At 62.7% G+C, this 57489-nt stretch carries 48 protein-coding genes, 1 tRNA gene, 1 pseudogene and 1 riboswitch (1 of these 51 only partly in view); of the genes and pseudogenes, 25 read left to right on the top strand and 25 right to left on the bottom strand.

All coding sequences use genetic code 11. The annotated features are described in order from the left end of the window. Window positions 1-193 carry the 5' portion of a 4Fe-4S dicluster domain-containing protein gene (locus tag A3A9_RS0123600; RefSeq protein ID WP_027060989.1) on the bottom strand. 542 nt of this gene lie to the left of the window's left edge, so the window shows 193 of its 735 coding nt (coding positions 1-193); it begins with the start codon at window positions 191-193; its stop codon lies off the left edge, out of view. Next, a complete protein-coding gene (locus A3A9_RS0123595) occupies window positions 190-3120 on the bottom strand; it encodes a molybdopterin oxidoreductase family protein (RefSeq protein WP_027060988.1) in 2931 nt (976 codons plus the stop codon). Before A3A9_RS0123595 ends, A3A9_RS0123600 begins: the two co-directional genes overlap by 4 nt. Window positions 3121-3392: 272 nt before the next feature. Here A3A9_RS0123595 and A3A9_RS0123585 point away from each other — a divergent pair, with 272 nt between their 5' ends. Next, a complete protein-coding gene (locus tag A3A9_RS0123585) occupies window positions 3393-4286 on the top strand; it encodes a LysR family transcriptional regulator (protein WP_027060987.1) in 894 nt (297 codons plus the stop codon). Between the two features lie 8 nt (window positions 4287-4294). Here A3A9_RS0123585 and A3A9_RS0123580 read toward each other — a convergent pair whose 3' ends face one another. From A3A9_RS0123580 to A3A9_RS0123565, 4 genes are all read right to left on the bottom strand, one after another. Next, complete coding sequence (locus tag A3A9_RS0123580) at window positions 4295-5551, bottom strand: Hsp70 family protein (protein WP_027060986.1); 1257 nt, start codon at window positions 5549-5551, stop codon at window positions 4295-4297. Window positions 5552-5743: 192 nt separating this feature from the next. Continuing rightward, complete coding sequence (locus tag A3A9_RS0123575; protein ID WP_027060985.1) at window positions 5744-6535, bottom strand: TIGR02186 family protein; 792 nt, start codon at window positions 6533-6535, stop codon at window positions 5744-5746. Next, window positions 6535-7458 carry a sulfite exporter TauE/SafE family protein gene (locus A3A9_RS0123570; protein ID WP_027060984.1) on the bottom strand — a complete coding sequence of 308 codons (924 nt, stop codon included), beginning with the start codon at window positions 7456-7458 and terminating at the stop codon, window positions 6535-6537. Before A3A9_RS0123570 ends, A3A9_RS0123575 begins: the two co-directional genes overlap by 1 nt. A 192-nt stretch (window positions 7459-7650) precedes the next feature. Continuing rightward, window positions 7651-11820, bottom strand: coding sequence for a peptidoglycan-binding protein (locus tag A3A9_RS0123565; RefSeq protein ID WP_027060983.1), 4170 nt, complete (start codon window positions 11818-11820; stop codon window positions 7651-7653). Window positions 11821-12279: 459 nt separating this feature from the next. Here A3A9_RS0123565 and A3A9_RS0123560 point away from each other — a divergent pair, with 459 nt between their 5' ends. The 8 genes from A3A9_RS0123560 (at window position 12280) to A3A9_RS0123525 (ending at window position 21666) form a co-directional block, all read left to right on the top strand. Then, window positions 12280-12741: a MerR family transcriptional regulator gene (locus A3A9_RS0123560; protein ID WP_080680924.1), complete on the top strand. Its 462-nt coding sequence runs from the start codon at window positions 12280-12282 to the stop codon at window positions 12739-12741. Window positions 12742-12988: 247 nt separating this feature from the next. Beyond that, window positions 12989-14779, top strand: coding sequence for an acyl-CoA dehydrogenase (locus tag A3A9_RS0123555; protein WP_027060982.1), 1791 nt, complete (start codon window positions 12989-12991; stop codon window positions 14777-14779). Window positions 14780-14829: 50 nt separating this feature from the next. Next, a complete protein-coding gene (locus A3A9_RS0123550) occupies window positions 14830-16002 on the top strand; it encodes an acyl-CoA dehydrogenase family protein (RefSeq protein ID WP_027060981.1) in 1173 nt (390 codons plus the stop codon). A gap of 32 nt (window positions 16003-16034) precedes the next feature. Next, window positions 16035-17243, top strand: coding sequence for an acetyl-CoA C-acetyltransferase (locus A3A9_RS0123545; protein WP_027060980.1), 1209 nt, complete (start codon window positions 16035-16037; stop codon window positions 17241-17243). Window positions 17244-17257: 14 nt separating this feature from the next. Then, window positions 17258-19477: a 3-hydroxyacyl-CoA dehydrogenase NAD-binding domain-containing protein gene (locus A3A9_RS0123540; RefSeq protein WP_027060979.1), complete on the top strand. Its 2220-nt coding sequence runs from the start codon at window positions 17258-17260 to the stop codon at window positions 19475-19477. Between the two features lie 9 nt (window positions 19478-19486). Continuing rightward, window positions 19487-20032 carry a thioesterase family protein gene (locus A3A9_RS0123535; RefSeq protein WP_027060978.1) on the top strand — a complete coding sequence of 182 codons (546 nt, stop codon included), beginning with the start codon at window positions 19487-19489 and terminating at the stop codon, window positions 20030-20032. A 125-nt stretch (window positions 20033-20157) separates the two neighbouring features. After that, a complete protein-coding gene (locus A3A9_RS0123530; protein WP_027060977.1) occupies window positions 20158-20796 on the top strand; it encodes a S24 family peptidase in 639 nt (212 codons plus the stop codon). A 9-nt stretch (window positions 20797-20805) separates the two neighbouring features. After that, window positions 20806-21666 (top strand): hypothetical protein, encoded by an 861-nt coding sequence (locus A3A9_RS0123525; RefSeq protein WP_027060976.1) that lies wholly within the window; start codon window positions 20806-20808, stop codon window positions 21664-21666. Here A3A9_RS0123525 and A3A9_RS0123520 read toward each other — a convergent pair. After that, entirely contained in the window at window positions 21632-23278 is a 1647-nt protein-coding gene (locus A3A9_RS0123520) for a lysine--tRNA ligase (protein WP_027060975.1), read from the bottom strand. The genes A3A9_RS0123525 and A3A9_RS0123520 overlap by 35 nt on opposite strands. Before the next feature lie 174 nt (window positions 23279-23452). On the opposite strand from A3A9_RS0123520, the gene A3A9_RS0123515 reads away from it, so the two are divergent. Continuing rightward, the gene (locus A3A9_RS0123515; protein ID WP_027060974.1) at window positions 23453-23866 is read left to right on the top strand and encodes a tellurite resistance TerB family protein; all 414 of its coding nucleotides are present in this window, start codon (window positions 23453-23455) and stop codon (window positions 23864-23866) included. Between the two features lie 46 nt (window positions 23867-23912). On the opposite strand, the gene A3A9_RS0123510 is transcribed toward A3A9_RS0123515, so the two are convergent. Then, window positions 23913-24752, bottom strand: a complete 840-nt coding sequence (locus A3A9_RS0123510; RefSeq protein ID WP_027060973.1) for a transporter substrate-binding domain-containing protein — start codon at window positions 24750-24752, stop codon at window positions 23913-23915. 271 nt (window positions 24753-25023) lie between these two features. Here A3A9_RS0123510 and A3A9_RS0123505 point away from each other — a divergent pair, with 271 nt between their 5' ends. From A3A9_RS0123505 to A3A9_RS0123495, 3 genes are all read left to right on the top strand, one after another. After that, complete coding sequence (locus A3A9_RS0123505) at window positions 25024-25755, top strand: helix-turn-helix transcriptional regulator (RefSeq protein WP_027060972.1); 732 nt, start codon at window positions 25024-25026, stop codon at window positions 25753-25755. A gap of 98 nt (window positions 25756-25853) precedes the next feature. Continuing rightward, window positions 25854-26492 carry an acyl-homoserine-lactone synthase gene (locus A3A9_RS0123500; protein ID WP_027060971.1) on the top strand — a complete coding sequence of 213 codons (639 nt, stop codon included), beginning with the start codon at window positions 25854-25856 and terminating at the stop codon, window positions 26490-26492. Then, the gene (locus A3A9_RS0123495) at window positions 26489-27250 is read left to right on the top strand and encodes an enoyl-CoA hydratase-related protein (protein WP_027060970.1); all 762 of its coding nucleotides are present in this window, start codon (window positions 26489-26491) and stop codon (window positions 27248-27250) included. Before A3A9_RS0123500 ends, A3A9_RS0123495 begins: the two co-directional genes overlap by 4 nt. A 57-nt stretch (window positions 27251-27307) precedes the next feature. Here A3A9_RS0123495 and ppk2 read toward each other — a convergent pair whose 3' ends face one another. Continuing rightward, window positions 27308-28216 (bottom strand): polyphosphate kinase 2, encoded by a 909-nt coding sequence (ppk2, locus tag A3A9_RS0123490; protein ID WP_027060969.1) that lies wholly within the window; start codon window positions 28214-28216, stop codon window positions 27308-27310. Window positions 28217-28329: 113 nt separating this feature from the next. Here ppk2 and A3A9_RS0123485 point away from each other — a divergent pair, with 113 nt between their 5' ends. The 3 genes from A3A9_RS0123485 (at window position 28330) to A3A9_RS0123475 (ending at window position 31538) form a co-directional block, all read left to right on the top strand. Then, on the top strand, window positions 28330-29595 hold the full coding sequence (locus tag A3A9_RS0123485; protein ID WP_027060968.1) for an ATP-binding protein: 1266 nt from the start codon (window positions 28330-28332) through the stop codon (window positions 29593-29595). Between the two features lie 113 nt (window positions 29596-29708). Further along, window positions 29709-30434 (top strand): phosphate signaling complex protein PhoU, encoded by a 726-nt coding sequence (gene phoU, locus A3A9_RS0123480; protein WP_027033051.1) that lies wholly within the window; start codon window positions 29709-29711, stop codon window positions 30432-30434. A 96-nt stretch (window positions 30435-30530) separates the two neighbouring features. Continuing rightward, window positions 30531-31538, top strand: coding sequence for a magnesium and cobalt transport protein CorA (locus tag A3A9_RS0123475; RefSeq protein ID WP_027060967.1), 1008 nt, complete (start codon window positions 30531-30533; stop codon window positions 31536-31538). A gap of 83 nt (window positions 31539-31621) precedes the next feature. Here the strand turns inward: A3A9_RS0123475 and A3A9_RS0123470 are convergent, their stop codons facing one another. After that, window positions 31622-32143 (bottom strand): GcrA family cell cycle regulator, encoded by a 522-nt coding sequence (locus tag A3A9_RS0123470; RefSeq protein ID WP_027060966.1) that lies wholly within the window; start codon window positions 32141-32143, stop codon window positions 31622-31624. A gap of 357 nt (window positions 32144-32500) precedes the next feature. Here A3A9_RS0123470 and A3A9_RS0123465 point away from each other — a divergent pair, with 357 nt between their 5' ends. The 3 genes from A3A9_RS0123465 to A3A9_RS0123455 all read left to right on the top strand — a co-directional run bounded on the left by A3A9_RS0123465 (window position 32501) and on the right by A3A9_RS0123455 (window position 35755). Continuing rightward, entirely contained in the window at window positions 32501-33700 is a 1200-nt protein-coding gene (locus A3A9_RS0123465) for an aspartate aminotransferase family protein (RefSeq protein ID WP_027060965.1), read from the top strand. A 16-nt stretch (window positions 33701-33716) separates the two neighbouring features. Then, window positions 33717-34628 (top strand): ornithine carbamoyltransferase, encoded by a 912-nt coding sequence (gene argF / locus A3A9_RS0123460; RefSeq protein WP_027060964.1) that lies wholly within the window; start codon window positions 33717-33719, stop codon window positions 34626-34628. 95 nt (window positions 34629-34723) lie between these two features. Then, the gene (locus tag A3A9_RS0123455; RefSeq protein ID WP_027060963.1) at window positions 34724-35755 is read left to right on the top strand and encodes an Hsp33 family molecular chaperone; all 1032 of its coding nucleotides are present in this window, start codon (window positions 34724-34726) and stop codon (window positions 35753-35755) included. A gap of 38 nt (window positions 35756-35793) precedes the next feature. Here A3A9_RS0123455 and apaG read toward each other — a convergent pair whose 3' ends face one another. Next, window positions 35794-36186 carry a Co2+/Mg2+ efflux protein ApaG gene (gene apaG / locus A3A9_RS0123450; protein ID WP_027060962.1) on the bottom strand — a complete coding sequence of 131 codons (393 nt, stop codon included), beginning with the start codon at window positions 36184-36186 and terminating at the stop codon, window positions 35794-35796. Window positions 36187-36406: 220 nt separating this feature from the next. Between apaG and A3A9_RS0123445 the strand changes: the two genes are divergently transcribed. Next, window positions 36407-37558 (top strand): ceramide glucosyltransferase, encoded by a 1152-nt coding sequence (locus A3A9_RS0123445; RefSeq protein WP_027060961.1) that lies wholly within the window; start codon window positions 36407-36409, stop codon window positions 37556-37558. Window positions 37559-37610: 52 nt separating this feature from the next. Continuing rightward, entirely contained in the window at window positions 37611-38243 is a 633-nt protein-coding gene (locus A3A9_RS46515; protein WP_152536159.1) for a BrnA antitoxin family protein, read from the top strand. Between the two features lie 21 nt (window positions 38244-38264). On the opposite strand, the gene A3A9_RS0123435 is transcribed toward A3A9_RS46515, so the two are convergent. Then, window positions 38265-39455, bottom strand: a complete 1191-nt coding sequence (locus A3A9_RS0123435; protein ID WP_027060959.1) for an O-succinylhomoserine sulfhydrylase — start codon at window positions 39453-39455, stop codon at window positions 38265-38267. A 56-nt stretch (window positions 39456-39511) separates the two neighbouring features. Further along, window positions 39512-39589, bottom strand: a riboswitch (SAM riboswitch). Between the two features lie 139 nt (window positions 39590-39728). On the opposite strand from A3A9_RS0123435, the gene A3A9_RS0123430 reads away from it, so the two are divergent. Continuing rightward, a complete protein-coding gene (locus tag A3A9_RS0123430) occupies window positions 39729-40823 on the top strand; it encodes a 2'-deoxycytidine 5'-triphosphate deaminase (RefSeq protein ID WP_027060958.1) in 1095 nt (364 codons plus the stop codon). A gap of 176 nt (window positions 40824-40999) precedes the next feature. On the opposite strand, the gene araD1 is transcribed toward A3A9_RS0123430, so the two are convergent. From araD1 to chvE, 4 genes are all read right to left on the bottom strand, one after another. Then, on the bottom strand, window positions 41000-41992 hold the full coding sequence (gene araD1 / locus A3A9_RS0123425) for an AraD1 family protein (protein WP_027060957.1): 993 nt from the start codon (window positions 41990-41992) through the stop codon (window positions 41000-41002). Between the two features lie 201 nt (window positions 41993-42193). Then, window positions 42194-43480, bottom strand: coding sequence for a multiple monosaccharide ABC transporter permease (gene mmsB / locus A3A9_RS0123420; RefSeq protein WP_027033062.1), 1287 nt, complete (start codon window positions 43478-43480; stop codon window positions 42194-42196). Continuing rightward, on the bottom strand, window positions 43477-45009 hold the full coding sequence (mmsA, locus tag A3A9_RS0123415; protein WP_027060956.1) for a multiple monosaccharide ABC transporter ATP-binding protein: 1533 nt from the start codon (window positions 45007-45009) through the stop codon (window positions 43477-43479). Before mmsA ends, mmsB begins: the two co-directional genes overlap by 4 nt. Before the next feature lie 201 nt (window positions 45010-45210). Continuing rightward, complete coding sequence (chvE, locus tag A3A9_RS0123410) at window positions 45211-46281, bottom strand: multiple monosaccharide ABC transporter substrate-binding protein (protein WP_027060955.1); 1071 nt, start codon at window positions 46279-46281, stop codon at window positions 45211-45213. Between the two features lie 312 nt (window positions 46282-46593). On the opposite strand from chvE, the gene A3A9_RS0123405 reads away from it, so the two are divergent. The 3 genes from A3A9_RS0123405 (at window position 46594) to A3A9_RS0123395 (ending at window position 49084) form a co-directional block, all read left to right on the top strand. After that, complete coding sequence (locus A3A9_RS0123405; protein WP_027060954.1) at window positions 46594-47583, top strand: LysR family transcriptional regulator; 990 nt, start codon at window positions 46594-46596, stop codon at window positions 47581-47583. 106 nt (window positions 47584-47689) lie between these two features. Continuing rightward, window positions 47690-48031, top strand: coding sequence for a hypothetical protein (locus A3A9_RS42840; RefSeq protein WP_080680925.1), 342 nt, complete (start codon window positions 47690-47692; stop codon window positions 48029-48031). Between the two features lie 300 nt (window positions 48032-48331). Continuing rightward, the gene (locus tag A3A9_RS0123395) at window positions 48332-49084 is read left to right on the top strand and encodes a Stf0 family sulfotransferase (RefSeq protein ID WP_245279111.1); all 753 of its coding nucleotides are present in this window, start codon (window positions 48332-48334) and stop codon (window positions 49082-49084) included. A gap of 155 nt (window positions 49085-49239) precedes the next feature. On the opposite strand, the gene A3A9_RS0123390 is transcribed toward A3A9_RS0123395, so the two are convergent. From A3A9_RS0123390 to A3A9_RS0123355, 9 genes and pseudogenes are all read right to left on the bottom strand, one after another. Continuing rightward, window positions 49240-49313 (bottom strand) — tRNA-Gly (locus A3A9_RS0123390). A 96-nt stretch (window positions 49314-49409) separates the two neighbouring features. Then, window positions 49410-51290, bottom strand: coding sequence for an acyltransferase family protein (locus A3A9_RS0123385; protein WP_027060951.1), 1881 nt, complete (start codon window positions 51288-51290; stop codon window positions 49410-49412). Between the two features lie 211 nt (window positions 51291-51501). Next, complete coding sequence (locus A3A9_RS0123380) at window positions 51502-52992, bottom strand: hypothetical protein (protein WP_027060950.1); 1491 nt, start codon at window positions 52990-52992, stop codon at window positions 51502-51504. Continuing rightward, window positions 52989-53444, bottom strand: a complete 456-nt coding sequence (locus A3A9_RS39275) for a GtrA family protein (protein ID WP_245279110.1) — start codon at window positions 53442-53444, stop codon at window positions 52989-52991. The genes A3A9_RS0123380 and A3A9_RS39275 overlap by 4 nt, the downstream gene beginning before the upstream one ends. Before the next feature lie 74 nt (window positions 53445-53518). Then, entirely contained in the window at window positions 53519-54556 is a 1038-nt protein-coding gene (locus A3A9_RS0123370) for a glycosyltransferase family 2 protein (protein WP_027060949.1), read from the bottom strand. 126 nt (window positions 54557-54682) lie between these two features. Then, window positions 54683-56110, bottom strand: a complete 1428-nt coding sequence (locus A3A9_RS0123365) for a sensor histidine kinase (protein ID WP_027060948.1) — start codon at window positions 56108-56110, stop codon at window positions 54683-54685. After that, complete coding sequence (locus tag A3A9_RS0123360) at window positions 56107-56781, bottom strand: response regulator transcription factor (RefSeq protein WP_027060947.1); 675 nt, start codon at window positions 56779-56781, stop codon at window positions 56107-56109. The genes A3A9_RS0123365 and A3A9_RS0123360 overlap by 4 nt, the downstream gene beginning before the upstream one ends. A 49-nt stretch (window positions 56782-56830) precedes the next feature. Then, window positions 56831-57222, bottom strand: a pseudogene (locus A3A9_RS45815) (hypothetical protein). Window positions 57223-57277: 55 nt separating this feature from the next. Then, window positions 57278-57489, bottom strand: a 212-nt coding sequence (locus A3A9_RS0123355; protein ID WP_027056974.1) for a transposase, incomplete at its 5' end; no start/stop codon positions are given.

Genomic DNA, 57489 nt, shown 5'->3' with positions numbered 1-57489 from the left:
CATAGCTGTGCACGCGGTTGAACCAGACGCCGTCGACATGCCCGCCATAGGGGTCGATGTCGGTCAGCGGCGCCATGTGGCCACCGGTGTTCCACTCCTTGCAGGCCGTGACGCAGGCCTGGCAGCCGACGCAGGTGTCGAGATCGATGACGAGGCCAAGTTTCTTGTCGGTCTGAGAAGGAAGGCAGGTCATTCGGCGGCTTCCCTTTTGACGCGAAACTCGGCGCCGTAGCGAAGGATGTCCGGCGAGGACTCGAAATGTGGTGGCTCGTGAAAACGCTCGAATTGCGGTTCGGTGAAGCCGGCTTCGTCGTCAGCGCATTTGACGATGCGCACCCGCAGGTCGAACCACGCCGCCTGGCCGGTCACCGGATCGGAATTCGAATAGCGTCTGGCTTGTGCATCGGCCGAGGTCTGGTCGCCGATGATATGGTTGAGCAGGAAGCCGCGATTGCTCTCGGCGGCATCATCCCTGAGCCCCCAGCTGCCGCGCCTTTTGCCGATGGCGTTCCAGGTCCAGACCGTGCTTTCGTTCACCCCGTCGATCAGCTTGATCTGCCCCTTCACCCGGCCATTGATGCTTTCGATCCAGACCCAGTCGTCGTCAACAAGACCGAGGCCGGCGGCGGTCCGGTGGTGCACGAACAGCCGGTTCTGGCTGGTGATCTGCCGCAGCCATGCATTCTGCGAACCCCAGGAATGATACATGTGCATCGGCCGCTGTGTCAGCGCGTGCAGCGGGTATTTTTCGAGATCGACAACCGCTTCCTCGAACGGCACGTACCAGAACGGCAGCGGGTCCATGTAGGTCTCGATGCGCTGACGTTCGCTCTCGGGTGGCATCACCCGGCCATGACCACGCGCGGCCAGCCGAAAGCGCTGCAACGGTTCAGAATAGAGCTGGAAGACGATCGGCTCGGCCTTCGGGATAAAACCCATCTGCTCGGCGAACTCGAGATAGGAGCGGTTGGCCATCTTGTAGTAGCGCTGGTCCTCCGCGAAATCGTGGTGCCAGAAGCCTCCATTGTCGATGTAGCGCTGTAACTGGTCCGGGTTCACCTCACCCTTGCCGATCAACGTGCCGTCCTTGCCGCGCCACCCGGCCAGCGGTCCGATACCCAGTGTGCGCTCGTGGTTGACGATATAGTCAGCATAGTCGGCATACTTGGCCGATCCATCGTCATTGATGAACCCGGGCAGGCCGAGCCGCGCGCCGAGTTCGATCAGCACCGACTGGAACGGCCGGACGTCGCGGTCCGGCTCGACCACAGGATGGCGGATGGCATCGCCCGGCCCGTCGGCATGGCTGATCGGCCGGTCGAGCAGGCTGATGCAATCGTGACGCTCTAGATAGGTCGTGTCCGGCAGCACGAGATCGGCGAACGGCACCGTCTCGGAATAATAGGCGTCGGAATAGATGATGAAGGGGATCTTGTAGTTGCCGGCCTCGTCATGGTCGGTCAGCATCGTGATGGTCTCGACGGTGTTCATCGAGGAATTCCAGGCCATGTTCGACATGTACATCATCAACGTGTCGATCGGATACGGGTCGCCGGCCCAGGCATTGCGGATGACGGTGTGCATCAGGCCGTGAGCCGCCAGCGGCGCATCCCAGGAATAGGCCTTGTCGATGCGAAGCGGCGTACCGGCGCCATCGACCAGCAGATCGTCCGGCCCACAGACGAAACCGAGCGGCATCCCGTCGAGCGGTGTCATCGGTTTGGCATTCTTGCCGGCCGGCTTCGGGCCTGGCGGCGCCGATCTGGGGTAGGGCGGCTTGAAGCGGAAGCCGCCGGGCACGTCCACCGTGCCCAGCAGCACTTGCAGCAGGTGGATGGCGCGGCAGGTGTGAAAGCCGTTGGAGTGGGCGGAGATGCCGCGCATGGCATGCATCGAAACCGGCCGCCCCTTGATGGTCTCGTGCCGGCGCCCGGCCCAATCAGTCCACGCGATAGGCAGTTCGATCGTCTGTTCGAAGGCGACGTGAGCGAGTTCGGCGGCGATGCGGCGGATCGTGTCGGCGGCAATGCCGCAACGCTCGGCGACCGCGTCGGGCGCGTAGCTGTCATCGAGGTAGCGGTCGGCAATCAACTGGAAAACCGTAACGCAGCGGCGGCCGCCGACTTCGAAGCTGCCGGTCAGCGCCGGCTTCGCCTCCGGGTCGGTTGCCTGAACGGAAGTCTTCGCCACCCTGTCCCAGGCCAGCGGATTGCCGTCGACGTCTCGCACGAACAGCCCGTCGTCGGAGGCATCAGGCTCCTGCACGACAAGGACATGGGCGTTGGTGTAGCGGAGCAAATAATCGAGATCGACGCGGCCGGCTTTCAGCAATTCGTGGATGAGCGCGAAAACGAACAGGCCGTCAGTGCCGGGACGGATGCCGATCCAGTCGTCGGCAATGGCATTGTAGCCGGTGCGGCACGGGTTGATCGACACCACCTTGGCGCCGCGCGCCTTGAGCTTGCCCAAGCCGATCTTGATCGGATTGGAATCATGATCTTCGGCGACACCGAACAGCATGAAGTATTTTGTGTTGTCCCAGTCGGGCTCGCCGAACTCCCAGAACGAGCCGCCGATCGAGTAGAGCCCGCCGGCCGCCATGTTGACCGAACAGAAGCCGCCATGGGCGGCGAAATTCGGCGTCCCGAACTGGCTCGCCCACCAGCCGGTGAGCGACTGCGACTGGTCGCGGCCGGTGAAGAAGGCGAGTTTTTTCGGATCGGTCCGGCGGATGGCAGAGAGCCGCTCAGTTGCAATCGCGAACGCCTCCTCCCACTCGATCTCGCGGAATTCACCCGAGCCGCGCGGGCCGGTGCGCAACAGAGGCTTCTTCAGCCGGGCCGGGCTGTAGTGCTGCATGATGCCGGAACTGCCCTTGCCGCAGATCACGCCGCGATTGACCGGATGGTCCTTGTTGCCGTTGATGTAACGGACCTTGCCATCCTTGATGTGCACGTCGATGCCGCAGCGGCAGGCGCACATGTAGCAGGTCGTCTTGGCAATGCTGTCGGAAATGCTTGGCGAGGTGTCGACGCCGTCACCTTCATCGGGCGCGCGCGTGTCGGCAAGCGCGCGTTGTGATGGTGCCGAATTCGCGCCGCGACGCGGTCCGTGGATCATGGGGTGCCCGCGCGGCCGGCGGACTTGGCTCGCGTCTTCGGCCCGGGGCCGCGCATATAGTGCTCTTCAGGATGATAGCGGTCGCCGGCCAGCCGCCGCTTTATGCCGCGCGTCCAATGGGCTAGCAGGGATCTGAACCGCCCGATCATTTCAGTGCTTGCGATCCGCTGGCGAATTTTTTCTAACTTCGCTCGAAAACGTAGAATAAAGCTATCGATCCGTCTAATCAGTTGTTCTTGTAAATTCGATCGATATTGGTTCTTAATGCGTGCATGACTCTCGATCAGCTGCGCATTTTCGTCGCCGTCGCCGAGCGCGGCCACATGACCAAGGCGGCGGAGCTTTTGGGCATTTCGCAGTCGGCCGCGTCAGCCGCCATCCGCGCGCTCGAAGAGCAGCACGGCGTCCATCTGTTCAACCGCGTCGGCCGCAACATCGAGCTCGCCCAGACCGGGCACCGCTTCCTGCCCGAGGCCAAGGCCGTGCTGGAACGAGCCGCCGCGGCGCGCGACGTTCTGGAGCATGTCGCGCAAACGGTCGCTGGCAGCCTTTCGATTGCCGCCAGCCAGACCATATCAAGCTACTGGCTGCCGCGCCGGTTGGCATCCTTCCACGAAGCCTATCCCGCCGTCAGGCTGAGTGTCAGCATAGGCAACACAAGGCAGGTCGAGGCCAATGTGCTTGATGGCACGGCGGATCTTGGCCTGGTCGAAGGACGCACCGAGTCCGACATCCTGCGCCGCACCAAGGTCGATGTGGACAGGCTGATGCTGGTCGTCGCCAACTCGCATCCCGAGATCGCCGAAACCGCGCCGGGCCGCCCCGACATCAAGGGGCTGCGCTGGATCATCCGCGAGGGCGGTTCCGGCACGCGCGAGGTGCTGGAGGACCTGGCGCGGCGCGAGGGAATTTCGCTTGCCGATCTGCAGATATTCCTGGTGCTGCCCAGCAACGAGGCGATCCGCCAGGCAGTCGAGGCGGGCGCGGGCGCCGCCATCATTTCCGAACTCGTCGTGGCCCGCGCTGTCGCCGAAGGTACTTTGCGGTCCGTGCCGCTCGAACTGCCCAAGCGCGACTTCGCCATGATTACCCATCGCGACCGCCAGGCAAGCCTGGCGCAGATGGCGCTGAAGGCGCATCTGGGTGCGCCGGCAGACCACGGGTAGGGTTCCGGTCAGCCGAACTTCCGCTGGGCATCCAGCGCCAGCCCAAGCCCGACCGAGCCGAACATGTCGCCGTCGATGACGGAAGCCTGCGGCACCAGCGACAGGATTTCCCGTCTCGCCAGCGGGATCGCGGTCGAGCCACCGGTCAGGAACACCGCGGTGATGTCGGACGGCTTGACCTCAGCGTCGCGGATGGTCTCAGCCACGGTTGCGGTGACCCGCTCGATATCCCTGGCGATCGTGGCGTCCAGCCCGCCGCGGGTGATCTCGGCGGCGAACTCCGCGCCCGGCAGCTTCACCGCCACCTCGGCGAACGCCTCATCGGTCAGTTCGATCTTGGCCTTTTCGACCAGTGCGGCCAGCGCGTGGCCATAGCGGTGCTCGACGATGTGGATGAAACGGTCGACCAGGTCGGCCCGCGCGGCCTCATAGCGGATCTGGCGCAGATGCGTCATCGCCTTGACGGTGTAGACCAGGTTGATGCGCTGCCAGGTGGCGAGATCGATGAAGTAGCTGGCCGGCAGGTTACGCTTGCCATCCTTGGTCGGGGTCAAATAGCCGAGTTGCGGCATCACATGAGCGATGCTGAGCAGCCGGTCGAAATCGGTGCCGCCGATGTGGACACCGCGGCTGGCCAGGATATCGTCCTTGCGGTCCGGGGATCGGGCTCGCTCCGGTGAAACGCGCACGACCGAAAAGTCAGACGTGCCGCCGCCCATGTCGATGATCAGCGCCAGCTCCTCGCGCGTCACCCTCTGCTCGTAGTCGAGGGCCGCGGCGATCGGCTCGAACTGGAAGGCGATGTGCTTGAAGCCCTGGGCGTGCGCGGCCTTTTCCAGGTCGCTCTGGGCATTCGCGTCGGCTTGCGCATCGTCATCGACAAACTGCACCGGGCGGCCGAGCACCACGGTTTCGACCAGGTCGCCGCCATCCTCCTCCAGCTTTTTCCTGAGATGCCCGAGGAACAGGCCGATGATCTCCATGAAGCCGATCGAACGCGCCTTGATGCGCGTCTTGTCGTGCGCCAGCGAACTGCCGAGCACGCTCTTCAGCGAGCGCATCAGCCGACCCTCCACACTGTCGGTGTAGTTGGCGATGGCCTGGCGGCCAAAACAGATACGGCCGTCCTCGAAATTGAAGAACACGGCACTGGGCAACGTGACCTGGCCGCCTTCAAGCGCGACGAGGTGGGGCTGCCCGTCGCGGACCACGCCAACGGTGGAGTTCGAAGTGCCGAAGTCGATACCGGCGAATGCTGGTCGCAAGGCAGCCTCCTGTCATTGGCGCCAGGCAGCGGATCGGCGCTCGCAGGAGAAGCGTGCGCTGCGGTTTGGGGAAACCGAACCACTCTGCCGAATTGACCACTCTGGCGAATTTGAATTGTGCGTGTTTGCCCGTCGGGCGGGGAGGTGCGGTCTATAGCATGATGCGAGAAAGGGAAACCCCTTTTGGGCGTCTCAGTCCTTGCGGAAAATCAGCCTGCCGAGCCAGCCCGTCAGCATGGCCAGCGCTATGGCGAAGACGCCATAGAGGAAGGAGTAATTGTGGGCGACGCGGAAGATTGACTGCTCGAAGCCGGATTTGCGGATTTCGAGCTGGGCCGAACTCTCCTTGATGAACAGACCGCTCTTGAACAGGAACGCGCGGGCTTTATGGGTCCCAACTGGCACATTGGGCGCCAGCCTGACGGTGGCGCGGAAAAGGTTCTGCGACAGGAATTGCACGCCGCCGACATTTTCGCTGTAGAGGCCGGTCGCGGCCTTGCGTTCGCGCAAAGCCGTAGTGAACTCTTCGATCGTCGCCGGGCTGTCGCCAGCGTCGGCCGGCTGCATGTAGATGTTTGAGGCGCCGAGTGACAGCTGCTTGTAGCTGTTGGGTTCGGTGATGTCCTGCAGCGGCCGCGTCGTCGCCACCGAATAGGACATCGGCACGTTCTCGAAGGTTTCGGAATCGAGATTGACCCAAACGCCGAGCACCCGGTCCTTGCGCCGCACCACCACCGGTCGCGGCGGGCCTTCGAGCACGACGATGACATCATAGCGGTTCTGGCGTGCGACCAGCGGGTCGGGGTTTTCCAGCGAGCCGAAGATGGTCAGGTCTGCACCGGAAAAACCGGCGGTGATCGAGACGTTGTCGGTGGAAAGCCCGATCTGGATGCCTTCCGGCAGCAGGGACTGTGCCTTGGCGGGTACGACGGCCGCAAGCAGTGACAGGAAAATGGCGGTTGCGAACGCTTTGCGGCCCGTCATCAGTTGAGGCCCAGGGCAGACAGCGAATAGAGATTGGGCGGCGTGACGAAAAGATCGATCGCAAGCCGGATCGCTACCGCCAGCACCAGCAAGGCCAGCAACGCCCGGAGCTGTTCGCCGCGCAGCCTCTGGCCGGCCTTGGCGCCATATTGCGCGCCCGCGACACCACCCGCCATCAAAATGAAGGCCAGCACGACATCGACGGTCTGATTGGTGGTGGCATGGACCAGCGTGGTGTAGGCGGAGGTGAAGATGATCTGGAACAGCGAGGTGCCGATAACGACGTTGGTCGGCACCTTCAGCAGGTAGATCAGCGCCGGCACCATGATGAAGCCGCCACCGACGCCCATGATCGACGACAGGAAGCCGATGCCGGCGCCAAGGCCAAGCACCGGGATGACGCTGACGAAGAGTTTCGAGGCCCTGAACCGCATCTTCAGCGGCAAGCGGTGGATCCAGTTGTGCTGGCCGGATTTCTTCAGCACCGGGGCGGCGCCACTGCGTGTGGCACGCAGCGCATTGATGCTTTCGACCAGCATCAGCCCGCCGACCGTGCCGAGCAGCACGACATAAAGCAGCGAGATGAACAGGTCGAGCTGGCCGAGCCTGCGCAGGAAGGCAAAGACGTAGATGCCGCCGGTCGAGCCGATGATGCCGCCGGCCAGGAGCACGCCGCCGAGCTTGAAGTCGAGCGTGCCGCGCTTCATGTGCGAAAGGACGCCGGAGACGGAAGAGGCGATGACCTGGTTGGCGCCGGTGGCGACCGCGATCGCCGGGGGAATGTTGTAGAAGATCAAGAGCGGCGTGATGAGGAAGCCGCCGCCAACGCCGAACATGCCCGACAGGAAGCCCACCGCCGCACCCATGGCCAGCAGCACGAAGACGTTGACGGAAATTTCCGCAATCGGGAGATAGATGCCCACCCGTCAGTCTCGATCAGTTTGCCTGTCGGCGAATACAGCCGTTGTGGGCAGTCTCGCACCGAAAAGCCAATTTTTTCTTGCGCAGGAGACGCAGCGAAGTCAAACCGCGCCGCGCCGCCGAAACAAAAATATCTCAATCAGTTAACAGGCAAATGTGTGGCAGGAGCGTCGTGGAAACGACGCTTCTTCTTCTTATTTGCGCGCCAGCAGCGCCTTGACCAGTTTTTCATCGACCGCGCCGGTCGCCGGCAGCTTGCTGTCGGTCTGGAAAGCGATGATCGCGTTCTTGGTCTTCTCGCCCATGACGCCATCGGCGCCGCCGGCATCATAGCCGTTCTTGTTGAGGATGAGCTGAATGTTCTTGACCGCCTTCTTCATGTCGATGCCGGCGGTCGTCTGCGGCGTGCCTTCCTGCCAGGATTCGGGAATGTCGGCCGAATTGGCCGCTGGGTTGAGCGGCTTGGCCTTCCACAATTCGGTTGCGGCGCGGGCGCGATCGAGCTGTTCGGGCCGCAGCGCATTGGCGATCTCGTCGCGCTTGGCGGCAGCATCCTTGTCGCCGGTCTTGGCAACGAGCGCGAACCATTTGTAGGATTCTTCGAGGTTCTGCTTCATGCCGACGCCCTTGGCGGCGAGGATGCCGAGATTGAACTGGCTGTCCTTGACGCCGAGGTCGGCCGCTTCCTGGAACCAGTGCGCAGCCGATTCATTGTCGGTCACGCCATCTGCGGCCATGGCGAACAGCACGGCCAGATTGTGCATGGCGCTGGCGTTGCCCTGCTCGGCGGCGAGCTGGTACCAGGTCTTCGACTTCTTGATGTCGCGCGCGACGCCAATGCCCTTCTCGTAGAAATTGCCGATGCGGTATTCAGCCGGCGCGAAGCCGAGTTCCGCCGATTTCTCGTACCATTTGGCGGCTGCCGCCATGTCTTCCTTGACGCCGCGCGACTCGGCGTAGCGCGAACCGATCTCGAACAGCGCCTTGGCGTCGCCACTGGCTGCGGCATCGCGCAGCGCGGCCGGGCCGGCATCGGCCGGAATGTCGAACTTGGCGGTGGTTGCCGCTGTCTGCGCATCCGCCGGTGCCACGGCACCGGTGGTGTCCTTGGCCGTGCTGTCGCTGGCCGCTATTGGCGCGGCTGCAGCCGGCTGCGCGTCGGTATCCGTCGCTTGCGCACCGCTGGTGACGGCGGCCGGCTCAGAAGCCGTCGCGTCCATCGGGGTCGTGGAAATGGGCGCAACTGGCGCCGAAGCGGCTGAAGCCATCGCGTCGGAGGCGGGAGCGCTCGGGCCCGAAGAGGTGGCCGAAGCCGCAGGCGCCGCAGCGGGCTCGGCCGCGGGCACTGTATTCGCCATCGCGTCAGTGTCCGACGGCATGGCCAGGGCGGTCTGGGCCACCATGTTGTCCTTGGCTACTGGCACCGACGGCTCGGCTTGCCTCACGGAGCGGGCCTGCGCGTTGTCCGTCGCCGCCGGCTGCGCTTCCGTCTTCGGCTGGCTCGCTGTGTCGAGGGATGCCGTTTGCACCGGTTGCGAGGCGGCGATCGGCGCCGTGTCGTTGGTTGCGACCTGGGCAGGATCCGAGAGAAACGCTTTGCCGAGCTGCAGGCCGGCAAGCGCCAGCATGATCGCCGCCGCCGCCATCAGGATCGGCTTGCGCCGTGCCTTGAGCAGGTCGCCGATCCTGAGTGCCTTCACAGGTCCTTTCATCGTCGACTGCCGCTTCAAGGCGTCTGCCTCGGCCGCGGCGGCCTGGGCGGCGCGTCGGGCGGCCGCAATGAAATCCGATTTCGCGGCGTCGCCATCGTTGGGCTTGGTCGGTTGCCCGCGCTCGTCGCGCACACGCTTCATGATGGCATTGAGGTCGGGTGCGCCGGAGCCGGGCTCCAGCGGGCGGTTGGCCACTTTCGGGTCGAGCGGCTCGTCGAGATCGACGCTCGGGATGTCGGCGCTCGGCGCCGACCCGGCCAGCGGCGGAATGTCCGCCGCCTTCTTGCCCTTGAAGGCGCGTGCCAGCCCACCAAACATCGATTTGCGGCCAGCCGGCGCATCTTTCGCGGCGACGGTGTCTGACCCGAGCGCCGCAATGGCGGCAGCAGCGGCGGCTTCCGCCGGCGAGCGCGTGCTCAAGTCGCCACGCGGGTCGCTACGCATACCCAGGTCGCTGCGCATACCCAGGTCGCTGCGCGTGCCGAAATCGCCACGCGGGCCCGGGTCGTTGCCCAATATGGCGGCGGCGCGGCCGTCGAGATCGGCCATGTCTCCGGTCAGCGGCATGGGTTCGTCGATATCCATCGACGGTGCCTCGACGGCCATCTTGGGCCGCTTTGCGCCGCGCCAGGCATTCGGCTCCGGCGGTGCTGTGTCCAGGAGTTCGCTTATCGCCTCGGACGGTTCGCTGGTTTCCAGCGAACCCAGCCTGTCGACGATCTTCAGCAGCGTGTCATGGATGGCTTCAAACGTTCTCGAATTGCGCTCGTCGGAGCGCCGCGTCAGTGTTTCCAGCGTCTTCAGGTCCTGGGCGAGGCCGGAAACGGCCGTCGCGTTGGCGTTCGAACCGGCCAGCGAACGCACCGCGCTCTCGGCCGCCTCGCGTGCCGCGCCGAGGATGGAATCGCGGGTCCCGGCCAGCGCCTTTTCGATCTCGTCGAGGCGCGGGCTGATGTCCTCGAATTCCGGCAGCGGCGTGCTGGGCTTGGAAAGATGGGCGGACAGGCCGGCGACCTGCGCCTCCAGGCTGCGGATCAATGCGGGATCGATGCCGGCCACCTGGGCCGCCGATGCGTCAAGCCGGCTGGAAATGTCCTCGAGCCGGCTTTCCAGCCCACGGATCGCCGCTTCGCCGGCGGGATCGGGAGCGCGCGTTTCGATGCGCGTGGCAAGGGCGGTGAAGCGGGCGTCGATAGCATCCATGATGCCGGCGCTGTCGACCTGCGGCATGCGCTGGTCCAGCCGGTCGGCAACTTCGTCCAGCCGGCGCTCGAGATCGCGAAACAGCATATTGCCTTGTTCGATGGCGTCGCCCTGGCGGCGTTCCATCATGCCGGACAGCACGTCGAAGCGCTGTTCGAGGCCCTGGAAGATGTAATCGGCATCGGGCATGGCAGGTGCCTGGTCGATCTTGTCGGCGATGAGCGTGATCTGCTTGGCCAGCCGTTCCATCGCCTGTTCAGGCAGGTTGGCGCGGCCGGCGAGTTCGTCAACCCGGCTCGACAGCGTGCCCAGGCGATCCATGACCGCATTGCCGGGGTGGTCCTGCGCCACTTCCTCGATCTGCCGGGCGAGCGAATCGATCCGCTTCTCGATGCGCTCAAAGGCTTCATGATCGACCGAATTGGCCTGTGCCGCGACGGTCGAGGCGACGATGGCACGGGAAATCTCGTCCAGCCGCTCATCGATCATGCCAAGCGTATCGCTCCCGCGATCGTCCTGCTGGCTGGCGAAGTGCTCGACGGCGCCTGCCAGTGTGCGCACCTTCTCCTCCAGCGATCGCAGCGACAGCGATTCCGGCAAATTGTTGACGGCGTTGCTGATCTGCTCCAGCCGGTCGGTCAGCGCCGAAAGGCCGGGATCGTCGGAACGCTTGCGCTGGTCGGCGTCGACGCGGTCCTCGAAAGCTGACCAGCGGCGATCGAAATCGTCCCAGCGGCGGTCGACCTTCTGCACGCTTTCTTCGCGAGCCAGCGTGTCGAGCGCTGATTTGACCTGCTCGAGCTCCAGCCGCAGCAGATTGACGCTTCTGTCGTCGCTCTTTTCCGACAGCGACTTGATGGCGCCGGAAAGCCGTTCAAATTCGACGCCGAGCTCGGCGCTGCCCTTGCCTGATGCGCCGGGCTGGGCGTTCGACTGGAAGGCGCGGTCGATATCCTTGCGCAGCGCATCGAATTCGCGCTGCAGGCCCGACGTCATCTGATGGCGCAGCTCCTCGCGCATGCCGCGCAACTCGCCGGCGATCTTGCCGACCATGGCGACGCTGTCTTCCTGGCCGCGCACGCGATCGATGTCGCGGGCAATGGCTTGGTAGTTCTGGTCGAATGAAGGGGCAGGTGCTGGGTTCTGCGGGCGTGGTGCCGGCTGCGGATCCTCGTACCACCGTTGCTGGCCGGTCGGCTGCGCGGCGGGATAACGCGGGTCCGTGGCGGGAGAGCGCGGATCGGTGGCTGGATAACGCGGGTCAGCTGCGGGGTAGCGTGGGTCGGCGCCGTATTGGCGCGGAGCGGGACGTGCCGTGACCTCCTCGCGGGTCTGCCCCAGTCGCTGCTCCAGCGTTTCCAGCGAGCGGTTCAACTGCTCAAGCGTGGTCTGCGGCCTGCGCTGCCTGCCGGCATTGAGTGTATCGAGATAGGACCGCTTGTTGTTCATTGGTGCGTCCGTCTTTCAGATAGGCCAGCTTGCGACCAGCTCCCCAAGTCCCCTGCCGGAACGAAGGCGACCGCGCTTCCATGCCACGGTGAAAGACAAGCTTCCCGGGGGTTTCACCCGCGCTCCGAAAAACCGTGAAAAATTCGATACAGGATAAACACGGGTAGCCGACGCGCCCACATTTCCCCCAACGTGGTAAACAACGCGTTAACCAAGCTTAAGAAGTTGCAAGGAAGTTGGCTGGACGGCCTCCGGTGCGGCATAAAGCACCCCCAACAGAACGTCCTTGCGTCATGAGGCGGCTATCGGTATAGAATTGACGTAAACGTAAAAGGCGCCTTGAAGCGTGCCGTTTTGCGATTTTGTTTGTCGAAACCACGACTGAAGGCACGCCCCCGCCTTCAGTCCGGCGATGCTGGTGCAAGACCGCGACGCCACAAATGGGGAAAGCCAGTGACCATGAAGCTTATCTCGGCCGGCGAGACCGCGGCCAACACCAACAATATACCTGTCGAAGCCGGCGAGGACCTCGCCCGCATCGGCGAAATGGCCAAGAAATACGGCGTGACGCTGCGCACGCTGCGTTTCTACGAAGACAAGGGCCTGCTCAACCCGCAGCGTGACGGTTCGACCCGTCTCTACACGCGCCGCGACAAGGCCCGGCTGAAGCTGATCCTGCTCGGCCGCAAGGTCGGGTTCTCGTTGCGCGACGTCAAGCAGATGATGGATCTCTATGATCCGACCGGTTCGAACACCAAGCAGCTGCGACTGGCGCTGGACAAGTCGGAAAAGCAGCTTGCCCGCCTGCAGAAGCAGCGGGCGCTGATCGACGACGCCATCAATGAACTCAGCGGCTCGATGTCGGCCGTGCGCCAGATGCTGACCGAACGTTCGGCAACCCAGGCCAGCGTCGCCAGCTAAGCCAGCCTATTTGTTACCAATCGAATTAAGCCGCGTGGCTGTCGCCGCGCGGCTTTTTCCGTTTATCGAGGTGAGCAACCGAGTGCTCGCAAAATCCCGCGCGCATCAAAAGCCTGCCAAAATTTTTGGCGACACAAAGAATTGACGTTTACGCAAACGTCAATATTTGCTATTGCGGCTTCGACATTGGCCCGCTTGCCGCGTACGGCTTGATTTCGGGGCCAAATCCGCATGGTGGAGGAAAAGCATGCCGATCTACAGGGCCCCGGTCCAAGACACGCTGTTCGTGCTCAACGAGGTGCTGGGCTATCAGCGCTATTCGAACCTTCCCGGATTTGCCGACGCCACGCCAGATGTGCTGGAGGCGATTCTCGCCGAAGGCGCCAAGCTCGCTGAAAATGTCATGCATCCGCTCAACCGTGTCGGCGACATGGAAGGCTGCGTGCGCCATGAGGACGGCTCTGTAACGACGCCCAAGGGTTTCAAGGAAGCCTACGACCAGTATCGTGAAGGCGGCTGGATGGGACTGGCAGCACCGGTCGAGTTCGGCGGCCAGGGCCTGCCCTATGCTGTGCACACCGCCGTTGCCGAATACATGGTGTCGGCCAACATGTCGCTGATGATGTATCCGGGCCTGACCCAGGGCGCGATCGCGGCGATCATCACCCACGGCACTGACGAGCAGAAGGCGACCTGGCTGCCGAAGATGATCGAAGGCGCCTGGACCGGCACCATGAACCTGACCGAGCCGCATTGCGGCACCGATCTCGGCCTGCTGCGCACCAAGGCGGTGCCGAACGGCGATGGCACCTACAAAATCTCGGGCCAGAAGATCTTCATCTCGGCCGGCGAGCACGACATGTCGGACAACATCGTCCATCTGGTGCTGGCCCGCATCGAGGGCGCGCCGGAAGGTGTGAAGGGCATTTCGCTGTTCATCGTGCCGAAGCTCAAGCTCGATGCGTCGGACAATCCGGGCGAACGCAACACGCTCTCCTGCGGTTCGATCGAGGAGAAGATGGGCATCCACGGCAATTCGACCTGCGTCATGAACTATGACGAGGCGCAAGGCACGCTGCTCGGCGAGGCCAATGGCGGGCTGAAGGCGATGTTCACGATGATGAACGAAGCCCGCCTCGGCGTCGGCCTGCAAGGCCTGTCGCTGTCGGAGATCGCCTACCAGAACGCTGTTGCCTATGCCAAGGACCGCTTGCAGGGCCGCTCGCTGTCAGGCGCCAAGGCGCCGGACAAGAAGGCCGACCCGATCATCGTCCATCCCGACATCCGCCGCTCGCTGATGACCATGAGGGCCTTCAACGAGGCCGGCCGTGCACTGGCATTGTGGACGGCGATCAAGTCCGACATCGCCCATCGTTCCGCAGACGACAAGGACCGCCAGGCGGCTGACGACTACACCGGCCTGATGACGCCGGTGGTCAAGGGTGTGCTCACTGACAAGGGTTTCGACCATGCCGTCATGGCGCAGCAGGTGTTTGGCGGCCACGGCTACATCGAAGAGCACGGCATGAGCCAATTCGTGCGCGATGCCCGCATCGCCATGATCTATGAAGGCGCCAACGGCATCCAGGCGCTCGACCTCGTCGGCCGCAAGCTCGGCCTGAATGGCGGTCGCGCCATCCAGGCCTTCTTCAAGGAAGTCGGCGAGTTCTGTGAAGAAAACCGCGCCGACGAGAAGATGGCGCCGTTCACCAAGGGGTTGAAGAAGGGCCTCAACGATCTGCAGGCGGCGACGATGTGGCTGGTGCAGAACGGCATGGCCAAGCCCGACAATGCCGGTGCCGCCTCGACCGACTACATGCATCTCTTCGGCCTCGTGGCGCTGGGTTACATGTGGGCGCAGATGGCCAAGGCGGCGCAGGGCAAGACCGGCGCCAACGGCTCCCAGTCGTTTTACGACAACAAGGTGGTGACGGCGCGCTTCTTCATGGAGCGGATCATGCCGGAGACCTCGGCGCACCTCGCCCGCATTTCGAGTGGCGCGGACACGCTAATGGCGCTGCCTGCGGAAGCGTTCTAGGTTCGGCGGGCCGGCAGCGCCGGCCCACAATTTCGAACGCGGAGGAAATCGTGGCGACAAATCCAGCCGAAGTGCTCTCTTTGCCGAAGCCCGCCTGGGCGGCGGACGAGGTCGGCATGCTCTACGACATGGCGACCCGCTTCATGTCGGAGGAGATCGCGCCGCGCTACGACGAGTTCGAGAAGAACGAAATGGTCGACCGCGAAAGCTGGCTGAAGGCAGGTTCCGCCGGCCTGCTCTGCGCCTCGATGCCGGAGGAATATGGAGGTTCCGGCGGCACCTTCGCGCATGAGAGCGCCATCATCGAGGCCATCGGCCATGTCGGCGTCGACGGCTTTGGCATCGGCCTGCACAATGCGATCGTTGCGCCCTACATCCTCCACTACGGCTCCGAGGAGCAGAAGAAGAAATGGCTGCCGAGGTTGGCCGCCGGCGAACTGATCGGCGCCATCGCCATGACCGAGCCCGGTGCCGGATCCGACCTGCAGGGCGTCAAGACGCGGGCTGAGAAGGATGGCAACCAGTACAAGATCAACGGCTCCAAGACCTTCATCACCAACGGCCAACTGGCCAATCTCATCATCGTCGTCACGAAGACCGATCCGGCCAAGGGTGCCAAGGGCACTTCGCTTGTTGTCGTCGAGACCGACGAGGTCGACGGCTTCGAGCGCGGCCGCAACCTCGACAAGATCGGCCTGAAGGCCAACGACACGTCGGAACTGTTCTTCAACGACGTGCGCGTGCCGACCTCGAACCTGCTTGGCCATGAAGAGGGACAGGGCTTCATCCAGCTCATGCAGCAATTGCCGCAGGAACGGCTGCAGATCGGCACCGGCGCCATCGCCATGATCGAGCGGGCGCTGGCGCTGACCATCGACTACGTCAAGGAGCGCAAGGCCTTCGGCAAGGCGATCATCGAGTTCCAGAACACCCAGTTCAAGCTGGCTGAGCTGAAGACCGAGGCGACCATCGGCCGCGTCTTCTACAATGATTGCGTCACCCGCCACATCAATGGTGGCCTCGATCCGGTGACAGCCTCGATGGCCAAGTACTGGCTTTCCGACCTGCAGGGAAAAGTCGTCGACGAATGCCTTCAATTGCATGGCGGCTATGGCTACATGAATGAATATCCGATCGCCCGCATGTTCCGCGACGCTCGCGTCCAGCGCATTTACGGCGGCACCAACGAGATCATGAAATTGCTGATTGGCCGCTCTCTCTGAGAGCGACATCAGGCGAACCAAGGAGCAAGAAAATGGCTGACGCTTATGTCTATGACGCCGTGCGCACGCCGCGCGGCAAGGGCAAGAAGGACGGATCGCTGCACGAAGTGCCGGCGGTGCGGCTTGCCGCCAAGACACTCGAAGCGCTGCGCGACCGCAATGGGCTCGATACAGGCACCGTCGACGACATCATCTTCGGCTGCGTCGATCCGGTCGGCGAGGCGGGCTCAGTCATTCCGCGCGCCGCCGCTTTCGAGGCCGGTTACGACAACAAGGCGCCCGGCATGCAGATATCGCGCTTCTGTGCTTCGGGTCTCGATGCCATCAATTTCGGCGCCGCCAAGATCGCGCAGGGCGCCGACGAGATCGTCATCGCCGGTGGCGTCGAATCCATGTCGCGCGTCGGCATGGGCGCCTCGGGTGGCGCCTGGTTCATGGACCCTTCGGTCGGCCTGCCCGGCTGGTTCGTGCCGCAAGGCATCTCGGCCGACCTGATCGCCACCAAATACGGTTTTAGCCGTGACGACGTCGACGCCTATGCCGTCGAGAGCCAGAAGCGGGCCGCAAAATCCTGGGCGGATGGCCGCTTCAAGAACTCCGTCATTCCGATCAAGGACCAGAACGGCCTGACCATCCTCGACCATGACGAGCATATGCGCCCGTCGACCGACATGCAGTCGCTGGCCTCGCTCAACCCGTCCTTCATCATGCCGGGCGAAATGGGCGGCTTCGATGCCGTCGCGGTGCAGAAGCATCCGGAAGTCGAAGAGGTCAATCACGTCCACCATGCCGGCAATTCGTCCGGCATCGTCGATGGCGCCGCCGCCGTGCTGCTCGGCTCCAAGAAGGCCGGCAAGGCGATGGGCCTGAAGCCACGTGCCCGCATCCGCACCTTCGCCAACATCGGCTCCGAGCCGGTGCTGATGCTGACCGGTCCGGTCGACGTCACCGAAAAGCTGTTGAAGCGCGCCAAGATGAAGCTGTCGGACATCGATCTGTTCGAGCTCAACGAAGCCTTCGCCTCGGTGGTGCTGCGCTACATGCAGGCGTTCGACATTCCGCACGACAAGATCAACGTCAACGGCGGTGCCATCGCCATGGGCCATCCGCTCGGCGCCACCGGCGCGATGATCTTCGGCACGGTGCTGGACGAACTCGAGCGCCGCGACCTCAACACCGCGCTGGTGACGCTCTGCATCGGCGCCGGCATGGGCACCGCAACGATCATCGAACGCGTCTGACGGGGAGAAAAATCATGAGCTACACCAATTTTACCCTCGACACCGACGCCGACGGCATTGCGCTGGTCACCTGGAACATGCCCGACCGCTCTATGAACGTCTTCACCGAAGAGGTGATGAACGAGCTCGACAAGATCATCGACCAGGTGGTGGCCGACGCCGGCATCAAGGGCGCGGTGATCACCTCGGGCAAGGACAGCTTCTCGGGTGGTGCTGATCTCACCATGCTGCAGAAGATGCTGACGGTGTTTGCCACGGAGAAGGCCAAGGATCCGGAGAAGGCGGCAAAGCTTTTGTTCGACAATGCCGGCCGCATGGGCGGCCTGTGGCGCAAGCTCGAAACATCGGGCAAGCCCTGGGTGTCGGCGATCAACGGCACCTGCATGGGCGGCGCCTTCGAATTGTCGCTGGCCTGCCACGGCCGCGTCGCCGCTGACTCAGACAAGGTCAAGATGGCCTTGCCGGAAGTCAAGGTCGGCATCTTCCCCGGCGCAGGCGGCACCCAGCGGGTGCCACGGCTGACCGATCAGCAGCAGGCGCTGCAGATGCTGACCTCGGGCCAGAACCTGTCGCCGCAGAAGGCGAAGGCCATGGGCCTGATCCATGAGATCGCCGAGCCAGCCAAGCTGATCGAGACCGCCAAGGCGATGATCAAAAATGGTCTGAAAGCCGTCCAGCCCTGGGACGAGAAGGGCTTCAAACTGCCCGGTGGCCAGATCTATTCGCCGGCCGGCTTCAATCTGTGGCCGCCGGCCATCGCCATCCTGCGCCGCGAAACTTATGGCAATTATCCGGCCGCCGCCGCGATCCTGAAAAGCGTCTATGAAGGCCTGCTGGTGCCGTTCGACACCGGCCTGCGGATCGAGCAGCGCTATTTCACCGAGATCATGCAGAGCAAGGAAGCAGCGGCGATGATCCGCTCGCTGTTCGTTTCCCTGCAGGAGCTGAACAAGGGCGCGCGCCGCCCGGCCGGCGTGCCGGAAACCAAATTCAAGAAGATCGGCATTCTCGGCGCCGGCTTCATGGGTGCCGGCATCGCCTATGTCACCGCCAAGGCCGGCATCCCGGTGGTTCTCCTCGACCGCGACCTGGAGTCGGCCCAGAAGGGCAAGGCCCATTCCGACAGCCTGGTCTCGAATCAGGTCAAGAAGGGCCGCGCCAAGCCCGAGGAGAAGGACAAGCTGCTGTCGCTCATCACACCGACATCGGACTATGCCGATCTCGCCGGCTGCGACCTGGTGGTCGAGGCGGTGTTCGAGGATTCGGCCGTCAAGAAGGCCGCCACCGAACAGGCAGAAGCCGTGCTGAAGTCGTCGGCGATCTTCGCGTCGAACACCTCGACCATTCCGATCACCGGCTTGGCAAAGAATTCGGTGCGGCCGAAGAATTTTGTCGGCATCCACTTCTTCTCGCCGGTCGACAAGATGATGCTGGTCGAGATCATCCTGGGCAAGAAGACGGGCGACAAGGCGCTGGCGACCGCGATCGACTTCGTCCGCGCCATCAAGAAGACGCCGATCGTCGTCAACGACACACGCGGCTTCTACGTCAACCGCTGCGTGCTGCGCTACATGTCGGAGGCCTACAAGATGCTGATCGAAGGCGTTCCGGCGCCGATGATCGAGAATGCCGCGAAGGCCGCCGGCATGCCGGTTGGTCCCCTGGCGCTGACCGACGAGACCGCGATCGACCTTGCCCAGAAGATCATGAAGCAGACCATCAGGGATCTCGGCGACAAGGCTGTCGACGCCAAGCAGATGGCGCTGATCAACACCATGGTCGACGACCATGGCCGCTTCGGCCGCAAGAACGGCAAGGGTTTTTACGACTACCCTGCCAAGCCGGCCAAGAAGAAGCTGTGGCCAGGGTTGAAGGAGCTCTATCCGCAGCTTGCGCCCGAGAAGGTCGACTACGAGGAGTTGCAGCAGCGGCTGCTTGTCACCATCGCGCTGGAAGCGGCACGGGTGATGGAAGAGGGCATCGTCACCGATCCGCGCGAGGCCGACGTCGGCTCGATCCTGGCCTTCGGCTTTGCGCCCTATACCGGCGGTGCGTTGTCCTACATCGACGGCATCGGCGCCAAGCGCTTCGTCAAGATCGCCAAGGGCTTGCAGAAGAAATACGGCGCCGAGTTCAAGGCACCCAAGCTGCTGCTCGATATGGCCGAGAAGGGCGAAACTTTCTACGAACGCTTCGACCCCTACGCCAAGCGCGATGTGAAGCAGGCCGCCTGACGCCAGATTATGTATGTCTGGGCGCGCATGGCGCGCATGCTGGCCACGGCGCGCAGCCGTGGCCCCTATGTGATGGGCGGCGAAAGCCGGCTGGCCTTTCGCTGCCTGCCGACCGATATCGATTTCAACGTCCATCTCAACAATGCGCGCTGCATGATGCTGGCCGATCTCGGCCGTATCGACCTCTTCGTCCGCGCCGGCCTGATCACGCTGGCGCGGAAGAATGGCTGGGCGCCGATGATGGGCGGGTTGCAGGCGGTCTATGCGCGCGAAATCAAGCTGTGGCGCCGCTTCGAAGTGGTGTCGTCGATCGAGACCTGGGAAGGCAGCCAGGTCATCGGCAAGCACCGCTTCGTCCTCGACAATGGCGAGACGGCTGCCTTGATCCTGACGACGGCCGGCGTCTACGACCGCAAGGCGCGCCGCTTCCTCGATATTGACGAGGTTGTCGCTGCACTTGGCCGTACGGTCGCCCCGCGGCCGCCGACGCAGGAGGAACGGATTTTCATGACGTCGCACCGGGGTTTGCGCACCCTCGCCAAGGCGGCCGATTGATCCTGGGAATCTCTATGTCCACGGTCGACACGAATGTGTGTCGTGTGAGCGGTGCCGGTGGACAAAGCGGTGTTCGCGGACTAGAAGGGACAGGCATTTTTTCCTGTCTCGAAGGAGAGCACGACATGCTCTCGCACGACCGCGTCTGGGCCGCCATCGATGCTCTTGCCGAGCGTTATTCGCTTTCGGCGTCAGGTCTGGCAAGGCGCGCGGGCCTCGATTCAACCGCCTTTAACAAGTCGAAGCGCCTGTCGTCGGATGGCAGGCCTCGCTGGCCTTCGACCGAATCACTGGCCAAGATCATCGAGGCAACGGGCGCTTCGCTCGACGAGTTCACCGGGCTGATCGAAGGCCGCATCGGCGTCGCATCGGCGCGCAGGAGTTCCGTGCCGTTGCTCGGCTTTGCCCAGGCCGGCGCCGGCGGTTTTTTCGACGATGCCGGCTTTCCCTTGGGGCAGGGCTGGGATCTGGTCGAACTGCCCGCGCAATCGACCGAAAGCTCCTATGCCTTGCAGGTGCAAGGCGATTCCATGCTGCCGCTCTACCGCAATGGCGACGTGCTCATCGTCGAGCCGGGCGCGGCCACCCGCAAGGGCGATCGCGTCGTGGTCAAGACCACCGCGGGCGAGGTGATGGCCAAGGTGCTCGAGCGCCAGACCGTCAAGGCGATCGCGCTGGTGTCGCTTAATCCCGATCATCCAGACCGCGACATCCCCATGCGCGATGTCGAATGGGTGGCGCGGATTGTCTGGGCAAGTCAGTAGGTCCGGCTGGTGCGGGTTCTTCATCTTGCCCTGGCGGTTCTGATGGTCCTGGCGATGGCGGCTTTGGTCGTCGCCGGCGGCCGCACGCTGAAGGGAAGCGAAAGCACTGTTGCTGTGGATCAGATCGATCCCGGCGCTGACACGATCGCTCAAGCAGGCGCCGATGCCGGACCTGAAGAGCCGGTCACGTCAGCCATTCCCGCGCCTGCCGCGCCGCAGCCGCCAAAGCCGACGGTGCATTCGCGAGCCATCGATCCGGACGTCATTGCGCCACCGGAACTGCCCACAGAAGAGCTCGAGCGGATCGAGCCGCGCGAACCGCTGAGCAAGCTGGCGCTGGCCATGCCGCCCAAGCCGAAGATGCCCGACGACTGGAACGGCACCAAGCTGTTCCAGCCGGTCGCGACGGCCGCCGGCCTGATCGAGGCGAAAGGCTATTCCGTCGCGGTTTCCGGCATAGATATCGTGCCGCAGGACAAGACCTGCACCACCGACGGCAAATCCTGGCCGTGCGGCATTCGTGCGCGCACGGCGTTCCGCGCCTTCCTGCGCGGTCGCGCGGTGGTCTGCACCGTGCCGCCCGAAGGCGGACGCGACCGGATCGCCGCGCAATGCCGGATCGGCAAGCAGGACGTTGGTCAATGGCTGGTCGACAACGGCTGGGCGCGCCCCACCAAGGGCGGCCCCTATGCCGAGGCCGGCGAAAAGGCACTAACAGCGAAGAAGGGCATCTTCGGATCGGCGCCGAACCTGGCCGGCATTGCGGCGGAGCCCGCCGCGCCCGCCCAGGCGCCTCAGGCGCCGGGCTCGATCCTGGAAGAGGTCGACGGCACCCTCAAACCAGCTGACCAGCCAGCGCCTGCTGAATGAGCGCGCGGGTCTCGGCGACGCCGTAGAGCGCGGCAAACGAGCCGAAGCGCGGCCCGCGCTCCTGGCCGATCAGCACCTGGTAGATCATCTGGAAGAAGGCGCCCGAAACGCCCGGGCCGCCTTCCGGGCTCTGCTTGGAATGATCCTGATAGCGTTCGATCTTGCGCGCCACGTTGAGCGAAGCGTTCTGGATCGTTTCGCCGCTGGCGTCCGCCGGCAATTCGCCGAGCGCCTTGTCGAGGGATTGCAGTGCTTCGCGCTCTACCTCGTCGGCTGGGCGGAAGGTTTTCGTCGGCCGCACGAAATCGTCGAAATAGCGGATCGCATGGCCGACCAACTGGTCGAGCTCCGGGTGGGTCTTCGGCGTCACGTTAGTCGCGTGGCGCGAGATGAAGCCCCACAGCACATCCTTGTTCTGCGCATTGGAAGCGCTGACCAGGTTGAGCAGCAGCGAGAACGGCACCGGCATGTCGACAAGCGGCGGGTTGCCGTCATGCATATGCCAGACCGGATTGCCCAAACGCTCCTTCCAGTCCTGCCTGGGGTAGGCCGCGAGGAAGGTGTAATATTCGTCCACGGCCCTCGGGATGACGTCGAAATAGAGCTTCTTGGCCTGCCGCGGCCGCTGGTACATATAGAGCCCGAGGCTTTCGGTCGGCGCATAGGTCAGCCAATCGTCGATGGTCAGGCCGTTGCCCTTCGACTTCGAGATCTTCTGGCCGTTCTCGTCGAGAAACAGCTCGTAGACAAAATGCTCGGGCGCGCGCCCGCCCAGGATGTTGCAGATGCGGTCATAGACCACCGCATTGGTCTGGTGGTCCTTGCCGAACATCTCGAAATCGACGCCAAGTGCTGCCCAGCGCATGCCGAAATCCGGCTTCCATTGCAGCTTCACCTTGCCGCCGGTGATCGACAGCGTGGTCTCGGTGCCCTCATCGTCGAAGGTGATGGTGCCGGCCTTGGCGTCGACATGCTTCATCGGCACGTAGAGCACCCGGCCGCTCTTTGGCGAGATCGGCAGGAACGGGCTGTAGGTCGCCTGGCGCTCAGGCCCGAGCGTCGGCAGCATCACCGCCATGATCTTGTCGTAGCGTTCGGCGGCACGCAGCAGCATCGCGTCGAAGCGCCCCGACTTGTAATATTGCGTCGCGCTGGCGAATTCGTAGTCGAAGCCGAACGTATCCAGGAAGCGGCAGAGCATCGCGTTGTTGTGGTCGGCGAAGCTCGCATAGTCGCCCCCGAACGGATTGGGGACGGACGACAGCGGCATATGCAGATATGGTTCGAGTGCCGCGCGATCCGGCACGCTCTCGGGTATCTTGCGCATGCCGTCCATGTCGTCGGAGAAGCACAAGAGCTTGGTCTTGACCTTGTCCTGCGTCAGCACGCGAAACGCATGGCGCACCATCGAGGTGCGCGCCACCTCACCGAACGTGCCGATATGCGGCAGGCCGGACGGTCCGTAGCCGGTCTCGAACAGGATCGTTTCGGGAAAGTCTGCGCCCTTGTAGCGCTCGATGATCTTTTTGGCTTCCTCGAACGGCCACGCCTTGCTCTCGGCCGCAGCCGCCAGCAGTTCGGGGTTGAGATCGATGATGTTTGATCCCGCCATGTCACTATCTTCCAAATTATTCGCCAACCCGATCCTACGAGGACGGGGCCGGAGCAGGGCTTTTTCAAACCGGTCTCTAGGCGTGCGACGCCGGAGCGTCAACGAGCGCGGCGCTTTTTCCTTGCGGGCCTCGAGCCCCGTTCCTACCTTCGAAGCCCGTTCAAGGAGTAAAGAATGCCGTCGCCGACCCCGCATGAAGCCCTGATCTACCTGATGGTCATCACCTCGGCCTCCGACCGCGACATGACCGATGTCGAACTGGCCAGGATCGGCGACGTTGTCCGCTCATGGCCGGTGTTCGAGGATTTCAAGCACGACCGGCTGGTCCCCGTCGCGCAGGCTTGTCAGAGGCTGTTGCATGAAAAGGATGGCCTGGAGGGTATCTTGGTCCAGGTTGCCGAAGCCCTGCCGGAGCGTCTCCGCGACACCGCCTACGCCGCTGCCTTCGAAGTCGCCGCCGTCGATCTCGAAATGCGCATGGAGGAAGTCCGGGTGCTGCAGCTGATCCGCCGCCAGCTCGATCTCGACACGCTTACCGTCGCCGCCATCGGCCGCGCGGCCAAGGCACGGCTGCGCACGCTGACCTGACCGGGAAGCGTTACTGCCGGATCAGAAAAAACTGACCGGGACCGGATCAGAAAAAACTGACCGGGAAGTAGCGCAGGTAGAATTCGGCGAAGGTGCCTTTCATCGAAATCTCCTGCAGCGCGTAGTCGAGTGCTGCAGCCAGCGCCGGATTGTCCGCCCTTGTGGCGATGGTCATGCCCGTGCCCAGATATTCGGGCGCCAGATACGGACCGCCGGCAAAACGGCAGCAGCCGGCCGCATCCGAGCCGCCCAGCCAGAAGGCGAAGCGCATGCCGTCGCCAAAGGCCGCATCGATCTTGCCCGCCTTGAGATCACCGTAGAGAGCTTCCGGTCCGTCGAAGGGGACGATTTGGACCGTCTTGAAATAGTCGCGCAGCATGCGCTCATGCGCCGAGCCTGATATCACGCCGACGCGCTTGCCGCGCAATTTGTCGAAAATCGGTTCCGTCAGTGCCTTGCTCTTCGGCATGATGAAGCGTGCCGGAAACTGCAGATAGGCGCGCGAGAAGGCGTATGTCTGGCGCGATTGCGGCGTCGCGGCGATCCCGGCGATGATCGCTTCGCCCTCGCCTTTCTCGAGCGCCCCTTCCAGCTCGGCCCAGGGCAATGCCTGGATCTGGCATTTGTCGACGACGCTGAGCTCCGCGCAGATGGCGCGCGCCAGGTCGATGTGGAAACCGGACAGCTTTCCCGCGCCATCGAGGAAATTGAAAGGCGGAAAATCCGTGGTCGTCAGGAATCGCAGCCGTGGCAGTGCCGAAAGGTCGGGCTTGGGCAACCGTTCCTTGGCGTCCCACAACACCGGCACCTGGGGTTCGGCCGCGCGCGCGCCAAAGGTCGATGACAGCGCCGCGATCAGCAGCGACGCCAGGACCAGCGACCTCATTGGAACACCACGATAGAACTCCGCCGCACGCGTGCTTGCGTCGGTTTTGGTACGAAAATGGTACAGGCACAATGGTTTTTGATTTCAACGCGCCGATTTCAGGATATGGTTTAGCGCGTTTGCAAACAGCGGTGGCTGCTTTGGTCGGGGGACCAGGGCCGAGAACCACAACCGGAAATGAGCGCGTTGCAATCGGCGGTCGGTGGCAAAGTGCGGATAACGCATGGACCATCGATCTCAATGCATGAGGCAACATGGGGTTGATGTTGCGATGGGTCAGTTTGATCGTACGCTGGAATACATAGACCAACTGCAGCACGCCGGAACGGCGGCGGTGGTCTGCGAAAAGCTGTTGGGCATAACGTCGGATTTCGGTCTGACCGCACTGATGGCCGGAACCGTTCCGCAGCCGGGCACGCCTGCCGGGCAGCAAAAGCAGCATGTGCTGCTTTGCGACTGGCCTGTCGAATGGCTGGAGCGCTACGTGGCGCGCAACTATGTCGATCACGATCCAGTGGTCAGCCACATGAAGCAGCTGCAGGCGCCGTTCCAGTGGCGCGAAGCGGCCCAAGGCGTTCGCATTGACAAGAGCAGCGGCGAAGTGATGGGCGACGCCGGTGCTTTCAAGCTGCGCGACGGGCTGGCCTTCCCGCTGATCACGCTCGATGGCCAGATTGTCATGGTTTCGCTGGGTGGCGAGGCCGTGGAGCTGTCGGCGGCAGAGTTCGGCCTGGTGTCGCTGGTCTCGACCTATGCCATTGGCCGCGCCATGCAACTTCACACCATGGCGACCCGGACTATCGACCATATCGAATTGACGCCGCGCGAACGCGAATGCCTAAAATGGGCCGCCGTCGGCAAGTCCGAATGGGAGATTTCTCAAATCCTCGGCATCTCCGAGCACACCTCGGAGAAACATCTTCTTAACGCCAAAAGCAAACTCGGTGCTGTCAACCGGGTGCAGGCAGTCGCGGAAGCGATCCGGCGCGGCTACATTAGTTAGGTCGGCCGTGCCGACCTAGAACTTCCTGCCTACGTGATCACGCAATTTTCTCATCAAAGCACGGCCGTATCTTCCTCTTAAACCCAGGAGACGACGGAATGCTTTTTTGTCTTACAACCCAAGAACTGATGGAACGTCCCGACCTTTGGGAGGCCGTCCATCGACTGCGCTACCAGATATTTGTCGAGGAGATGGGATGGGAGGACTTGCGGCGCCCAGACGGTTTCGAGGTCGACCAGTTCGACCATGACGAGGCGGTGCATCAGATCGTCATCAGAGGCAACGAGGTCGCGGGCTATCAAAGGATGCTGCCGACCACGCGGCCCCATTTGCTGACCGAGGTCTTGACCGAACTGGCCGAAGGAACGCCGCCTTCCGGTCCCAACATCTGGGAACTGACCCGCTACGCGGTGGCTGCCGGCTATCGTGATGGCCGTCGCGGCGTCTCGACCGTCGGCACCGAACTGATCGCCGGCTTTGTCGAGTGGGGGCTGAAGCGCGGCGTCGACAAGGTGATCATCGAGTTCGAGCCGATGTGGGTGTTGCGTGCCTTGCAACTGCATTTCCTGGCGACGCCGCTGGGCTATCAGCGCACCTACGGCAAGCAACAGGTCGTGGCGACCCTGCTCACCTTCAACGAGCACACGCTGGACGTGGTGCGTGAGCGCCGCAATCATCATGCCCCCGTTCTGGCCAGGGGATACCCCGACATGTTCGGGCAAAGGCGGGCGTCATGAGATCGGAGATCACCATGCATCACCCGCAACCTGAGCTGCGCAACCACACGCTGATCGTTACCGTATCGTCGGCCGACGGCCGGCCGGTGCTCGACAGAAGGGCCTATGAAAGCCTTGCCAGGACGTTCCATGAAGCCGCCGACAATGACGAGGTGCGTGTCGTCGTGCTGCGCGGCCTGGCAGGCTGCTTCTGCCTCGGCGGTGACTTTTCCGAGTTCCTCGACGCCAGCAAGCACCAGAAGCTGATTGCCGCCGTCACCGACATGTTCCGCACGCTGGCGACGTTCCCCAAGCCCATCCTGGCTTGTGTCGATGGCGATGCCGTCGGCGTCGGCTGCACCATCCTGTTCCACTGCGACATGGTGATCGCTTCCAATGAAAGCACTTTCCGGGTGCCGTTCGTCGACTTCGGCCTCGTGCCGGACGCGGCGACCAGCATCCTGGCGCCGCAGAAGCTCGGCTATGCCGGCGCCTTCCGCTTCTTCTGCCTCGGCGACACGCTTCGCGCCGAGGACGCCAGGGCGCTCGGCCTCGTCGCCGAGATCGTGGATAATGGCGTGGAGGAGGCGACGCTTGGCCGGGCAAGGCAGCTCGCCAAGAAGCCGGTCGCCGCCCTGATGCAGACGCGCGGCCTGCTCAAGGGCAACACCGGCGCGCTGTGCGACCGCATCGATCAGGAGATATCGCTGTTCCAGCAGGCGCTGCAGGACGACACCACGCTGCGGCGATTGCAGCGGATTGCCAGGCTGGCAGCCTGAGCAACCACGTCAAGAACTACGCGCCGCGCTGCCCGATGGCCGCGCGGCGCGGAAGCATTAGCCTTCCTTGCCGAGGAATGACGGCCCGTCGCCGATGATCTTCTTGTCTTCCTTGCCGATGATATCGAGATCGCGCCCGTCATAGGGCAATGACAGAAGGATACGACGCATCACCGCCAGCCGCGAGCGCCGCTTGTCGTTGGCCCGCACGATGATCCAAGGCGCGAACTCCTTGTGGGTGCGCTCGAACATGGTGTCGCGCGCCTTGGTGTAATCATCCCATTTGGTGATGCCGGCGACATCCATCGGCGAGAACTTCCAGCTCTTCAGCGGGCTGTAGCGGCGATCGTGAAAGCGCTCGAGCTGTGTTTCCTGGCCGATGTTCAGCCAGAATTTGAAGAAGTGGATGTCGTCGTTGACGATCATCCGTTCGAAATGCGGCGTCTCGTCGAGAAACTTCTCATGCTGCTCGGGCGTGCAGAAACCCATCACCGGCTCGACGCCGGCGCGATTGTACCAGGAACGGTCGAAGGTGACGAACTCGCCAGATGTCGGGAACTGGTCGACATAGCGCTGGTAGTACCATTGTCCCACTTCGGTCGGGGTCGGCTTGGTCAGCGCTACGTTGCGCGCCGTGCGCGGATTGAGATACTGGCGCAGCACGAAGATCGTGCCGCCCTTGCCGGCGGCGTCGCGGCCTTCGAACAGCGCCATCACCCGCTTGCCGGTCGCCTGCAGCCACGCCTGCGCCTTGACCAGCTCGATCTGCAATTTCTCGAGCGTCTCGTCATACTCGTCGCTCTTCATCCTCTTGTCGTAGGGGTAGCCGCCCGCGGTCAGCTTGTTGTCCTCGACCCAGTCCGGCAGCTCGGGATTTTCGATGTCGAACTCCCGTTCCTTGCCGTCGATCCTGATCTTCAGCGGACCCGACGTCGGCGTTGCGGGATTTTCCTTGGTTTTTTTCATCGAGACGAACCCTTTTAAGCTTGTGGACTCATGCTATTGGGAGCCTCCACGCCGGTCTAGCAGGAACTTGCCATACGGCCGGACAGCGCCCGAGAGGGCTATAGGACGCGCCGATGGCTGAGCAAAGCGCAGAGCAGGCAAGTGTGGCGCAAGCCGTGGTCATCCGGCTGTGGAACAGTCGCTGGCTGCTCGTTGCCGGCGTAATCGGTATCCTGATCGCTTTTGCCTTCGCGGGGATCTCCGCCTATGTGCTGGTGCCGGCGCTGCTTCTGCTGCTTGCTGCCGCACTGTTGCCGACCACCGGCACCCGCCAATCGGCCGAGGGAGCGGCTGCAATCGAAGCGATCGGCCTGCAGCGCCTGTCGGGTGAATATCTGGCTGCGGCCGTCGCCGACCCGCTCATCATCTTCGACCATGCCGCAACCATAGTCCATGCCAATGCCGCCGCCTTTGCCGCCTTTGGCGGCATCGCACCTGGCCTGTCGCTGCCGCTGAAATTCCGGGCGCCGGAAATGCAGGCTCTGCTCGACAGCGTGCTTTCGGGCACTATCGCCTCCGATGTCGTCGACTATACGGAGAAGCTGCCGGTCGAACGGGCCTACCGGGTCAGCGCGTCCTCGGTCGGACACGCCACCGACCTCTACGTGCTGGTGTTCAAGGACCAAAGCGAGGCGCGGCGCATCGATCGCATGCGCGCTGACTTCATAGCCAATGCCAGCCACGAATTGCGCACGCCGCTCGCATCCATCGCCGGCTTCATCGAAACGCTGCGCGGACCCGCCCGCAACGACCCGGCGGCGCGCGATCAGTTCCTCCAGATCATGCAAAGCCAGACCGGCCGCATGGCACGGCTGATCGACGATTTGCTGTCGCTGTCGCGGCTCGAGATGAAGCCCTATCTGAAGCCCGGCACCGAAGTCGACCTGCGCGAGACGGTCGACAGCGTCATCGATTCACTTGGGCCGCTGGCCAGGGAAAACAGCGTCGCCATCGAACGGAGTTACGCCGACGGGCCGCTTGATGTGCCAGGCGACCGCGACGAGCTGTTCCAGGTTTTCGAGAACCTCTTGGAAAACGCCTGCAAATACGGTCAGTCGGGCGGCCGCGTCCTGGTGTCGATCGCGCGCAGCGATGCCGATTCCGAACCCGGCATCGACGTCACGATCAGGGATTTTGGCCCCGGCATTCCCGAGGAGCACATTCCGCGCATCACCGAGCGGTTCTACCGGATCGATGTCGAGACCAGCCGGACCCAGAAAGGTACCGGCCTTGGCCTGTCGATCGTCAAGCATATACTGACGCGTCACAATGCCAGGCTGACGATCAAGTCAGAGGTCGGCAAGGGCGCCGCCTTCTCGGTTCATTTGCCGACGCACTGATATCGCCCTAGTTTTCCCCTGGACCGTTTCTTTTTTCTGTCATCCGGCTAGCGTATCAGCGGGGATTCGAGGAAACGACTCAAGATCAAGAACCCGTGGGAAGGCATTCATCCATGCAGTCCGTGCACATCATGAGCGCCTATGACGAGGAGCTGAAGTATCTGTCGAAGCGCATCGCCGCGATGGGCGGCCATGCCGAGCGCATGGTCGAGCAGGCGGTCGCCGCTCTCGTCAATGCCGATCCGGGGCTGGCGCAGAAGGTTATCCGCGACGACGCCGTGCTCGACGAAGGGCAGCGCGAAATCGACGACAAGGCAATCATCATCATCGCCAAGCGCCAGCCGATGGCGACGGACCTGCGCGAAATCGTCGGCGCCATCCGCATTTCCGCCGATCTCGAGCGGGTCGGCGACCTCGGCAAGAACGTTGCCAAGCGCGTGGTCGCCGTCATCGATGGACGCCAGCCGACCAGCCTGTTCCGTGGCCTGGAGGCTCTCGCCAATCTGGCGCTCACCCAGCTCAAGGAAGTGCTCGACGTTTACGCGTCACGCTCGGTCGACAAGATCAGCTTCGTGCGCGACCGCGACGATCAGATCGATGCCATGTACACGTCGCTGTTTCGCGAATTGCTGACCTACATGATGGAAGATCCGCGCAACATCACGCCCTGCACGCATCTTCTGTTCTGCGCCAAGAACATCGAGCGCATCGGCGATCACGCCACCAACATCGCCGAGACCATCTACTACATCGTCACCGGCGACCAGATGCCGGCCGACCGGCCGAAGGGCGACAAGACGGACAAGATCAGCGTTTCAGCCACGCTTCCGGCGAAATGAACGTTCGTCCTCTCGAACGCCAGATGATATTGCGCTAAACTATCCCAGCGTTAAGCTTCTCAGGCCTAATGAAGGGTCTGCGTTCCGGAGGCTGCGATGGAATATGTCCGAGAGTTCAAGCCCGCGGCGCCGACATCAGGCATCATCGCCTGCAGTGTCTATACGGCCGGGCGCCGCATCGCCGACATTCCGATCGAGGAAGCCGGCGAATGGGCCAAGAAGTCGGGACACGTCGTCTGGATCGGCCTGCTCGAGCCCGACCGCGAGCTCCTGCTGCGCGTCCAGGCGCAATTCCATCTGCATGAGCTGGCTATCGAGGATGCCGAGCATCCGCACCAGCGGCCGAAGATCGAGCAGTATGGCGACGCGCTGTTCATCGTTGCCCGCACCGCGCAGCTGATCGAGGGCCGCGTCACCTTCGGTGAAACGCATATGTTTGTCGGCTCGGGCTACATTGTCAGCGTCAGGCATGGACCGTCGACATCCTACGCCGCCGTGCGCCAGCACTGGGAAAGCTGCCCACATTCGCTGGCCAAGGGCGAGGATTTCGTCCTCTATGCCATTCTCGACTTCATTGTCGACAACTACATGCCCGTGCTCGAGCAGATCGAGGACGAGGTCGAGGCGATCGAGGACAAGGTCCTTTTGAAGCCGATGACCGGCCCCGACATCGAACGGCTCTACATGCTGCGCCGCGATCTTCTGCGCCTGCGCAATGCAGCACTGCCGCTGGTGGAAGTCTGCCGCCGGCTGACCAGCGCCGACCTGCCGCAGATCCATACCGCCATGCATCCGCTGTTTCGCGATGTGACCGACCACATCCGCACCGTCCAGGAAAAGATCGACAGTTTGCGCGAGGTGCTGGCCTTCGCCTTCGAGGCGAGCCTGCTGGTCGGTCAGAGCCAGGAAACGGCGATATCGAAGAAACTCGCGTCGTGGGCCGCCATTCTGGCCGTGCCGACGGCATTCGCCGGCATCTACGGCATGAATTTCAGCGACATGCCGGAACTGAAGATGGAATATGGCTACCCGATAGTGCTGGCCACGATCGCGCTGATCTGCGCGTTTCTCTACTGGCGGTTCCGCAAGAATGGATGGCTGTGAAAGAGAGCGAATAGCAACAAAAAACGGCTGGCTACCAGTCACAGAAGCCAAGCCGTTCCTATTCGCTATTCGCTATTCGCTATTCAGCGATTGCGCCTTCGCTCCGCCGCCGGCTGGAACGCCACGCGGGCATGGTACTTGCAGTAGGGACCGGTTTCAGCGGCCTCGTTGCCGCAGAAGTTGAAGTCCTCGGACAGCGGATCGCCGTTCGGCCATTTGCAAGTGCGCTCCGTCAGCTCGACAAGATGCAGATGCCTTGAAACGGGCACCACGACGTTCTCGACCGGGCGGATGTAATGATGGCGTGTCACCGGCTCGGCATCGAACTGCGTTTGCAAGGCCGTCGCGCCGATCGATGTCGTGACATGGCGTGCCGTGCTGGCGGCGCGCGCCACCGATTTCTGAACGGTCGATCCCTGTGCCGTCTTCTTCTGACGTGCAGGCGTCGCCGTTGCACGACCACGGCCCGACAGCTTCAGGCGGTGCACCTTGCCGATGACGGCATTCCGGCTGACCCCTCCAAGCTGGGCAGCAATCTGGCTTGCGCTCAGACCCTCCGACCACAATTTCCTGAGAAGTTCGACCCGCTCGTCAGTCCAGTTCATGAGACCGCGCTCCTGCTAAGCGTGCGGCAATCGGAATCCATTCCCGACCCAGCACCACTGCTGGGGCAGACACCACATATATCTAGTGATTAGGTCCGCCGCACGAAATCTAGTTATTTCTCGCTTACAACTACTCTATGCGCTGACTCGGTGACAAGAGTCCCAAGTGCAACACGAATCGGTTTTTTCGGTTTTCCCCAACTTGCCCGGTCGCTCATGAGCCGGCGTTGCGTCAGGGGGCTCGCCGCGCGCCACTACGCGACGTTTTCGTTGACTTCATGGCCGAAAAACACGATAAGCCGCAAAGGCCGCCGCTTTGGCGGCTTTTTTGATTTTCCGGTACCGGAGGCGCATATAATGAGCGGTTCGGCGCTTTACGAGACCTTTGCTCGCGCACCCCTGGCCTTCGACCACGGGGAAGGCACATGGCTGGTTACCGACAAGGGCGAGCGATATCTCGATTTCGCCGGCGGCATCGCGGTCAATTCGCTCGGCCACAGCCATCCGCATCTGGTCGCGGCCCTCACCGAGCAGGCGGCAAAACTCTGGCACGTCTCCAATCTCTACGAGATTCCGGGGCAGAGCCGGCTTGGCGAGCGCCTGGCCGATGCAACCTTCGCCGACAAGGTGTTCTTCACCAATTCCGGCGCCGAGGCGCTGGAATGCGCGATCAAGACGGCGCGGCGCTACCAATTCGTCAAGGGCCATCCCGAGCGCTTCCACGTCATTACCTTCGAAGGCGCATTCCATGGCCGCACGCTGGCGACCATCGCTGCCGGCGGCCAGTACAAATACCTGGAAGGCTTCGGTCCCAAGGTCGAAGGCTTCGACCAGGTCGGTTTTGATGACATCGATGCCGCCGAAAAGGCGATCACGCCGGAAACCGCAGCGATCCTCATCGAACCGGTGCAGGGCGAGGGCGGTATCCGCCCGGTGCCGACACAGTCATTGAAGCGGCTGCGCCAGCTCTGCAACCAGCATGGCCTGCTCCTGATTTTCGACGAGGTCCAGTGCGGCATCGGTCGCACCGGCAAGCTGTTCGCACATGAGTGGACGGGCGTGACGCCCGACATCATGGCGATCGCCAAGGGCATTGGCGGCGGCTTCCCGATGGGCGCCTGCCTGGCCACCGACGAAGCGGCAATCGGCATGACGGCGGGCGTGCATGGCACCACCTTCGGCGGCAACCCGCTGGCCATGGCGGTTGGCAACGCCGTGCTCGATGTCGTTCTGGAAGACGGCTTCCTGGAAGACGTCCAGCGCAAGGCATTGCTGATGAAGCAAGGCCTGGCGGCGGTCGCCGATGAGTTTCCCGATGTCATCGAAGACATCAGGGGCACCGGCCTGATGCTTGGCCTCAAATGTGCCATGCCCAACACCAAGGTGAACATGGCGCTGCGTGACCAGCATTTGCTGGCGGTTCCGGCCGGCGACAACGTCATTCGTCTGCTGCCGCCGCTCACCGTCACCGACGCCGAGATCCACGAAGCGCTCAACCGCATCCGCGCCGGTGCCAAAGGCCTGGCGGATGCCATCGCCGTGGCCGCCGCGAAGTAATTCCGGAATATTGCTGATGTCAGTTCGCCATTTCACCGACCTCTCCACCGTTTCCGAGGGCGACCTGCGCTTCATGCTGGACGACGCGGTGGTGCGAAAGGCGCGCCTCAAGGCCGGCGAGCGTACCAAGCCGCTCGAAGGCAAGGTGCTGGCGATGATCTTCGACAAGCCGTCGACGCGCACGCGCGTCTCCTTCGACGTCGGCATGCGCCAGCTTGGCGGCGAGACCATCATGCTGACCGGCACCGAGATGCAGCTTGGCCGCTCCGAAACCATTGCCGACACCGCCAAGGTGCTGTCGCGCTACGTCGATGCGATCATGATCCGCACCACCTCGCACGAGCGGTTGCTGGAGCTGACCGAGAACGCCACCGTGCCGGTGATCAACGGTCTGACCGACGACACCCATCCTTGCCAGCTGATGGCCGACATCATGACCTTCGAGGAGCATCGCGGTCCGGTTGCCGGCAAGACCATTGCCTGGACCGGCGACGGCAACAATGTTCTGCATTCGCTGCTAGAGGCCTCGGCGCGGTTTCGCTTCAACCTCAACGTCGCCGTGCCCGAAGGCAGCGAGCCGGCGCAGAAGCATATCGACTGGTCCAGGGCGCATGGCGGCAAGCTGCACTTCACCCGCTCGCCCGAGGAAGCCGTCGATCAGGCCGACTGCATCGTCACCGATTGCTGGGTGTCGATGGGCCAGGAGCATCGCGCCCGCGGACACAACGTGTTCTCGCCCTATCAGGTCAACGCCAAGCTGATGGCCCATGCCAAGCCGGACGCACTGTTCATGCACTGCTTGCCGGCGCATCGCGGCGAGGAAGTGACCGACGAGGTCATCGACGGCCCGCATTCGGTGGTCTTCGACGAAGCCGAGAACCGGCTCCATGCCCAGAAGGCGGTGCTTGCCTGGTGTCTTGGCGCTTGACGTGTCTGGGCGCTTGATCTGCGGCGGCGCGATGCCTATCTGCGCCGCATCACGCAAATCAAGCGCGTTTGGACGCATGTGCCCCTCCGGGCCGCATGGCCGCGCCCCGGAGCTTTGTCATGTTGGAAACCTATCAAGTGACTGAACATCATCCCAAACTCGGCGAGTTCGGCTATGCCGGCGACGATCACGTCGTACCCTTCGAGGTCGGCCCGCTCGACGTGCGCGGCCGCACGGTCCAGCTCGGACCGATGCTCGACGCCATTCTCACCCGCCATGATTATCCCGAGCCGGTTGCCCGTCTGCTGGCGGAAGCCTGTGTGCTGACGGTGTTGCTCGGCACCTCACTTAAATTCGAGGGCAAGTTCATCCTGCAGACCCGCACGGACGGGCCGGTCGACATGCTGGTGGCGGATTTCTCCACGCCTTCGGCGCTGCGCGCCTATGCGCGCTTCGATGCGGATCGGCTTGAGGCGTTGGTCGGGGCAGGTGAGACGTCCCAGCAGACGCTGCTCGGCAGCGGCGTACTGGCGCTGACCATCGACCAGGGCGCCCACACCCAGCGCTATCAGGGTATCGTCCAGCTCGACGGTGAAACGCTGGAGGACGCGGCACGCACCTATTTCCGCCAGTCGGAACAGATCCCGACGGATATAAGGCTTTCGGTTGCCAAGCTTTTGACGCCCGTCCTTGGCGGCGCGCGTGAACAGTGGCGTGCCGGTGGCATCCTGGCACAGTTCCTGCCGCAGTCGCCCGAGCGCATGCGCGTCCCGGACTTGCCGGGTGGCGATGGCGATCCGCGCGAGGAGATCCACGACCCGGCCGACAATTCCTGGCAGGAACTGCTGGCGCTGCTCGGCACCATCGAGCCGACCGAGCTGATCGATCCGACGATCGGCGCCGAACGGCTGCTCTATCGCCTGTTCCACGAGCATGGCGTGCGCGTCTTCGGCGGCGTCCCCGTCGCCGACCAGTGCTCGTGCTCGCGCGACAAGATCCGCGGTATCCTCGAGGGGTTCTCCGCGCAGGAGATCAAGGACTCGACCGAGGATGGCGGCATCCATGTCGCCTGCGAATTCTGCTCGACGCAATACGACTTCGACCCGGCGGAATTCGCGGCGCAGTAAAGGAGCTTCTTTCTCCCCGTAGAACGGGGAGAAAGACGCTAATTCACCGTCCGCCTCGTCCCCGGCAGATCCAGTGAAAACGCCGGGATGGCGATGTCGAACTCTTCGCCGCGCTTGTTGCGCATCGTATAGCGCCCGACCATGATCCCGGACGGCGTCGAGAGCGGGCAGCCGGACGTGTATTGATAGCTGTCGCCGGGATTGAGTTCGGGCTGGTCACCGACGACGCCCGGGCCGCGCACTTCCTCGACTCGCCCTGTACCATCGGTGATGTGCCAATAGCGCGAAAGAAGCTGCACGAATTCATCCGACTGATTGTCGATCGTTATCTGATAGCCCCAGACATAGCGGTTCTCGGAAGGGTCCGAGCGATCCTCAAGATAGAACGGCCTGACCTGAACTTCGATCTTGCGCGTGATGGCGCGATACATAAGCGGCTCCAAAACAATCCGGTAAGTTTCGGCGCTCCCGGCAAGCAGGTCAACGTGCACGTCTTGTCGCGGCTGCCCTTGAAGGGCAGGTGCCGGCAAAGAATGTCATTTAAGTGACACACGACAATGGTGGTGTGCACGAACTGGGCGACTCGGCGCTCTTTCGACTGTTGAAAACGCCTGTCATGCGGGCCGTCTTTTCTGGAGTGACCAGATCTCGATGGAACTCACTGTCTTAGCCGCCTCGCTTTCGACTGCTCTCATTGTCGTAAACGCCGCCAGCATCACGCTCGCCGCTTCACAGCTGAAACGGCGCGCGACGATCGCGCCGCCGGCGAGCAAGTCGCAACCGGTGTCCATCATTGTCCCGGCGCGCGGCGTCGAGCCGTTCACGCAGGAGACACTGGAGCGTGCCTTCTCGCTCGACTGGCCGCGCTACGAACTCATCTTCTGCGTCGCCCATGCCGACGATCCTGTGGTCAGGCTGATCAGACAAGCCATCGCCCGTTTCCCGAAGGTTCCGGCGCGGCTGTTGATCGGTGACGACCGCGTCAGCGCCAATCCCAAGCTCAACAATTGCGTCAAGGGTTGGGAAGCCGCGCGCCATGGCTGGGTCATCCTGGCCGACTCCAACGTGCTGATGCCAAGAGACTACGTCCAGCATCTGATGGCGGCGTGGCGGCCGGATACCGGCCTTGTCTGCTCGACACCGATCGGCTCGCGGCCTGACGGCTTCTGGGCCGAGGTCGAATGCGCCTTCCTCAACACGCTGCAAGCCCGCTGGCAGTATGCCGGTGAGGCGCTCGGCCTCGGCTTTGCCCAGGGCAAGAGCATGCTGTGGAACAAGCCAATGCTGGATGCCAATGGCGGCATCCGCGCGCTGGCCGCCGAAATCGCCGAGGACGCCGCGGCGACCAAACTGGTCAATGGGCTCGGCCTACGTGTCAATCTCGTTGCCGCGCCCTTCGAGCAGCCGCTCGGCCGGCGCAGGCTTGGCGAGATCTGGTCGCGCCAGGCCCGCTGGGCGCGCCTGCGCCGCGTCACCTTCCCGCTGTTCTTCGCGCCTGAAATCCTGACTGGCGCAGTGGTGCCGCTGTTGCTTGCACTGGGTGCGGCGGCAAGCGCCGGCTTCAGCCTACCGCTGACGGCCATCGCCGTGCTGGCTGCCTTCTATCTTCCGGAATGCGCCCTGGCCTGGTCAAAGGGCTGGTATCTGTCGCCGCGCATGGTCGCGGCGATCATGGCGCGCGACCTGATCCTGCCGGCGATGTGGGCACGGGGTTGGCTCGGCGGCGCCGTCGACTGGCGCGGCAACGCGATGACCATCGGCACCAAGGCAGCCGAGTTGGAGGAGACGCCGTCGCGCGCCTGATCTAGGTGGCTCCGCTTGATTTTCAGCAGAATTATCGTATATACAAAAACTATTGAATTACACTCTATTTTTGTGTATACATAATTTATGGAATGCACCGGCGGCGATGCTATTCGAGTGGGATGAAAACAAGGCAAGGACGAACCGGGCCAAGCACGGCGTGGACTTTGCGATAGCTCCGTCCTTCGATTTCGCCAATGCCGTTATCAGGCTGGATGACAGCGAGGGCTTTGGCGAAGATCGTCTTATTGCCATCGGCCTGATCGGCGCTGGCGTCTATGTGATGGTTATGTCGAGCGAGGCCGTGCCATCCGCGTTATTTCGCTACGCAAGGCCACAAGGCAGGAAATTACGGACTATGTCGAAAACCTCTAAGACAATTGTGCATCGCGAGGCTAGCCCGCCAAAGCAGTCACGTGCTGATGCTTTGGCGCTTGCCAGCAAGGCGCTTGCCGCGATAACCGATGAAGAAGATGCTACGATCACCGCCGCTGCTGCGGCGGATCCGGATTCACAGCCCACCGATGCCGTTTCGCGCCGCAAGGTTGGCAGGCCGCCGCTTGCACGGCCCAAACGTGCCATACAGTTGCGGCTCGACGCCGATGTTCTCGACCGCTTCAAGGCCGCGGGGGATGGCTGGCAGACGCGCATGAACGAAGCGCTGCGCAAGGCGGTGGGCCTGTGATCCTCGGTCCGTCGCTTGCTGCTATTTCGCGGCCTTCAGCGCCTGCGCGACGTCTTCCAGCAGGTCGTCCGTATCCTCCAGACCGACCGACAGCCTTAGCGTGCCTGGTCCGATGCCGAGTTCGGCGCGGGCCTCGTCGCTCAAATTCTTGTGCGTCGTCGTCGCCGGATGGGTGATCAGGCTCTTGGCATCGCCGAGATTGTTCGAGATCAGCACGATGTCGAGCGCGTTCTGCAAGGCGAACGCCGCCTGCTTGCCGCCCTTGACATCGAGGCAGATCAGCGTCGATCCGCCCGACATCTGCTTCTTGACGATATCGGCCTGCGGATGGTCGGCGCGGCCGGGATAGATGACGCGGGCGATCTGCGGCTGTTCGGCGAGGAAGTCGGCGATCTTGCCGGCGCTTTCCGTCTGCTGGCGCACGCGCACCGGCAGCGTCTCCAGGCCCTTCAGCAGCGTCCAGGCATTGAACGGCGACAGGCTGGGCCCGGTGTGGCGGAAATAGTCGTGCAAATTCTCGTCGATCCACTTCTTGTCGGACAGGATGACGCCGCCGAGACAGCGGCCCTGGCCATCGATGTGCTTGGTGGCGGAGTACACGACGATATGTGCGCCGAGCTGCAAGGGCTTCTGCTGCAAAGGCGTGGCGAAGACATTGTCGACGACAAGCCGCGCGCCGATCGAGTTGGCCAGCGAGGCGACTGCTGATATGTCGACCACTTCCAGCGTCGGGTTGGTCGGGCTTTCCAGGAAGAACAGTTTTGTGTTGGGCTTGACCGCCTTTTCCCAGCTGGCGATGTCGGTGCCGTCTACCAGCGTCGCCTCGATGCCGTAGCGCGGCGCCAGCGTCTCGACCACCCAGCGGCAGGAGCCGAACAAAGCGCGTGCCGCCACGATATGGTCGCCGGCTTTGACACTGCACAGAAGGGCCGCCGTCACCGCTGCCATGCCCGACGCCGTGGCGCGCGCGTCTTCGGCACCTTCCAGCGCGCACATGCGCTTTTCGAACATGTCAACGGTCGGATTGGCATAGCGCGAATAGATAAAGCCGGGTTCCTCGCCCTTGAAACGGGCTTCGGCGGCCTGGGCAGTTTGATAGACATAGCCCTGCGTCAGATACATGGCCTCGGAGGTTTCGCCGAATTGGGAACGCAGGGTTCCGCCATGCACGAGGGCTGTCTGAGGCTTCCAGTTACGCTTCTTGCTGCTCATCGCTTTTGTTCCAAACACAAAAAAACCGGTCGCGAAAGTCGCAACCGGTCCATACGGCCTTGCGGCCAACGGTCCTTTAGCGACTTGTTTAACGTGGCTGCAAGCCGACCGGCCAAATCACCACGGGATAACGACCCTTTAGACCTCAGCCACGCTTGCGTCAATTGCCGGCTTGATTAAGAGGTTTGTACCAAGCAGGTTCCGCAAAAGTGTTCCACGGTTTTGCGGCGAGAATCTGCGGCAAGAAAATCGTCTGGGCTAAGGAGCGAAGCCTTGCGGCAGACAGGCATTCTTCCCGATCAAGACATTTCCGCGCTGTTCCAGTCCGGCGCGCTGAAGTCGTCGCGCGCGCTCGATGCCGACCAGATCCAGCCGGCGAGCCTGGATCTGAGGCTCGGCGACAAGGCGTGGCGGGTGCGCGCTTCCTTCCTGCCGGGCCCCAACCACAAGGTTTCGGAAAAGCTCGACCGGCTGAAGCTGCACGAGATCAATCTCGCCGATGGCGCGGTGCTGGAAACCGGCTGTGTGTACATCGTGCCGCTGCTCGAAAGCCTGGCATTGCCGGCGGAGATTTCGGCCTCGGCCAATCCGAAGAGCTCGACCGGGCGGCTCGACATCTTCACCCGTGTCATGACCGACCGGGGCCACGAGTTCGACAAGATCGCCGCCGGCTATGTTGGCCCGCTCTATCTGGAAGTCAGCCCGCGCACTTTTCCGATCGTTGTGCGCACCGGGTCGCGCCTATCGCAGATACGCTTCCGCACCGGCAACGCACTGCTCTCCGAAGCCGAACTGAATGAATTGCACCGCGCCGAAATGCTGGTTGCCACCGAGCCGCCGAACATTTCCGGCGGCGGCATCGCGCTGTCGATCGACCTCAATGGCGACAGTGACGGGCTGGTCGGTTATCGCGGCAAGCATCACACCGGCCTTGTCGATGTCGACAAGCGCGCAGCGCAAGATGTCGTCGATTTTTGGGAACCGATCCACAAGAGCGGCGCCGGCGAACTGGTGCTCGATCCCGATGAGTTCTACATCCTCGTCAGCCAGGAAGCGGTGCATGTGCCGCCACTCTATGCCGCCGAGATGACGCCGTTCGACCCGCTGGTCGGCGAATTCCGCGTCCACTATGCCGGCTTCTTCGATCCGGGCTTCGGCCATTCGGCGTCCGGCGGCACCGGCAGCCGGGCGGTGCTCGAAGTGCGCAGCCACGAAGTGCCGTTCATCCTCGATCATGGCCAGATCGTCGGCCGGCTGGTCTACGAGCACATGCTGAAGCGGCCGCAGGCGCTCTACGGCACCGATCTCGGCTCCAATTACCAGGCACAGGGCCTGAAACTCTCCAAGCATTTCCGCGCCGCGCGCTGAGGCCGAAGGGCACCTTTTCCCTTCTCCCCTTGCGGGAGAAGGTGGCCTCGCGAAGCGAGGTCGGATGAGGGGTGTTCCGGCTTGGCACCGCCGGCACTCCGTCACCCAGCCCTCAACCGTCTCGGCGCTACGCGCCGATCCACCTTTTCCCACAGGGGGAGAAGGTGAAGCTGGCGTTACAACGCCTTCACCGCGACCTTCACTGGCTTTTCGATCTCGAGCGGGTTGCGCAGCGGCAGGCCGAAATCCCCGGCCTCGATCTCGAACACGTCACCGGCCTCGGTCTTGACGCCGTCGGCGAAGGACAGCGTCGCTGTGCCGAACATGTGCACATGCACGTCGCCCGGCTGGCGGAACGCCGAATATTTGAAATGATGGTGTTCGAGATTGGCGATGGTGTGCGACATGTTCGCTTCGCCCGACAGGAAGGGCTTTTCCCACAGTGTCTCGCCGTCGCGCACGATGCGCGACGTGCCCCTGATATCGGAAGGCAGGTCGCCGATCAGGATCTCTGGCCCGAACGAGGCATTGCGCAGCTTGGAGTGGGCGAGGAAGAGATAGTTCACGCGCTCGGTCACGTGGTCCGAGAATTCGTTCGACAGCGTGAAGCCGACACGGAAGGGGGCGCCGTCGTCGCCGATCACATAGATGCCGGCCACCTCTGGCTCTTCGCCGGCGTCCTTGGCGAAGGCCGGTGACAGGAGTGCGGCACCCGGCGCCACGGCCATGGTGCCGTTGCCTTTGTAGAACCATTCCGGCTGCACGCCGACCTGGCCCTTGGCGGGCTTGCCGCCTTCCAGGCCCATGCGGAACATCTTCATGGAATCGGTGAGTTGCTCCTCGCCATCGGTGCTCAACTTCTTGTGCATGGAATCGCGCGTCGCCGCCGAACCGAGATGCGTCAAGCCAGTGCCGGTGAGATGTAGATGCGCCGGGTCGGGGTGATTGATCGGCGACAACAGCCGGCCTTTCTTGTAGGCCGCATCGAGATCGACCGTCTCGCCAAGTCCCTTGCGCTCGATCAGCGCGGCAAGGCCGACGCCGGTGCGGGCAGCCTCCATGGCCAGCGAATAGACGCTGCGGGCGCCGTTGATGATCCGGGTCTTGCCGCCGCTGCGGGCAACGACACGAATGGTGTCGGCGTCGTCGAGAATCTGCGAGATCAGCATGGTCAGTCCTCTCTCATGTGTCTTGGCCCGGTTGCCTCTTGGCAAACCTTGACCTGCGCGGCTCGGATCTCGCCGCGCCACGGGTGAAATTCTTGGTCCAGATTGCGCTCGCGGGCTTGGTCTCCCGGGGGACTTCCTGATGCCGACAACTTGCCGGCAGCGCCGCGATCGTATGTCTCCTGTTTGCCTCGCCTAAGCCTGTCAGGCCTTGTTCTTGTTGTAGACGTCGAAGATTACGGCGCCGAGCAGAACCAGGCCTTTGACCACCTGCTGCCAATCGACATTGACGCCCATGATCGACATGCCGTTGTTCATCACACCCATGATGAAGCCGCCGACCACCGCGCCGATAACCTGGCCGACGCCGCCCATCGCCGAGGCGCCACCGATGAAGACGGCGGCGATGACGTCGAGCTCTGAGCCCAAACCCGCCGCCGGCACGGCCTGGCCGAGGCGCGCGGCGATGATCAGACCGCCAAGCGCCGACAGCACGCCCATATTGATGAACACCAGCAGCGTCAGTCGCTCGGTGTTGATGCCCGACAACTGCGCCGCCTTGGGATTGCCGCCCATCGCGTAGATGCGGCGGCCGATGGTCATGCGCTTGGTGACGAAGACGAACAGCGAGATCAGCACGCCCATGACGAGCAGCACCACCGGCAGGCCCCGGTAGCTGGCGAACTCATAGACCAGGAACAGCGCCAGCGCGCTGGCGACCAGCGTCTTGATGACGAACAGGGGGAAGGGTTCGGCCTCATAGCCATGGCGCTCGCGCTTGCGTCGGGTGCGGAGCCCGAAATACGCATACGCCACCACGGCGATCAGCCCGAGCACGATCGTCGTCATGTGTAGCGTCAGGCCGCTGCCCATGATGGTCTTGCCGGCGGCATTCACCGTCGGCGGGATCAGCGTCAGCGGGCCGATGACATCCGGGATGAAGCCGGAGCTGAGCATTTTGAAGTCGTCTGGAAGCGGACCGACCGAGGATCCGCCGCCCAGCAGCGCCTGGCAGATGCCGCGGAAGATCAGCATGCCGGCCAGCGTCACAATGAAGCTCGGTATCCGGTGATAGGCGATCCAGTAGCCTTGCGCCGCGCCGATCAGGCCGCCCACGACCAGGCAGACGATCGAAACCACCAGCGGATTGCTGAGCGGTCCGAGCTGCCAGATGACCATCATGTTTGCCGCCAGCGCGCCGATGAAACCGGCGACCGATCCGACGCTGAGGTCGATATAGCCGGAGACGATCACCAGCAGCATGCCCAGCGCCATAACGATGATGAAGGAGTTCTGCTGCACCAAATTGCTAAGGTTGACCGGCTTGAACAGTGTTCCCGACGTGGTGAACTGGAAGAACAGCATGATGACGATCAGCGCGATGATCAGACCGTATTCGCGCAGGTTCGTCGTCAGCGCCGAGACGGCGATGCGTGGTCGCTGTTCGTCAGTGACGTTGCCCTGCGGGGCGGGGGCGCTTTCGGTGCTCATGCTGCTTTTCCTTCTCCCCGAACGATGGCGCGCATTATTTTTTCCTGGCTTGCGTCCGCCGCCGGCATTTCGCCGACGATGCGACCTTCGTTCATGACATAGATGCGGTCGGTGATGCCGAGGAGTTCCGGCATTTCCGACGAGATGACCACGATCGCCTTACCCTCCGAGGCGAGGCGCGCGATGATCGTATAGATTTCGTACTTGGCGCCGACATCGATGCCGCGCGTCGGCTCGTCGAGGATAAGCACTTCCGGATCGGCGAACAGCCATTTCGACAGCACCACCTTCTGCTGGTTGCCGCCCGAAAGATTGCCGGTCAACTGATAGACGCTGGACGCGCGGATATTGGTCTTCTTGCGATAGTCGTTGGCAACGGCGAGCTCGCGCATGTCGTCGATCACGCTGTGGCGAGACACGCCGCCGAGATTGGCCAGTGTGATGTTGTGCTTGATATGGTCGATGAGGTTGAGACCATAGGTCTTGCGGTCCTCCGTCACGTAGGCGATGCCGTGTTGGACCGCCTTGCTCACCGACGAGACATCGACAGGTTTGCCCTTGAGAAGCACCTCGCCGGTGATGCGGCGGCCATAGGAGCGGCCGAACAGGCTCATGGCGAATTCGGTGCGGCCGGCGCCCATCAGTCCGGCAATGCCAACCACCTCTCCCTTGCGCACGTTGATGTTGATACCTTTGATCACCTGCCGCTCGGCATGGATCGGGTGATAGACCGACCAGTTCTTCACTTCGAACACGACCTCGCCGATGTGAGGTTCGCGTGGCGGATAGCGGTCGTCGAGCGAGCGGCCGACCATCGAGGTGATGATGCGGTCTTCCGAAATGTCTTTCTTGGCCAGCGTCTCGATCGTGCGCCCGTCACGGATGACGGTCACCTTGTCGGCGACCCGATTGATTTCGTTCAGCTTGTGCGAGATCAGGATCGAGGTCATGCCCTGGCGCTTGAATTCGAGCAAAAGGTCGAGCAGTGCCTGGCTGTCCTTCTCGCTGAGCGACGCCGTCGGCTCGTCGAGGATCAGCAGCTTGACTTCCTTGCTCAGCGCCTTGGCGATCTCGACCAGCTGCTGCTTGCCGACGCCGATATTGGTGATCAGCGTCTTGGGGTCCTCCTTGAGGCCCACCTTCTTCAACAGCGCAGCGGTGCGCGCTTCGTTGGCGTTCCAGTCGATGACGCCGTATCTGGCGTGCTCGTTGCCGAGGAAGATATTTTCAGCAATCGACAGCATCGGCACCAGCGCAAGCTCCTGGTGGATGATGACGATGCCCTTGTGTTCGCTGTCCTGGATGCCCTTGAACTGGCATTCCTGGCCCTGGAAGATGATCTGGCCGTCATAGGTGCCGGAGGGATAGACGCCCGACAGCACCTTCATCAGCGTCGACTTGCCGGCGCCATTCTCGCCGACCACCGCGTGGATCTCGCCTTCCTCGACGCTGAGGTTGACGTTCGACAGCGCCTTCACGCCGGGGAACGTCTTGGTGATGTCGCGCATCTCCAAAATCGTCGTCATCAGGGCAAGCTCCTCCTGTTGCATGTCGCTCAAAAGTGCCTGCGGTTTTGAGACGACGACATGCACGGAAACAAAGACTTAAAGCGTATCACATGGTTCCGGTTCGAAGCGACGCGCTTTAAATCCGGTAGAAACAATACCGGGGTCGCTCGTGAACGGAAAGGGGCCCTGCGGTGCGCAGGACCCCTGTCTTTGTAACCGGGATTACTTCAGGTCTTCGGCCTTGATGTAGCCGGAGTCGACGACGAGCTTCTGGTAGTTCGACTTGTCGACCTCATGCGGCGTCAACAGGATCGAGGGAACGACCTTGACGTCGTTGTTGTAGGTCTTTTCGTCGAGGCCGTCGGGCTTGCCACCCGAGAGCACCTTGTCGACCAGCTGGACAGTGGCCTTGGCGAGGTCGCGGGTGTCCTTGAACACGGTCGAGTACTGCTCGCCCGTGATGATCAGCTTGACCGAGGCGGTCTCGGCGTCCTGACCGGTCACGATCGGCCAGGGCTGTGCGTCCGTGCCGTAACCGACGGCGCGGAGCGAGGCGGTGATGCCGCGCGACAGGCCGTCATAGGGCGACAGAACGCCATCGACGCGGCTGCCGTCCGAGTAGTTGGCCGAGAGCAGATTGTCCATGCGCGCCTGGGCGGTGGCAGCGAGCCAGCGCAGCGTGCCGACCTTGTCCATGCCGGTCTGGCCAGACTTGATCTTGATCGAGCCGTCGTCGATCAGCGGCTGCAGGACGGAAATCGCGCCATTGTAGAAGAAGAAAGCGTTGTTGTCGTCGGGCGAGCCGCCGAACAGTTCAACGTTCCAAGGCTTGGTGTTCGGGAAGCGCTCTTTGAGGCCCTTGACCAGCGAATTGGCCTGGATCACGCCGACGCCGAAATTGTCGAAGGTGGTGTAGTAGTCGACATTCTTGGTCTTCTTGATCAGGCGGTCATAGGCGACGACGACGACGCCCGCGTCAGCGGCCTTCTGCAGCGCGTCCGACAGGGTGGTGCCGTCGATCGAGGCGATGATCAGCGCCTTCGGCCCCTTGGTGATTTCGTTTTCCAGCTGGCTGAGCTGGTTGGGGATGTCGTCCTGCGCGTACTGCAGGTCAACGGTGTAGCCAAGCGCCTCGAGCTGAGACTTGACGGCGTCGCCGTCATTGATCCAGCGCTGCGAAGTCTTGGTGGGCATCAGCACGCCGACAAGACCCTTGTCGGCCGCATGTGCCGAGTAGGTCATGGCAGCGATGCCAAGCGCCGCGACTGCGGCCAGTGTCTTGATGATTTTCACATAACTCTCCCTGGTTGATGGACGCGGCACCCCGGGGGTCGCGGGCCGCGCAATCGTGCAGAAGCGCCAAGGCACTGCTGCCGTCATATCGATCTCCGGTATCCTCCCATGGCCCCGAGGCGCTGATTTCAATCGATACGATTTTATCGTCGTCGATTGTCACGTCTCGAAACGCGCTGAAGTTGCGACCCTTTTGCCATAACTGTCAAATGCGATCTTTGATGGTTGCTATACCGCAAGTGGTATGCGTTATGACGGGATCGCGGGTCGCCGGAAAAGTTGGCGGGTCGCAGACGGAGGCAAGAAAAAACCATGGCGGCGTTGCGGAATCCGGCTGCGGTTTCAAATGGTTACAACGAGACCCCGGGCGACAGCGAAACCCTGCTGCGCAGCGGTCTCAGCCTGCGCCACATGCGCATGATCGTCGCGCTCGACGATCATGGCCGGGTGAGCGCGGCGGCGCAGGTCATGAACATCTCTCAGCCGGCTGCCTCGCGCATGATCGCCGAAATGGAGGCGGTGCTCGAGGTCAAGCTATGCGAAAGGCTGCCGCGCGGCATCACGCTGACGCCCTACGGCAAGGCGCTGGCAAGGCGTGCGCGCTCGATTCTGCTGGAGATGCGCGAGGTCGATCGCGAGATCTCCGAACTCAAGGCAGGCAAGGGCGGCTCGGTGTTTCTTGGTGCCGTGACGGCGCCTGCGATCGAACTGGCGGTGCCGGCGATCCGCGAAATCCGCCGCATCTATCCGCGCATCGAGATCACCATGCAGGTCGAGACCTCGAATGTGCTGGCGCGCGAACTGATCGCCACACGCCACGACTTCATCATTGCGCGCATTCCCGACGATCTCAATCCGCGGCTGTTCGAGTCGCGCGTCATCGGCGTCGAGAAGGCCTGCCTGATAGTGCGCCGCGGCCACCCGCTCACTAGGGGCGACGTGGTGCGGCTGGAAGACACCGCCGCCTATGACTGGGTTTTCCAGTCGGGCGGTTCGCCCTTGCGCCAGGCAATGGAGAGCAATTTCCTCAACCGCAACATCGCGCTGCCGGACCGGATCCTCAACACCAGCTCGCTGCTCCTGACGCTGGTCATGGTCGCGCAGTCCGACGCCATCGCGCCGGTCTCGGTTCAGGTGGCGAAATTCATCCAGAATCCGGACGGGCTCGCCGGCGCAATCGATGTCGTCCAGACCGAATTCGACATCGAGGTCAGGCCCTACAGCCTGATCACGGTCAGGAATCGCGCGCTGTCGCCGGCCGCCAAGATGCTGCACGATTTCATCCTGCGCGAAGTGGGGTGATGGAACCGGACGCGCGCGCGGGCGTTCATCCCGGTCGGCATGCTCGCTGGAGCCCGTTTTGGGCGAGGGAGCGACGTGCCGATGGTCAACAACTCGGGAGGTTTTGATGGAACGTCGGTTGTTTCTCACTGGACTGCTGGGCGTTGCGGGGGCGGTGGCGTTTGCGGGCGTGGTCGGACCGGGTCGCGCGGTTGCCGGTATTCCCCAGGGCAACGGAATTCTCGACCAACTGGACAAGCCGGATCCGGCTGTCTTCGAAGGCGATGACGCGGTCGAGGTGGAGCAGGTTTCCCATCGTCGCTGGCATCACGGCCATCGTGGCCACTGGCGTCGTCGTCATGGCGGGCGGCGCCGCGGCTGGAGACGGGTGTGCCGCAGCTACTGGCGTCATGGCCGCCGCCATGTCCGCTGCTGGCGCGAACGGGTATGGCTCGGCGTCTGGCTGTGACGAACCATTGACGAAAGGCCGGCCACCGCAGCGTGGCCGGTGTCGTCTCTGCGCAGACGCGCAGGGCAAGGCTTGCGTGTTGCAATCGGTGCCCGGCTTGGCACCGATCACCCAACCGTGACGGAATCGTCCGTCCCGCTTGGCCTAAGATCGAATTGACGGAATCATATTAGACTTTACTAATTCAATTGCCGTCGGATAGAGGTGTGACCATGCCGAGGGCCATCAGGGAGCAGAACCATATCCCGTAACACCGGCTACACGTCTGCAGACAAGGGGCAATCGGCACCCATAAAAGGCGTGGCGATACTGACCGAGGCCCGCAGCGGCTCCGAATGGCTTGGCAGCCTGGCAAACAGCACCGGAATATTGGGGCAGTCGGGCGAATGGCTCCACCCCAGCAAGCTGGGATTCAAGCCAAAATCCTTCGACGAACTTCTTTGCGCGGTGATTGATCGCGGTAAGACCGCGAATGGCAGGTTTGCTGTAAAAGTGTTTTCGCGGCACCTTGAGACGACGCAGGCGAAGTATGGAGTCGACTTTCTCACCGAATGCATCAGGCGCCATGGCATCGGATTGGTCTTGCTGGAACGGAGAGACCGACTTCGTCAAGCAATTTCTTATTGTCGGGCGAAAGCGTCAGGCCGTTGGCAGAGCACGACAAGCGGTACTGATCCGATCCCGGAGTACGACTTCGCCAGCATCTGCCAAGTCTACTTCCGGATCGAGCAAAGCCATGCCTTCTGGGGAGCCTACCTGCGCATGGCCGATCTGCCCTACGACCATTTTTTCTATGAAGATCTGGTAAGTGACCCTCGGCCGTATGTCGTCTCGTTGGCGCGCCAGTTGTCGGTTGAAATGCCGGACTGCGAGTTCAAGACGAATTTGCGGTTGCAGCGGGATGCTTACACGGAGGAATGGGTTGAGCGGTACCGCAATGACGCCAGGTCGAAGAATCTGCTAGCGTATCTCCCCGGAAAGATGGCGCCGCGCACCATCGACAATCTCGCTCGGTTGCTTCTGAAGAAGCAGATGCGAATTAGTCAACTTTAGAGCGATTCGGAGTTTGATAGGGTCGCTGATCCGCTCCAACTCCGGAAGGGAAACCGTTGCGCACTTTCCTGGAATTGCTCCAGGTTGGGAACAAACGATATAAAACGTCGAGGTGGAAAGCTTTCAACACCAAGCGCAATGCCTTGCGCTTAAACTGGAGCGGGTAGAGGGAATCGAACCCTCGCGTTCAGCTTGGGAAGCTGACAAGCTACCATTACATCATACCCGCGCGTGTCCTCGTTACCATGAGGTTCGGCCTTCGGGCAATCGCAAAGCGGCGGTTGAAACGAGGCTTTCGCGATCGGGCCTGCGCTGGTCCGCGATCTTATTTTGCCTTCGCGACTTTATCGCTGGCGGCAAAGCTTGGCCAATATTTCGAGATGGCGAGCGTCGCGCCCGCGGACGAGAAATGGCCATAGTCGAAGTAGAGAAATTGCCTGGTACCGGCGTCGGCATAGGAACAGCCGGCCGCGTCGCAGAGGTAGGCCAGCGGGTCGATGAAATCGGCCCCTTTGGTGAACGGCAGCACCTGCGTGTTGATGTCCGGATCCATGGCCATCGGCCAGGATGTGCCTTCGACATGCTCTCGTCTTGCGAAGAAGGCGATTTTCTGGACGTCGGCGATGAATTCCGGAGACTGGCCGATGACATAGACCTTGACGCCCATGTCACGCAGCCGGTCGACCGTCTTCTGCAGGCCATCGAAGCCCCTGGCCTGGTAGTCGGTCCAGCGGCCGCTCAGGATCACGGCCTGGACGTTGGCATCGCGGATGATCGACAGCGCACGTTCGTTGAAGCGCGTGCAGGCCGGCCGGGCGTAAGAGAAATAGCTCAAATTGGGCGGGCAGCCGGCATAGGTATACTGGATGACATTGGCCTGGATCTTTTGGACGTTGGCCTCCAGCCCCGACACATAGTGAGCGGCGAAGGAATCGCCCCACAGCAGCACATTGGTGGGAAAGCCATGCGTGCGCGTGCAATCGGCGAGGTTCCAGTCCTCGATCGGGCTCCCGCCTTCGTTGAAACAGACACCGTTGCGCCAGTCACCCACCTGCACCCGCTCCGTCGAGAAGTCCGGGAACCGTTGCGGAAAACCCTTGCCGAGCGCACCGGCCAGGCCGCCGACACAAAGCAGGGCGATCGCTGTCGCTGAAAAGGCGAAGATGGGCAGTGGGGCGGTGAAGGCCCCCTTCCGGCGGAAGGGCTGCTCGATATACTTCCACGAGAATGTCGCCAGGGCGAAGCTTGCCACCATCATCGCCATGATCATCGGCACGCCGACGGCCTTCAGCGAGAGATAGTGGACGAACGAATTGATCGGCCAATGGACGAGGTAGAGCGAGTAGGAGATGAGGCCGACCCAGACCAGCGGGGTGAACTGAAGTACGCGCGTCGCGACAGGCACAAGCCTGTGCGTTTGGCCGGCATATATGAGCAGCGCCGTTCCGATGCAGGGAAACAGCGCATTGTAGCCCGGAAACGGGTCGCTCTCCGAAATCGTCAGAAAGCCGAATGCGATCAGGCCAAAACCGGCCAGGCCGATCAGTTCCGTCAGCGGACGGCTGGCCAGCGCCGGCGGCTTTTTCAGCATCAGCATGGCGCCCAGCGCCAGCTCCCAGATGCGCGTCGGCAGCAGGTAGAAGCCGGCGGTCGGCGCCAGGGAGGTTGCCATGACCGCCAGGGCAAAACTGGCGACGGCTATCGGCAGCAATATCGTCAGCCAGCGCTTCGCGGCGTATCGATAGATCAGATACACCAGGATCGGTGCGAAAATATAATACTGCTCCTCCACCGAAAGCGACCATGTGTGCAGCAGTGGCCGCAGCTCCGCGTCGATGGAGAAATAGTTCGTCGTCTTCCAGAAATAGATGTTCGACCAGAAGGTCGAGGCCGCGATCACGCTGAGGCTGAATTCGTGGAGGTCGGACGGCAACAGGATGAACCAGGCCGCAATACCCGAGAGCAGGATGACGAAGGTCAGTGCCGGCAGGATGCGCCGCGCGCGGCGCCAGTAAAAGCGGCCGATCGAGAACTGGCCGCGCTCGAGATCGTCGAGCAGGCTGCCGCTGATCAGATAGCCCGATATGACGAAGAAGATGTCGACACCGGTGAAGCCGCCGGGAATGGCGGACACGCCGAAATGGAAGAGCACGACGGGCAGCACCGCAACGGCTCGCAGGCCATCGATGTCGCGCCTGTAGTTCATCGGGCCGGTCCGCATGGCGCGGCCGGCGGTATTCGCATGCCGCAGCTTGGTGCACTGCTCATGCGGCGATGTCCTGATACTGTGAAAAATGCCGGTTCGTTGGTCGCACGGGCCCATCCTCTGCCATGCAACTTTGCTGCACTGCAACATTAGTGTCAAGGCAGGAAACCGGAGGTTCGATTGACGAACCCGATTGGTACAGATCTGGAAATCAGGCGCCGGGCAGGTATATCACGGCATAGTCGTCCGCATAGGCCCGCTTCCAGCCGAGCTCCGCGAAGAAGGGGATGCGGGTGTCGTCAGCTGTAAGAAGTGCCCAGCCGATGGCGTATTTCTTGAGCTGGGCCTCGAGCAGCGGTTTTCCGTCACTGTGGCCAGTCGCTTCGTCGGTTTTCGTGAACCCGCCCAGGAACAGCTGGTCCGTCCGGCCGTCGATGTAGGTCTTGATGCCGTGGAAAATCAGCGTGCCGCCGAAATTGTAGGAATTCAGCACGTTGCCGGTGAGGTTCTGATCCCTTGCGAAGGCGAGGGCGCCGCTGGCGGATGTTTTTGGGCTCGGCGCGACCTGGTAGGTACTGCCGAGGATCGCGACCGAGCCGACCAGCAGCACAGCCATCGCGCCGCAGATCACGTAGAACCGGCCGGCGAAAATCTTTTCCAGCCCGTCACGCTTCTCCGCCAGCCAGGTCGTGGTTGAAAGCGAAGGATATTGCAGTGCAACCTCTACTGCTGCCACCAGGGGGATCAACAGGAAGGGCAGATATACGAACCGCAGATGGGCGAGATAGACATGGACGGCGAAGACGATGAACAATGCCTTGGCCCAGCCGATCCGCAGCCTCGATACCAGCAGCCCGAAAAGCGCCAGCAGCATCGCCGCTTCCTGGAAGAGCTGCTCCTGGGCATTGAACGGCCGCCACTCCAGGATGAGTGGCACCGCCTCGTTGCCATAGGCGACGGTAAGCGTGGCCAGGATGGCCTTCACCCCATAGGGATGCATGAGGCTGACCAGTGGGCAGAGCAGGCCGAAAGCGATCCATTTTGCCAGAAGGGCGGGCTTCGACAGGCCTGTGCGCGCCAGCAGATCAAGCCCGGCAAAGCCGGCGATGACGAAGCTCAGCGTGAATGTGGCATGCAGGTTCGCCCACAAGACGACAAGCACCAGCAGCCACAGCGGCGGGGCTTTCTCCTCTTGCGCGGCACGAAACAGCATTGCCGTCCAGACGACGATGATCGGCAAGGTGAAGACGTGGGGGCGCGCCGTATAGATGGGAGCGATCAGGAAGGCGGCGGCGAAGGCCAGCGCGATAGCCAGTATCGGCTTCAGCCATGCGCTGAGGAACCATCCCATCAGGAAAACCGTCAGGCCGACCGTGGCGATGATCAGGGTGACGACGCCATTCCAGCCGCCGGCGCTGTAGGCAAGGGCGAGAAGCACTTGCCCCAGCCATTCCTTGGCGATCCAGGGCTGACCGGCGAAAGTATAGGAATAGGGGTCGGTGGTCGGAAACGTCCCGTTTGCCAGGAAGTCCAACCCGACCTTCACCTGCCACCAGCTGTCCGGGTCCTGCAGGGTGGCGCCCGCAAAGGCGGCGAGCAGATAGGCCACGACGCAGGCGCCGAGAAGGCAGAAGATCAGCCTGATGCGTTGCGCGTCTCCGAGCGACGGTGTCGCCGTTGCAATGACAGTGGCCTGGTTCATATCGCGGCTCCAGGCGACGGCATCGCCGTCGCGATTGCTGAGACCGGGGTTCGTGTCGCGGCTCCAGGCGTTGCCGTTGCGGCATCCTCCGCACCGCCGACGAAGACGAACCGGGCCGAGCCGAGATAGAAGATGACCGAGTAGAGGCAGTTTCCCGCCAGATGGACGAACGGGTTTTCGATGAAGCCGGCAGACATGGCGGCGACCACGACGCAGAGATTGGCGCCATAGGCGACGACGAAGGTCATAGCGTATCGAACGACCGCGCCACGGCGAAAGCCGCCGGCACGTTCGAACGTCCATTGGCGATTGAGGAAGAAGCCGAGGGTAAGGCCTGCGGCATAGCCTGCCGCATTGGAAAGGATATCGCCGAGGCCCAGCGCCAGCCCGGCCAGGATCAGCGAATATCCAAGCGCCGTGTTGAGCAGCCCGACGGCGCCAAAGCGCAGCATCCTCGAGACATCAGACGGAAAAGCCGACCGCATCCTGCCCATGCCGTTCCCGTTGCGTCCGGTCGACCTTCGCCTCAGCCACGCGCTGCTCTTTTCGCCATCTCCTGCAGGCGATGGATGGCCAGGTCATTGTCCTTGGTCTGCTGGGAGGTCTGCTCGTCGCGCGAAACGATCTCGTTGACGAAGTAGAGCGGCCGCCGCTTCGTCTCCATATACATGCGGCCGAGATACTCGCCGAAGATGCCGAGCACCAGAAGCTGGACGCTGCCCATGATCAGCATGATCGCGGCAAGGCTCGTCCAGCCAGGCACCACGTTGCCCCTGGACCATTCGATCAGCGTATAGCCAAGCACGACCAGTCCGAGCAGGCCGAACATCATCCCCAGCAGCGAGGCAAACCGCAAAGGCACGATCGAAAAGCTGGTCATCGCGTCGACCGCCAGAAGCACCATCTTCTTCAGCGGGTAGTGGGTGGTGCCGGCAAAGCGCCGATGCCTTTCATAGGGGAAGGCGATCTGTTTCAATCCGATCCAGCTGACCATGCCGCGGATGAACCTGTAGCGCTCGGGCATCGCGTTCAGGTGGTCGAGCGCACGGCGGCTCATCAGCCGGAAGTCCCCGGAGTCCGGCGCGATCTCGACATCGACCATGCGACCCAGCAACCGATAGAACATCGAGGCGGAAGCCAGCTTGAACCAGCTTTCGCCGTCGCGTTTCACTCTCTGGCCGTAGACGACATCGAAGCCTTCATCCATCTTCGCCATCATCGCGCCAAGCAGTTCGGGCGGGTCCTGGAGATCGGCGTCTAGAATGAGAATGCGCTCGCCGCGGCAGAACTCCAGCCCCGCGCTGAGCGCGATCTGGTGGCCGTAGTTGCGGGCAAGGTCGATGGCGACGATATGGTCGTCCTTTTCGGCCAGTTCGAAAATAGCCTCGCGGGTGCCGTCGGTCGCCCCGTCGATGACAAGCACGATCTCGTAGGAAGCGCTTTGCTCAAGGCATACGGCACTGACGCGTCTATGAAGCTCGGCCACGCCGTCGCGCTCGTTGTAGCATGGCACGACGACCGACAGCGTGATTGCAAGGTGCGCGCCGATTTTTCCCGTTCCCACCAAAGCCTGGCTCCCGCTCTTGGAATGGCAATAGCGGCAATTGGTTAGAAAACAGATAAGCCAGGGATCGACGCGGGGGTATCGGGCGGCCGGCCGCCATGAGCTAAGCGGCGTCGTCGGCCACCGTCACGAACGGACCGGCAACTCCATGCGGATGCGGGCGCCGTGCCATGAGCCGGTCAGGATCCGGATCGTTCCGTCATGCAGCAGCGCGATCTGCCGGGCAAGGTTCAGTCCCAGCCCTGCCCCGCGAGACTGCGGCTGCAAGCGGTAGAAGGGTTCGAAGACATTCTCGCGCTCTTCCGCGGGAATGCCCGGACCCTCGTCGCGCACCTCGATGCCGCCGGTCCCGTCGATGGCGATCGTGATCGTGCCACTGCCGCCGCCATGCTCGATTGCATTGCGCACGAGGTTGGCCAGCGCCCGCTCGATCTGCAGGACATTGACCTCCACTTGGGCCTTGCCGGGGGGAGGCTCGAAGGCAAGGTCATAGCCAGCCTCGATGGCCAGCGGGGCAAAGTCGGCGGCGACCCGGCTGACGAGATCGCGGAGGTCGACGAGTTGGCGCTGGTCTGTCGGGCGGTCGAGCATCTGATGGTCGAGCAGTTGCTGGGCAAGATGCGACAGGCGCTCGATGTCATGCAGCAGGCGGGCACTCTGCGGCTCCTGCTTCAGCAGCTCGGCGCGCGTGCGCAAGATGGCGATCGGCGTGCGCAGTTCGTGCGCCGCGTCGGTGAGGAAGCGATTGTGCCGGTCATAGCCTTGCGCAAGGCGGGCCAGTGCCTCGTTGAAAGCGTGCACCAGCGGCGCGATCTCCTGCGGCACATTCTTGACCGGCAACTGCATCGCGCGGGTGCCGATATCGATGCGCGCGGCCTGGCGGACGGTCTCGACAAGGCCGGCGAAGGACCGGCGCACCACCGCCGGTGTCGTCACCAGGGTCGTGGTTCCCATGACCAGGACGATCGGCAATAGCAGGATGAGGATGATGACCGCAAGCGCGGGGAGTGCCTTCTCCCAGTTCCTGCTGCCGTCGGGATTCCTGGCCACGTCGACAGTGGCCGAAATGCTGAGCTCAAGGCCGTCGGTTTCTCGCGACGACCGCGTCCCGGCGATGATCTGTACCGTGCCGGCCCTGGTCGCGGCGTTTTCGAGATAGGCTTCCGGCCTCAAATCATCTTCGGAAAATCCGATGGTGGCGTGATCGGCCTCGCCCAGCAGGTCACCAAAATTCCTGGCGTAGACGCCAGGCACATTGCCGAAGCGCACGCTCTGGCCGTTGCCGTCACGAACGATGTACCAGACATTGGGGAAGCCCTCGCGAAAGCTGGCGAGCCCCTCGGTCTCATGGACGATCAGTCTGCCGCTGCCGTCACGGCCAACCGCCTCCTTGATAGCGGCAACAGCCGCCTCGTTGTCGATCAAGAGGCGCGGATTGGCGATCCAAAGTGCCGCCGCGCAGAGCACGATGAAGATCAGCAACGTCGCCGCCTGCAGCAGGATCATCCGGCGGACCAAAATCCATTGCAGCGAGCGCGTGCGCACCTTCTTCACGAGGCCGCCCGTAAGAGATAGCCGAGGTTGCGGATCGCCCGGATCTCGATGCCGGCGGCGACATCGTCGAGCTTGCGGCGCAGCCGCGAAATATGCGCATCGAGCGCATTGGAGCCGATCTCGTCGTCCAGAGCGTAGACGGCTTCCTCCAGCGCGCTGCGCATGATCGTACGGCCCGGCCTGCGGATCAGCGTTTCAAGCACCAGCCTTTCACGTCGCGGCAATTCCAGCGCCTGATCCTCGACCAGTGCCTCACGGTGGCGGAAATCATAGGTGAGGCGGCCGACCATGGTCTGGTTGGCGCGCGAGGTGAACGAGCGCCGATGCAGGGCATGGAGCCGCGCGACGAGCTCGACCGTGGCGAAGGGCTTGACCATGTAGTCGTCGGCGCCGGCATCGAGCCCGGCGACGCGCTCATCCAGCCCGCTCATCGCCGTCAGCGCGATGACAGGTACATCCAGGCGCAAGGCGCGCAGGCGCGGTATCAGGCTGAGACCGTCGCCGTCCGGCAGCCGGCGGTCCAGCACCACCGCGTCGTGATAGCCCAGCCGAGCCACCGCCTCGGCGTCGGCCAATGTCGCGGCATGGTCAACGATGATGTCCAGACGCTCGAGAGCGGCCTTCAGCACGGAGGCCATTTCCGGTTCGTCCTCGATCAGCAGGACGCGCATGGGTATTCTCCTTTATCCGCGGCCGGTCGGGGTCTCAGGCTGCGGCAATTCATTCGCATTCCAGCTTTGGCTGGCGGAAATTGGTGATGAACCAGCGGCCGCCGGAAGCGCGGGCGTAGAATGTGTAGAAACATTCCTGACGCTCGATATAGCCGGGCGTTTCGGTCTCTTCATAGACGGTTCCGTGTTTTGTGTGGCGAACCTCGCCGCTCGATGTTCCGGAAACCGCTGACGTCGATACCTTGCGCCACTGGTAGGCACGTTCGCTCTGGCCAAGATCGACGATCGCCGTTGGCGGACCATAATCCAGAATGACCGATTCGACCGGCTGTCCGACAAGTTCTTCATGATGTCGGAAGCACAGCCCGCGATCGCCAGCGCGATTGCGATGAACACTATCTTCGAGCCCCGTATGAAAAGCCCGGCGTCATGCGTGGTCATAACAGATTCCCATCATGAAAATTCATGCGCGGGACCTAGGCTCAGGACTCATTGATCAGAGCCAGAAGATTACGGTTGCAGCGATGCAGATCGCGGACATGAAGGTGTGGGCGCAGCGGTCATAGCGTGTGTGGATGCGCCGCCAGTCCTTGAGCCTGCCAAACATGTTCTCGATCTTATGGCGGCTTTTGTAGAGCAAGGTGTCGTGCGGGATCGGCAGATTGCGGTTGGCTTTGGACGGGATACAGGCGACTATGCCGCGCTTGG

This window comes from Mesorhizobium loti CJ3sym (genome assembly GCF_000472785.1).
Taxonomy (GTDB): Bacteria; Pseudomonadota; Alphaproteobacteria; order Rhizobiales; family Rhizobiaceae; genus Mesorhizobium; species Mesorhizobium loti_E.
This window is presented reverse-complemented; position numbering and strand designations above follow the sequence as displayed.

Bases quoted from the DNA above. Each gene is read 5' to 3' on its own strand.
- A3A9_RS0123515 (WP_027060974.1), top strand. From the start codon at position 23,453: ATGCCGTCGCCGACCCCGCATGAAGCCCTGATCTACCTGATGGTCATC.
- A3A9_RS0123540 (WP_027060979.1), top strand. From the start codon at position 17,258: ATGAGCTACACCAATTTTACCCTCGACACCGACGCCGACGGCATTGCG.
- A3A9_RS0123545 (WP_027060980.1), top strand. From the start codon at position 16,035: ATGGCTGACGCTTATGTCTATGACGCCGTGCGCACGCCGCGCGGCAAG.
- A3A9_RS42840 (WP_080680925.1), top strand. From the start codon at position 47,690: ATGGAACGTCGGTTGTTTCTCACTGGACTGCTGGGCGTTGCGGGGGCG.
- A3A9_RS0123575 (WP_027060985.1), bottom strand. From the start codon at position 6,535: ATGACGGGCCGCAAAGCGTTCGCAACCGCCATTTTCCTGTCACTGCTT.
- A3A9_RS0123535 (WP_027060978.1), top strand. From the start codon at position 19,487: ATGTATGTCTGGGCGCGCATGGCGCGCATGCTGGCCACGGCGCGCAGC.
- ppk2 (WP_027060969.1), bottom strand. From the start codon at position 28,216: ATGAAAAAAACCAAGGAAAATCCCGCAACGCCGACGTCGGGTCCGCTG.
- A3A9_RS0123520 (WP_027060975.1), bottom strand. From the start codon at position 23,278: ATGGCGGGATCAAACATCATCGATCTCAACCCCGAACTGCTGGCGGCT.
- A3A9_RS0123505 (WP_027060972.1), top strand. From the start codon at position 25,024: ATGGGTCAGTTTGATCGTACGCTGGAATACATAGACCAACTGCAGCAC.
- A3A9_RS0123385 (WP_027060951.1), bottom strand. From the start codon at position 51,290: ATGAACTACAGGCGCGACATCGATGGCCTGCGAGCCGTTGCGGTGCTG.
- A3A9_RS0123470 (WP_027060966.1), bottom strand. From the start codon at position 32,143: ATGAACTGGACTGACGAGCGGGTCGAACTTCTCAGGAAATTGTGGTCG.
- phoU (WP_027033051.1), top strand. From the start codon at position 29,709: ATGCAGTCCGTGCACATCATGAGCGCCTATGACGAGGAGCTGAAGTAT.
- araD1 (WP_027060957.1), bottom strand. From the start codon at position 41,992: ATGCTGATCTCGCAGATTCTCGACGACGCCGACACCATTCGTGTCGTT.
- A3A9_RS0123380 (WP_027060950.1), bottom strand. From the start codon at position 52,992: ATGAACCAGGCCACTGTCATTGCAACGGCGACACCGTCGCTCGGAGAC.
- mmsB (WP_027033062.1), bottom strand. From the start codon at position 43,480: ATGAGCACCGAAAGCGCCCCCGCCCCGCAGGGCAACGTCACTGACGAA.
- A3A9_RS0123560 (WP_080680924.1), top strand. From the start codon at position 12,280: ATGAAGCTTATCTCGGCCGGCGAGACCGCGGCCAACACCAACAATATA.
- A3A9_RS0123455 (WP_027060963.1), top strand. From the start codon at position 34,724: ATGGCCGCGCCCCGGAGCTTTGTCATGTTGGAAACCTATCAAGTGACT.
- A3A9_RS0123465 (WP_027060965.1), top strand. From the start codon at position 32,501: ATGAGCGGTTCGGCGCTTTACGAGACCTTTGCTCGCGCACCCCTGGCC.
- A3A9_RS0123510 (WP_027060973.1), bottom strand. From the start codon at position 24,752: ATGAGGTCGCTGGTCCTGGCGTCGCTGCTGATCGCGGCGCTGTCATCG.
- A3A9_RS0123445 (WP_027060961.1), top strand. From the start codon at position 36,407: ATGGAACTCACTGTCTTAGCCGCCTCGCTTTCGACTGCTCTCATTGTC.
- A3A9_RS0123585 (WP_027060987.1), top strand. From the start codon at position 3,393: ATGACTCTCGATCAGCTGCGCATTTTCGTCGCCGTCGCCGAGCGCGGC.
- A3A9_RS0123360 (WP_027060947.1), bottom strand. From the start codon at position 56,781: ATGCGCGTCCTGCTGATCGAGGACGAACCGGAAATGGCCTCCGTGCTG.
- A3A9_RS0123475 (WP_027060967.1), top strand. From the start codon at position 30,531: ATGGAATATGTCCGAGAGTTCAAGCCCGCGGCGCCGACATCAGGCATC.
- A3A9_RS0123500 (WP_027060971.1), top strand. From the start codon at position 25,854: ATGCTTTTTTGTCTTACAACCCAAGAACTGATGGAACGTCCCGACCTT.
- A3A9_RS0123595 (WP_027060988.1), bottom strand. From the start codon at position 3,120: ATGATCCACGGACCGCGTCGCGGCGCGAATTCGGCACCATCACAACGC.
- A3A9_RS0123555 (WP_027060982.1), top strand. From the start codon at position 12,989: ATGCCGATCTACAGGGCCCCGGTCCAAGACACGCTGTTCGTGCTCAAC.
- A3A9_RS0123565 (WP_027060983.1), bottom strand. From the start codon at position 11,820: ATGAACAACAAGCGGTCCTATCTCGATACACTCAATGCCGGCAGGCAG.
- argF (WP_027060964.1), top strand. From the start codon at position 33,717: ATGTCAGTTCGCCATTTCACCGACCTCTCCACCGTTTCCGAGGGCGAC.
- A3A9_RS0123530 (WP_027060977.1), top strand. From the start codon at position 20,158: ATGCTCTCGCACGACCGCGTCTGGGCCGCCATCGATGCTCTTGCCGAG.
- A3A9_RS0123495 (WP_027060970.1), top strand. From the start codon at position 26,489: ATGAGATCGGAGATCACCATGCATCACCCGCAACCTGAGCTGCGCAAC.
- A3A9_RS0123485 (WP_027060968.1), top strand. From the start codon at position 28,330: ATGGCTGAGCAAAGCGCAGAGCAGGCAAGTGTGGCGCAAGCCGTGGTC.
- A3A9_RS0123435 (WP_027060959.1), bottom strand. From the start codon at position 39,455: ATGAGCAGCAAGAAGCGTAACTGGAAGCCTCAGACAGCCCTCGTGCAT.
- apaG (WP_027060962.1), bottom strand. From the start codon at position 36,186: ATGTATCGCGCCATCACGCGCAAGATCGAAGTTCAGGTCAGGCCGTTC.
- A3A9_RS39275 (WP_245279110.1), bottom strand. From the start codon at position 53,444: ATGCTGCGCTTTGGCGCCGTCGGGCTGCTCAACACGGCGCTTGGATAT.
- A3A9_RS0123405 (WP_027060954.1), top strand. From the start codon at position 46,594: ATGGCGGCGTTGCGGAATCCGGCTGCGGTTTCAAATGGTTACAACGAG.